A 57671-nucleotide genomic window follows, 5' to 3' on the forward strand; every position below is an offset into this window, starting at 1 on the left:
CGGCCTGGAACAACTGCGCGCCGGTGTAGGACGCCAACGTCGAAATGCCCATCTTGGACATCACTTTGAGCACGCCCTTGCCGGCGGCCTTGACGTAGTTGTTGAGCGCCTTGTTGCGTTCGATTCCGTCGATCACACCCCGGTCCAGCATGTCCTCGATCGACTCGAACACCAGGTAGGGGTTGATGGCGGCGGCGCCGCACCCGATCAGCATCGCCATGTGGTGCACCTCGCGGGCGTCACCGGATTCGACGACGAGTCCGACGTGCGTGCGGGTCCGATCCCGCACCAGGTGGTGGTGCACGCCTGCGACCACGAGCAGCGACGGGATCGGGGCCATCTCCTCGTTCGAGTCGCGGTCGGACAAGATGATGATCCGGGCGCCGTCGGCGATCGCTGCCGATGCCTGGGCGCGCACGTCGTCCAGCGCCGCGGCCAGGCCCGCGCCGCCGTCGGCGACCGGGTACAGACAGCGAATCACCTTGGACCGCATGCCATGTGGCCGTCCGTTGACCTCGTCGTCGGGGTTGAGGTTGATCAACTTCGCCAACTCGTAGTTGCGCAGGATCGGCTGCGGCAGCGAGATCTGGTGACACGAGGTCTCGTCGGGACTGAGCAGGTCGCGCTCCCCGCCGGTGGTGCCCTGCAGGCTGGTGACCACCTCTTCCCGGATGGCGTCCAGCGGCGGGTTGGTCACCTGTGCGAACAGCTGGTGGAAGTAGTCGTAGAGCATCCGGGGCCGCTTCGACAGCACCGCGATCGGGGTGTCGGTGCCCATCGATCCCAACGGCTCGGCGCCGGTGCGCGCCATCGGGGCGACCAGCAGGTTCAGTTCCTCGTAGGTGTAACCGAAAGCCTGCTGCCGCATGACCAGCCGGTGATGCGGCATCCGCACGTACTTGTTGGCGGGCAGCTTCTCGATCGGGACCAGTCCGTCGTCCAGCCACTGCTGGTAGGGGTGCTCGGCGGCCAGCTCCGCCTTGATCTCCTCGTCGGCGACGATGCGGCCCTGCGTGGTGTCCACCAGGAACATCCGGCCCGGCTGCAACCGCATCCGCTTGACGACCTTGGACGGATCCAGGTCCAGCACGCCGGCCTCGGACGCCATGACCACCAGGCCGTCATCGGTGACCCAGATCCGGGACGGGCGCAGGCCGTTGCGGTCCAGCACCGCGCCGACGATCGTGCCGTCGGTGAACGTGATGGACGCCGGTCCGTCCCAGGGTTCCATCAACGCGGCGTGGTACTGGTAGAAGGCCCGCCGGGCTGGGTCCATCGACTCATGGCGTTCCCAGGCTTCGGGGATCATCATCAGCACCGCGTGGGCCAAACTCCGTCCGCCCAGGTGCAGCAGCTCGACCACCTCGTCGAAGCGCGCGGTGTCCGACGCTCCGGGGGTGCAGATCGGGAACAGCTTCTCCACGTCCTCTTCGGATCCGAAGACGTCGGTCTTGATCAGCGCCTCGCGGGCACGCATCCAGTTCTCGTTGCCGGTGACGGTGTTGATCTCACCGTTGTGCGCGACCCGCCGGAACGGGTGCGCCAGCGGCCAGGACGGGAATGTGTTCGTCGAGAACCGGGAGTGCACGATGCCCAACGCGCTGGTGACCCGGTTGTCCTGCAGGTCGAGGTAGAACGCCTTGAGCTGCGGCGTGGTCAACATGCCCTTGTAGACGAACGTCTGGCCGGACAGGCTCGGGAAGTACACGGTCTCGCGCCCGGGGCCGTCCTGGCCGGGGCCTTTGGTGCCGAGTTCGTGCTCGGCCCGCTTACGGACGATGTAGGCGCGACGTTCCAGCGTCATGCCCGAGGCGCCGGCCATGAACACCTGACGGAATGTGGGCATCGCGTCGCGCGACAGGGCGCCCAGCGACGAGTCGTCGGTGGGCACGTTGCGCCAGCCCAGGACCTGCAGGCCCTCGGATTCGGCGATCTTCTCGACCGCCGCGCAGGCGGCCGCGGCGTCCTTAGACGACTGCGGCAGGAACGCGATGCCGGTGGCGTAGCTGCCCGCTTCCGGCAGTTCGAAGTCCACGACTTCGCGCAGGAAGGCATCGGGCACCTGGATCAAGATGCCGGCGCCGTCTCCACTGCGCGGCTCGGCGCCGGCCGCACCACGGTGTTCGAGGTTGAGCAGCGCGGTGATCGCCTTGTCCACGATGTCGCGGCTGCGGCGGCCGTGCATGTCCACGACCATGGCGACCCCGCACGAATCGTGTTCGTATGCGGGGTTGTAAAGCCCGACGCGCCTGGGCGCCATACCCACCTAACCCTTCAGCAGACTTTCTGCACCGCCGCTTTGCGGATCGACTTCTCCGATATTGGGGCCGCACCCGGAGGTTGCGGGCTCGGCCCCGTCGGTCTCATCGATTGGCTGTCCGCCACGCGGAGATAATCCGGTCAGGACTTCGTCCGTGCATCGCTGAACGGTGATCCTGTACCTGGTTTCGACAAGTCTTAAAACGATAGGACAAAAACCGCCTGACATGCCAACTTGCCAATACTAACTTGCCAGCTCGCGGCTCCGTAAATTCGCTGTTACGGCCGCTTGACGGCCTTGCGACACGGGCCTCGGCCGACGGGGCGGCAGCGGGCCCGGAACGCATTCGGCGTCGGTGGGCCGGCAGCGTCAGTTTTTCCGGTCACTTTGCTGACGACGCCGGCGCACCCGGTCGGGAGCTCCGGGCAGGTTCGACGGCAGTCTTCACATCGGCAACATGGCGCGCTATTAGGCGTGGCAGCAATGACGCCGGATCGACGCACGACGCGTCCCGGGCGTCGCGCCACCGCCGCCGCAGCCGCCAGAGTGAGTTTGCGCAGAGTTGACAGGAACCCGAAACCGGTAGGTCGATGCACAGGGACAGGCGCGACCGGGTTCGGACCGGCGGGCGGGTGGCCGATACTGGACTGCAGCGTCCGTAGCGACCGGCAGAGCGTGGGAATCATCACGCTGAACGGTGTCGGCTGCGGACGCGACGGTCCGTCGCCATTGCACCCGAGGAGCCCATGAACGAGCCCCAGGAGTTTCTGCGCAACCGGGTGCGGCCCGATCAGCCGGCTCCCGCGGCCCCGCGGCCGCCGCAACAGCGCCCGGCCCCGCCCTCGGGATTTCGCCCGCCGGCGCCGCGTCCGCCGCTGCCCCAGCGGCCCGCTGCCCGATCGCCAGAGGCCGCGCCACCGGCCACGTTCGCTCCCCCGCCGCCGCGCGCTGTGGCGCCTGCCCGGCCCGCGGCACCCCCGCAGACCGAGGCGCCGCCACCGCCCCCGGCCAGTCCGGTGCCGCCGGCGGCCGAATCCCCGGCACCCACCGACGTACCTCCCGACAGCGATCCCGCGCCGTCAGCACCCGCGGCGCCGGTCCCTCCCATCCGCGCGCAGGCCGAATCCCCGGAACACACCGCGGTATTCGCCAAGACCGATCCCCCGCCGGCGGCGTCGGCCGGGCCCGCCAGTGCTCAGGACGAATCCCCGGCACACACCGCGGTTGTTCCCAGGCCCGCTCCCCCGCCACCACCGCCGCCCCCGCCGCCCCATGCCGGGCCGCCTGCCGGCCCGCCGACCCATGCCGGCCCACCGACCCATGCCGGCCCGCCGACCTATCCGCCCCCGCAATATCGACCGGCTCCGCCGCACCCGCCGTCGGCACCGCCGCACCCGCCGTCGGCTCCGTCACAGCCGTTCCCCGGAGCCGCGCGACCACCGGAGGGGGCACCGCCGCCCCGTTCCTGGGCCGGTGGCCGAGCGGACCCGGCCCGCGCGCGGTCGCGGCCCCCGCAGCGTGGGTGGCGTCGCGTGGTGCGGGCCGCCACCTTCGGGCTCGTCGACCCGGGCCCCTCGGCCGCACAACGCGACGTCGCGCAGTTCGAGGCGACGATACGAACCCCGTTGCACGGCAATCACAAGGTGGGCGTGCTGGGCAAGGGTGGCGTGGGAAAGACTTCGGTGGCCGCCAGCGTGGGCTCGATCCTTGCCGAACTGCGCCAGCAGGACCGTGTCGTCGCCATCGACGCCGACACCGCCTTCGGGCGGTTGAGCAGTCGGATCGACCCGCGCACCACCGGTTCGTTCTGGGAATTGACGGCCGACAAGAACCTGCAGTCGTTCACCGACATGACCGCGCGGGTCGGCCGGAACGCCGCCGGCCTGTACGTGCTGGGTGGTGAGCCGGTGTCGGGCCCGCGCCGGGTGCTCGACCCGGCCGTCTACCGGGAGGCCGCCCTGCGACTGGACCGCCATTTCGCGATTTCGGTGATCGACTGCGGCTCCACGATGGATGCCGCGGTCACCCGGGAAGTCCTGCGCGATCTCGACGCGCTGATCGTGGTGTCCTCGCCGTGGGCCGACGGCGCCGCCGCTGCCGCCAAGACGGTCGAGTGGTTGGCCGACCACGATCTACGGGACCTGCTGCAACGCAGCGTGGTGGTGCTCAACGACTCTGACGGCCACGCCGACAAACGCACCCGGGCGTTGTTGGCCCGCGAGTTCGTCGACCACGGCCAGCCGGTGGTCGAGGTGCCCTTCGATCCCCACCTACGTCCCGGCGGCGTCATCGACGTGACCAACGAGATGGCTCCGGCGACGCGCCTGAAGTTCCTGCAGGTCGCGGCGACCATTACGGGCTACTTCGGATCACGAACCGAACGGACCTGATCGGCGCACCGACGCGGACCGCTCATGCCGACTGGGCGGTCACCCGTTCGCGGACCGGGAAACCGTTGCGCTCGGCCAGCGACCGCAACTGGTTCAGCGCGAAGGCCCGCGCCCGACCCGAGTCCGGGATCACGACGCCGGCCCAAAGGCCCTCGGCTCCAGGGGATTCCACCGCTTCCTTGGCGCACAACCAACGGCGCGGGCAGGCCCGGCACAGCGTCTTGGCCTCTTCGTCGGGAGTCGTCGTCCAACGGTCGGGGTCCTGGGTGCACACACCGAGCTGCGGGACCTCGTACAGAGTCGTTGCGGTCATGTCGTTACGTTCCTCCGTGAAAGCGTTGCAGGTTGTGCCTGCCTGGTTCGGAACCATATAGCACTAACCATTGCGGTGCAACAGTTTGTTTTGGGTGGTGCGCTACAGGTGCTACAGCTTTGTGGCGCGATGGGAACTGTACTCACGAAATGCTGGATTACCAGGCTGTATTAGCTGTCAGTTAGCTGTGAGTCGGCTGCTGAACAGCTAGTCGCCAGGCTGGCGCATGGCGCAAAGTGTCGCTGGATGCGACAGTAGACGGTATGGTTAACCGTAGCGGTAGCCCGGTTTTGATCAGCTGCTCCGCCTTGACGGCCGGCCGCGAAAAGCGTAGCGAAGGTGTAGCGATGGAAGGGTGCAACAGTTACGATGTTGGTCAGCGGAAGCCGCGTACTGCTGCCCGCTGTGGCCACCCCGAGCGAGGAACCAGTGCACATGCTTGACGCTGAATCGACTGTCGGCCCGGCCGCGCTGGCCGCGCTGGCCAGCGTCACGCCGATGGCGCTCGCTTGCGGCTACGGCATCGTCACCGTCGGCACCACGCCGGCACCCGGGGTTCAGCTGCGAGCGGTGTCCGATGGCCGTCGGCGTCGCAACGGTGGCGACCACCCGAACGGTAGGTTCGTCGGCGGACTGAGCGAAAGCTCGCCGACCGTCAACGACAACAGAAACGTCCGGTTCGGCCAACTCACTGGAGGCAAGGCGTTGACGTTCGAAGTCACCAGGCCGTCGAATCCGCCTGAAGCGCCCGCTCGGGACCGTCGGGCCGACCCAGACTCGACGGACCCGTCAGAGCTTGACCCCGGTGTCGTTCGGGCCGGCGCGGCCGCTGCCGCGCGCCGTCGCGAACTCGACATCAGTCAACGCAGCCTCGCGGCTGACGGAATCATCAACGCGGGTGCGCTGATCGCGTTCGAGAAGGGCCGCAGCTGGCCGCGCGAACGAACTCGGGCCAAGCTCGAGGAAGTACTGCAATGGCCGGCCGGGACAATCTCGCGCATCCGCGACGGCGAGACTGTCGCCTCGCCGTCCGCCCCGGCGCCCACCGTCAGCGCCGCACCCGAGACCCCGTCCCCGGACGGCGGGCCCGCGTCGCTGATCGCGCAAGCCGTGGCCGCCGCGGTCGATACCTGCAGTCTGGCCATCGCCGCGCTGCCCTCGCCCCAGGATCCCGAATTCACCGAGCGGGCGGCGCCCATTCTGGCCGATCTGCGTCAACTCGAGGGAATCGCCGTCCAGGCCACCCGGATCAGCCGCATCACCCCCGAACTCATCAAAGCCATGGGAGCGGTGCGCCGATATCACGACGAATTGATGACGCTGGGTGCCACGGCGCCCGGCGCGACCCTGGCGCAGCGTTTATATGCCGCACGCCGGCGAGCGAATCTTTCGACGCTGGAGACGGCGCAGGCCGCCGGAGTTGACGAGGAAATGATCGTTCGCGCCGAGGCGGAGGAACCATTGCCGGCCGAGGTTGCCGACGCGATCGAAACGCTGATCACTCAGATCAATTGAGATGAATGGGATGGTCCGGGGAGCGGTGTCGTCGCCCCGGAATCCTGGTGTGCGCGCAGAATTGTCGTGCCCGCGAAAGCGCCACTCCCACCGGAAAATTCGTGCATCTACCCCTGCCAGAGCGCTGTTAAGCTCATTTCACGGTGCGAAGGTGCATACCGAGATGACCATGCACTCCAAATAGCCAAACGTAAGGAACCACTCCAATGTCGGGTAGCGCAATGTGCAAGACCACCAGCAACTTCATTTACGCGCAGTTGTTTTTGCTGGGTGAAGGCATTCCCGACCCGGGTGACATTTTCAACGCCGGTTCTTCATTGTTCAAAGGTGTGGCCGACAAGATCGGTTTGGCCATCCCGGGCACTAACTGGATCGGTCAGGCCGCCGACGCCTATCTGAACCAGAACACCGCCCAGGAGCTGCGCGCCAAACTGATGGGTGAAATCGACGACCTGACCGGAAATCTCATTTCCAATCAGGCCGAACACGTCTCGGATACGCGTGGTGTCCTGCGGGCGATGAAGAACATGATCGACGGCGTCTACAAGGCCTGCAAATGGCTGGAGGACAACCTGTGGATCGTCGGCGACGCGTTGTCGGTGGCGTTGGCCATCCCGTCGTGCGCGTTCGCGATGGCCGTTGTCGGCGGGGCGCTGCTCTACCTGACGATCATGACGGCGATGAACGCGGCCGCCATGATCGGACTCGGCGGCCGGCTGCTCGACATCCTGACGAACCTGCCCAAGCTGGCCGGGCTGATCCCCGACATCATCGGCGGCATCATCGGCGACCTGTGGCCGCCGAAGCTGCCCGACATTCCGATCCCGGGCCTCCCCAATATTCCGGGCCTGCCCGAATTCACCTGGCCGCCGCAGGTCGGCATCCCGGACTTCAACCTGCCGATCCCGGGTCTGCCCGAGTTCCAGTGGCCGTCGATCCCCGGTCTGCCGGACTTCGGCGGGATCATCCCCGAGCTGGGCGGCCTCATCCCGGGTTTCCCGAGTCTGCCCGGCCTGCCCAGTATCCCCAACCTGTTCCCCGGGCTGCCCGGGCTCGGCGAACTCTTCCCGGGTGTCGGCAACCTCGGCAAGTTGCCGACCTGGACCGAATTGGCCGCGCTGCCGGACTTCCTGGGCGGCTTCGCCGGCCTGCCCGTGCTGAGCTTCGGCAACCTGCTCAGCTTTGCCCAGCTGCCCGGCGTCGGACAGATCACCTCGACGATGGGCCAGTTGCAGCAACTGATGTCGGCCGGCGGCGGCCCGGGCCAACTGGGCAGCATGGCCGGGCAGCAGGCGCAGATGATTTCGTCGCAGGCACAGCAAGCCGGCCAGAACGACGACCAGCGTGACGAAGGCGCCGGAGCGGGCGCCGGATCGACTGGCGGCGAGCGCGCACCGGTCGACGCCGGAGTCGGTGGCCAGCAAGGCCAGCCGGGGACCGTCCTCTAGTACAAACAGTCGGCCTGTAAACGGCCAAACCCATACCAAGCCAAAGCCATAGCGAGTAAAACGTTAACCGTAGAGGAGGGTCTCCCCCATGTCAGTTCTCGAAGTCGTCCCTTCGTTCCTGAAGGTGCTGTCGGGCATGCAGACCGAGATCGCCGGGCAGTTCGGAACCGCGACCAATTCGGTCAACGGGATCAGCGGGCGCGTCTCGCTCACCCACGGTTCGTTCACGTCGAAGTTCAACAACGCGCTGCGGGACGTCGAGACCAACCGCACCAACACCGGCAAAGGCGTGCAGGCGGTCAGTTCCGGGCTCGCCACCAACCTGCTCTCGGCCGCCGCGGCTTACCTCAAGTCCGACGAAGGTCTGGCCGGCATCATCGACAAGATCTTCGGCTGATCATGACCGGTCCGCTCGCATCCGGTCGCGCGGGCCTCGCCGGCCTGATCGACCAAGTGGTTGGCGTATCAGTCACCATCGACGGGATGCTGGTGATCGCCGACAGGCTGCACCTGGTCGATTTCCCGGTCGCACTTGGGATTCGGCCCAACATCCCTCAAGAAGATCTGCGCGACATCGTGTGGGACCAGGTGCAGCGCGACCTCACCGCACAGGGGGTGTTGGACCACAACGGACAACCGCATCCGGCGGTCGCCACGATGGTCGACACGATCAGCAGGGCCGACCGCACGCTGGAGTGCCGCTGGTGGCGGCGCGACCGGGGCGATTCGGCTGGCGGCGTGATGGTGCGATTCGTGGTGTGCCGCAGGGGCGATACCCATGTGGTCGCGGCGCGCGACGACGACATGCTGGTGCTGCAGTTGGTGGCGCCGCAGGTCGGCCTGGCAGGCATGGTGACGACCGTGCTGGGCCCGGCCGATCCCGCCAACGTCGAACCGTTGACGGGTGTGGCGAGCGAACTGGCCGAGTGCACGACGGCGGCTCAGCTGACTCGGCACGGGGTGCCGCCCGCGCAAGCTCGCATCTACAGCGAGATCGTCAGCAACCCGACCAGCTGGGTCGAGATCGTCGCGAGCCAACGCCATCCCGGCGGAACGACGACCCTTACCCCGGCGGCGGCCGGTGTGCTCGACTCCGAGCACGGCCGACTGGTGTCGTTGCCGCGCCGGGTGGGTGGCGAGTTGTACGGGAGTTTTCTCCCCGGCACGCAGCAGAATCTGCAGCGCGCGCTGGACAGCTTGCTGGAGTTGCTGCCCGCCGGTGCCTGGTTAGACCACGCGGAAGCCTCCGCACCAGCCTGATACGAAATCTGAGAAAGGGACGCCACCGTGGACCTGCCCGGGAATGACTACGACAACAACGATCTCGGTGCGCTGGACTTCTCCGGCGGCAGCGCCGTCGAAGAGTCCTCACTCGAGGCGTTCGAAGAGTACGCGCCGCCCTCCGGATCCGGGGACTCCGGAACGGACCTCGACGCGCTCAGCGGGCTCACCGAGCACGAGGACGAGCCGGAGCTGGCGCTGTTCACCGTGACCAACCCGCAGGGGTCGGTGTCGGTGACGGCGTTGATGGACGGCCGCGTCCAGCAGGTCACGGTGACCGACAAGGCATCGAGCATGACCGAATCCGGTTTGGCCGAAGAGATTTTCGTCATCGCCGACCTGGCCCGGCAGAAAGCGCGGGCCGCGCAGCACACCTTCATGGTCGAGAACATGGGTGAGATGACCGGCGACGGTGCGCAACAGAATGCGCTGCTGCACGAGTTCGTCGGCGCCACACTGAATCTGCCGACGCCGGAAGAGGCCGCCGCGTACGAAGAGCAGGTGTTCGCTTCCCGTTACGACGTGGACTACACGGCCCGGTACAACGGTGATCGATGACTGATCGCCTGGCCGGTCTGTTCGACAGTGCCGTCGGCATGCTGCCGTTGTCCGAGGCGCGGTCTCTGGACTTGTTCACCGAGATCACCAATTACGACGAGTCCGCGTGCGATGCCTGGGTGGGTCGGGTCCGGTGTGGTGACACGGATCGGGTGACGCTGTTCCGATCCTGGTATTCGCGGCGTAATTTCGGGCAACTGTCCGGGGCGGCTCAGATTTCGATGAGCGCGCTCAACGCCCGGGTCCCCATCGGCGGGTTGTACGGCGACATCACCTATCCGGTCACCTCGCCCCTCGCGGTCACCATGGGTTTCGCCGCATCCGAAGCGGCGCAAGGCAATTACGCCGATGCGCTGGAAGCGATCGACGCCGGCGCCGTCGCCGGGTCCGAGCATCTGGTGGCCTGGCTCAGAGCGGTGATCTACGGCGCGGCCGAACGATGGACCGACGTGATCGACGAAGTCAAGGGCGCGGGAAAGTGGCCGGACAAGTTTTTGGCCGGGGCCGCCGGTGTGGCACACGGCGTGGCAGCGGCCAATCTCGGTTTGTTCACCGAAGCCGAACGCCGGCTGACCGAAGCCAACGACTCCCCGGCCGGTGAGGCCTGCGCACGCGCCATCGCCTGGTTCCTTGCGATGGCGCGGCGCAGCCAGGGCAACGAGGAAGCCGCGGTGGCGCTGCTGGAATGGCTGCAGACCACCCACCCGGACCCGAAAGTGTCGGCGGCACTGAGAGATCCGACCTACCGGCTGAAGACGACGACGGCCGAGCAGATCGCCTCACGCGCCGACCCGTGGGACGCGGGCAGTGTGGTGACCGACAACTCCGGACGCGAGGCGTTGCTGGCCGACGCGCAGGCCGAACTGGACCGCCAGATCGGGTTGACCCGGGTCAAGATGCAGATCGAGCGCTATCGGGCGGCGACCCTGATGGCGCGGGTGCGCGCCGCCAAGGGCATGAAGGTGGCCCAGCCGAGCAAGCACATGATCTTCACCGGCCCACCCGGCACCGGCAAGACGACCATCGCCCGGGTGGTGGCGAACATGCTGGCCGGACTCGGGGTGATCGGCGAACCCAAGCTCGTCGAGACCTCCCGCAAGGACTTCGTCGCCGAGTACGAGGGCCAGTCGGCGGTCAAGGCCACCAAGACCATCGACCACGCCCTGGGCGGTGTGCTGTTCATCGACGAGGCCTATGCGCTGGTGCAGGAAAGGGACGGCCGCACCGACCCGTTCGGCCAGGAGGCGCTGGACACCCTGCTGGCGCGGATGGAGAACGACCGGGACCGGCTGGTGGTGATCATCGCCGGATACAGCAACGACATCGACCGGCTACTGGAAACCAACGAGGGCCTGCGGTCGCGCTTCGCGACCCGCATCGAGTTCGACACCTACTCACCCGAAGAACTTCTCGAGATCGCGAAAGTCATTGCCGCGGGCAACGACTCGACACTGAGCCCCGAGGCGGCCGATGCGTTCGTGGAGGCGGCCAAGGTGTTGCACGATCGCACGTTGCGCGGCCGCCCGGCCCTCGACATCGCCGGCAACGGCCGCTACGCGCGGCAACTGGTGGAAGCCGCCGAGCAGTGCCGCGACATGCGGCTGGCGCAGGGTCTTGACATCGAGGCCCTGGATGTGGACCGACTACAAGAGATCGACAGCGCGGACATGGCCGAGGCGATCGCCACGGTCCATGCCCACCTCAACATGAGAGAGTGACCCATGGGGCTACGCCTGACCACCAAGGTTCAGGTCAGCGGCTGGCGCTTCCTGCTCCGCCGCGTCGAGCACGCGATCGTGCGGCGAGACACCCGCATGTTCGACGATCCCTTGCAGTTCTACAGCCGGTCGGTCTGGCTCGGTGTCGTCATCGCCGTCGTGGTCCTGGTGGGCGCAGTTCTGCTCGCCTACTTCAAACCCCAGGGGAAGTTAGGCGGCACAACCCTTCTCACCGACCGGGCGACCAACGAGCTGTATGTGATCGTCTCGGGCCAGCTGCACCCGGTCTACAACTTGACTTCGGCGCGGCTCGTGTTGGGCAATCCGTCCAACCCGGCCACCGTCAAGTCCTCCGAACTGACCAGGCTGCCGCTGGGCCAGACCCTCGGAATCCCCGGCGCCCCCTACGCCACGCCGACGTTCGGGGGCAACGACTCGGTCTGGACGTTGTGCGACACCGTATCCCGCGCCGACAGCGCCTCGCCGGTGATACAAACCTCGATCATTGCCATGCCCCTGCAGATCGATCCCACCGTGGACCCGGTGGACGCGAACGAGGCGCTGCTGGCCACATACCAGGGCCAGCAGTGGATTGTCACCGAAAAGGGCAGGCACTCAATCGATCTCAACGACCGTGCGCTCACGTCGTCGATGGGTATCCCGGTCACCGCCAAAGCCATCCCGATCTCCGAGGGCATGTTCAATGCGCTGCCCAGCCAAGGCGCCTGGCAGTTGCCGCCGATACCGGGTGCCGGCACCCCCAACACCCTCGGGCTGCCCGACGAGCTGGTGATCGGTGCGGTGTTCCAGATCCGCGCCGAGAAGGGTCCGCAGTACTACGTGGTGCTGCCCGACGGCATCGCGCGGGTGAACTCCACCACCGCATCCGCGCTACGCGCCAGCCAATCCCACGGACTGGTCGAACCACCGGCCGTGGTCCCCAGCGTCGTGGTCAAGATCCCCGAGCAGGTGTACCCCTCGCCGTTGCCCAACGAACAGCTCAAGATCCTGTCCCGGCCCGACGAGCCCACGCTGTGCTGGACGTGGGAGCGCGCCACCGGTGACCAGGCCCCCAAGCAGGCGGTGCTGTCGGGCCGGCATCTGCCGATAGCACCGAACCTGATGAACACCGGCATCAAGCAGATCCAGGGCACGGCAACCATTTACATCGACGGCGGCAAGTTCGTCCGGCTCCAGTCGCCGGATCCGCGGTACGGCGAATCCATGTATTACATCGACCCCGAAGGGGTGCGGTACGGGGTGCCGAACGCCGACTCGGCCAAGGCGCTGGGCCTCGGTTCGCCGAAAACCGCGCCCTGGGAAGTCATTCGGCTGCTGGTCGACGGTCCGGTGCTGTCCAAGGATGCCGCGATGCTCGAGCACGAGACGCTGCCCGCGGACCCGACACCCCGCAAAGTTCCAGCCGGCACCCCGGGAGCGCCCTCGTGACAGTGGAAGAACGATGACGACGAAAAAGTTCACCCCGACCATCACCCGAGGCCCCCGCCTGACGCCCGGCGAGATCAGCCTGACCCCTCCCGACGACCTCGGCATCGACATCCCGCCATCCGGTGTGCAGAAGGCACTTCCGTATGTGATGGGCGGCTGCATGGTCGGCATGATCGCGATCATGCTGGCCGGCGGCACCAAGCAGTTGTCGCCCTACATGCTGATGATGCCGCTGATGATGATCATGATGATGGTCGGCGGTATGGCCGGCGGCACCGGCGGAGGCGGCAAGAAGGTGCCCGAGATCAACGCCGATCGCAAGGAGTATCTGCGTTATCTGGCCGGGCTGCGCAGCCGGGTCACCGCGTCGGCCAGCTCGCAGGTGGCGTTCTTCTCCTATCACGCACCGCATCCCGAGGATCTGCTCTCGATCGTCGGGACGCAACGACAGTGGTCGCGTCCGGCCAACAGCGACTTCTACGCCGCCACCCGCATCGGGATCGGCGACCAGCCCGCGGTGGACCGCTTGCTGAAGCCGGCCGTCGGCGGCGAATTGGCGGCGGCGACCGCGGCACCCCAGCCGTACCTGGAGCCGGTCAGCCACATGTGGGTGGTGAAGTTCCTGCGCACCCACGGCCTGATCCACGACTGCCCGAAACTGTTGCAGCTGCGCACCTTTCCGACGATCGCACTCGGCGGTCACCGGCCCGGTGCCGATCGGCTGCTGGCCGCGATGATCTGTCATCTGGCGGTGTTCCATCCGCCGGACCTGCTGCAGATCCGGGTCCTCACCGAGGATCCCGACGATCCCGACTGGTCCTGGCTGAAGTGGCTGCCGCACGTTGCGCACCAGACCGAGACCGATGCCGCCGGCCCGGTCCGGATGATCTACACCCGCCCGGACGGTCTGGCCGATCTGGCCGCGCGTGGACCGCATGCGCCGGACGCCCTGCCCACCGGGCCCTACGTCGTCGTCGTCGACCTCACCGGCGGCAAGGCGGGGTTCCCGCCCGACGGTCGGGCCGGGGTCACGGTGATCACGCTGGGCAATCACCGCGGCTCGTCCTACCGGATCCGGGTCGACGAGGACGGCAGGGCCGACGACCGGCTGCCCGGACAGCAGTTCCGACTGGTGGTGTCGGCGGCCGACGGCATGTCGCCCGCCGAGGCCAACCGGGTGGCCCGAAAGCTGGCCGGCTGGTCCATCACCGGGACCATCCTGGACCGGACTCAGCGCGTGCAGAAGAAGGTGGCCAGTGAGTGGCATCAACTGGTGGGCGCCAAGAGCGTCGAGGAGGTGACACCGAGCCGCTGGCGGATGTACACCGACACCGACCGGGACCGGCTCAAGATCCCGTTCGGGCACGAACTCAAGACCGGCAACGTGATGTACCTCGACATCAAGGAGGGCGCGGAGTTCGGCGGCGGGCCGCACGGCATGCTCATCGGCACCACCGGCTCGGGCAAATCGGAGTTCCTGCGCACCCTGATCCTGTCGCTGGTCGCCATGACCCACCCGGACCAGGTGAACCTGCTGCTCACCGACTTCAAGGGCGGTTCGACCTTCCTCGGGATGGAGAAACTGCCGCACACGGCCGCCGTCGTCACCAACATGGCTGAGGAAGCCGAGCTGGTGAGCCGGATGGGCGAGGTGTTGACCGGCGAGCTCGACCGCCGCCAGAACATCCTGCGGCAGGCTGGCATGCAGGTCGGCGCGGCCGGCGCGCTGTCAGGGGTCGCCGAGTACGAGAAGTTCCGTGAGCGCGGTGCCGATCTGGCGCCGCTGCCAACGCTTTTCGTGGTGGTGGACGAGTTCGCCGAGCTGCTGCAGAGTCATCCCGACTTCATCGGCCTGTTCGACCGAATCTGTCGGGTGGGCCGGTCGCTGCGGGTGCATCTGCTGCTGGCCACCCAGTCGCTGCAGACCGGCGGCGTTCGGATCGACAAGCTGGAACCCAACCTCACCTACCGAATCGCGTTGCGCACTACCAGCTCTCACGAGTCCAAAGCGGTCATCGGCACGCCGGAGGCACAGTACATCACCAACAAGGAGAGCGGCGTCGGGTTCCTGCGGGTGGGCATGGAGGATCCGGTGAAGTTCAGCACGTTCTATATCGGCGCCCCCTACATTCCGCCGGCGAGCGCGGACACCAACGGCGAAAGTGGGCGCGACGGAGCGCAAGTCGGCAAGCAGTCGGTGCGGATCCGGCAGTTCACCGCGGCGCCGGTCGTCGATGAGGAGGTGCTGACGTCGTGACCGAAACGGAAGTGCGCGCGCTGCGCGAGGTGGTGCTCGACCAGCTGGGCACCGGCGAATCGCGTGCCTACAAGATGTGGCTGCCGCCGCTGGCCGATCCGACACCGCTGAACGAACTCATCGCCCGGGACCGGCGCCAGTCGTTGCGGTTCGCCCTCGGGATCATGGACGAGCCGCGCCGGCATCTGCAGGAGACGTGGGGCGTCGACGTGTCCGGGGCGGGCGGCAACATCGGCATCGGCGGCGCACCCCAGACCGGAAAGTCAACGCTGCTACAGACTTTGGTGATGTCTGCGGCCGCGACCCACTCACCGCGCAACGTGCAGTTCTACTGCATCGACCTCGGCGGCGGTGGCCTGATCTATCTCGAGAATCTTCCGCACGTCGGCGGCATCGCGAACCGCTCCGAACCCGACAAGGTCTACCGCGTGGTCGCCGAGATGCAGGCGGTGATGCGGCAACGGGAGCAGCTGTTCAAGGAAAACCGGGTCGGCTCGATCGCGATGTACCGCCAACTGCGCGACGACCCGAACCAACCCGTCGCGGCCGACCCCTACGGTGACGTGTTCCTGATCATCGACGGGTGGCCCGGGTTCGTCAGCGAATTCAACGAACTCGAATCCGCGGTACAGGATCTGGCCGCGCAGGGCCTCGCGTTCGGCGTCCACGTCGTCATCTCCACGCCGAGGTGGACGGAACTGAAATCACGCGTCCGTGACTATCTGGGCACCAAGATCGAGTTCCGGCTCGGCGACGTGAACGAAACCCAGATCGACCGGATCACCCGAGAGATCCCGGCCAACCGTCCCGGCCGCGCGGTGTCGATGGAAAAACACCATCTGATGATCGGGGTACCGCGGTTCGACGGTGTGCACAGCACCGACAATCTGGTGGAAGCGATCACCGTCGGGGTCGATCACATCGCGTCCCAGACCACCGAGAAGGCCCCGCCGGTGCGGGTGCTGCCCGAACGGATCCATCTCTACGAACTCGACCCCAACCCGCCCGGGCCCGACGCGGACTACCGCACCCGTTGGGAGATCCCGATCGGGCTGCGCGAGGCGGACCTCACGCCCGCCTACAGCCACCTGCACACCAACCCGCATCTGCTGATCTTCGGTGCGGCCAAGTCGGGCAAGACCACTATCGCGCACGCGATCGCGCGGGCCATCTGTGCCCGCAACAGTCCACAGCAGGTGCGGTTCATGCTGGCCGACTACCGCTCGGGTCTGCTGGACGCCGTCCCGCAGTCGCACCTGCTGCAAGCCGGCGCGATCAACCGCAACAGCGCGAGCCTGGACGAGGCGGTTCAGGCGCTGGCGGTGAACCTCAAGAAGCGGCTGCCGCCGACCGATCTGACCACCGCGCAATTACGTTCCCGATCATGGTGGAGCGGATTCGATGTCGTGTTACTCGTCGACGACTGGCACATGATCGTCGGGGCCGCCAGCGGCATGCCTCCAATGGCGCCGCTGGCGCCGTTATTGCCGGCCGCGGCGGATATCGGGTTGCACATCATTGTCACCTGCCAGATGAGTCAGGCGTACAAGGCCACGATGGACAAGTTCGTCGGCGCCGCGTTCGGGTCGGGTGCACCGACGATGTTCCTCTCCGGGGAGAAGCAGGAGTTCCCATCCAGCGAGTTCAAGGTCAAGCGCCGGCCCCCTGGCCAGGCATTTCTCGTCTCGCCCGACGGGAAGGAGGTGATCCAGGCGCCCTACATCGAGCCCCCGGACGAGGTCGGAGAATAAGTGTTCGGACCACCCCCGAACCCCGGTTAGGATTATTGCAACGCACTTCAAAGGGCTCGGAGAACACCTGATAATCGGGCCCGCGGAATTCCGGCGATAACCGACGAAGTTTGGGCCGGAGCGCCAATAATCGCGACATAATCAATGGCCTTCATATCTCTTTCAATAAGGGATGAAGCGCGACCAGAGGGGAATTGTCCACATGCTATGGCACGCACTGCCACCGGAGCTGAACACCGCACGGCTGATGGCCGGCGCGGGCGCGGCTCCGATGCTGGCGGCAGCCATGGGATGGCAGGCGCTGGCAGCGGCGCTGGACGCTCAGGCGGTCGAATTGACCGCGCGGCTCAACTCTCTCGGCGAGGCCTGGACCGGAGGCAGCAGCGACAAAGCGATCGCGTCGGCGCTGCCGATGGTGACCTGGTTGCAGACCGCCTCGACGCAGGCCAAGACGCGCGGCCTGCAGGCCACCGCCCAGGCCGCCGCTTACGAGCAGGCGATGGCGACCACGCCGTCGTTGCCCGAGATCGCGATGAACCACATCACCACCGCGATCCTGACCGCAACCAACTTCTTCGGCATCAACACCGTGCCGATCGCTTTCAACGAGATCGACTACTTCGTCCGCATGTGGACCCAGGCGGCCGTGGCGATGGACATCTACCAGGCCGAGACGCTGGCCAACACGATGTTCGAGAAGATCGAGCCGATGACGGCCATCCTCGACCCGGGGATGAGCCAGAGCGCGATGGCGTCAAACCCGTTGCTGGGCATGCCAACTCAGCTCGGCAGCGTCACACCGGGTCAGCTGTCCGCGACAGCCGGCCAGGCCGCCGAACTGAGCGGCCCGATGCAGCAGCTCGCTCAACCGGCGCAGCAGATGACCTCGATGTTCAGTCAGATGGGCAGCAGTTCGGGCGGTACCGGGCCCGGGTTGGCTGACGATGAGGCGCAGATGGGCTTGCTCGGTGCCAGCCCTCTGTCGAACCACCCCCTCGCTGGCGGCTCGGGCGCCAGCGTTGGCTCGGGATTGCTACGCGGGGAAGCACTCCCGGGCGCGGGTGGGACATTGACCCGCACCCCGTTGATGACCGGACTGATCGACAAGCCCGTCGGCCCCGCGATGATGCCCGCGGCGGCCGCCGGCGAAGCGGCTACCGGTGGCACGGCGCCCGTGGGTGCCGGTGCGATGGGCCAGGGCGCTGCGGCCGGCGGCGGCACCCGGACCGCTCTGGCGGTCCCGACGGCGGCTGCCGAAGAGTCCGAAGACGCCGAGCCAGACCTGTGGGACGACGAGGACGACTGGTGATTGTCTCGATCGTTCAGGCCCACAACAGACTTCCCGGCCAAACCGGGCCGGAAGACTTGCCAACCACGGCGAGGAATGGAAAGAGAGAAAGTAGTCCAGCATGGCAGAGATGAAGACTGATGCCGCTGCCCTCGCGCAAGAGGCAGGTAACTTCGAGCGAATCTCGGGTGATCTGAAGACCCAGATCAACCAGGTCGAGTCCACCGCAGCGTCATTGCAGGGTCAGTGGCAGGGTGCCGCCGGTCAGGCCGCCCAGGCCGCCGTGGTGCGTTTCCAGGAAGCCGCCAACAAGCAAAAGGCCGAACTCGACGAGATCTCGACGAATATCCGTCAGGCCGGCGTCCAATACCAGCGTGCCGACGAGGAGCAGCAGCAGGCGCTGTCCTCGCAAATGGGCTTCTGATCCAATTCCCCAATACCACCAAGAAACGGAGCAATCGAAATGACGGAACAGCAGTGGAATTTCGCCGGCATCGAGGCCGCGGCCAGCACCATTCAGGGAAACGTGACCACGATCCACTCCCTGCTCGACGAGGGCAAGCAGTCGCTGACCAAGCTTGCGGCGGCGTGGGGCGGCAGCGGTTCGGAGGCCTACCAGGGCGTTCAGCAGAAGTGGGACAGCACCGCACAGGAGCTGAACAACTCGCTGCAGAACCTGGCCCGGACGATCAGCGAGGCCGGGCAGGCCATGCAGTCGACCGAGGGCAGCGTGACGGGAATGTTCGCCTGACAAAGGCTTCTGTACGCGTAGAATCCCGAAGCACGAGATCGGGCGAGTTCAACCCATCCGGGGGATCTCGCCCCTTCTCGTGCTTTGTCCTTTTGACGAACTTCTGAGAGGTTCTGATGCCGGCCGACTACGACAAGCTCTTTCGGCCCGCCCAGGATTCCAATTCGCCCGACGACGACACGGGGCAAACTTTCTTCGATCCCAATGCGGCCTATCCGTCGTCGCCCAAAGCGAATGGCGATGCCGCGCCGGCCATCGACTGGTCCCAGCCGCCTGCTTCGGCCTCCTCACCCGCAGCACCCCCCGGGCCGATCGGCGTGCCCGCACCCCAGCCGCCACCGACACCGCCCGATTTCTCGGCGGAGCTCCCCCAAGCGTCCGCCGCGCCGGCCGCGGGGAGCAGGTCTCCGCTGCCGCCGATGCCGATCGGTGGACCACCACCGCCCCCGCCGCCCGAACTCCCGCAGTACTCGCCCCAGCCGCCGGTCGCCCCGCCGTCTGAGGCGCCGCCGTCTGAGGCGCCGCCGGCAGCCGAACCAGCTGTGTTCGAGTCACCGGCCGAACCCCCGAGGGCGGCGCCCGAGCGCCCAGCACCGACGCGACCACCCATGCCGATCGGCAGGCCGCCGGGACCGCCGCCCGCGGCGCCCGGACCGTCACCGAAACCCCCCGAACCGCAACATGTTTCGGAGGATGCTCCGCCCCCGATGGTGACCGAACCACCACCGCGAGCAACCCGCGGAGCGGACCCCGGTCCGGCGTCGAACGTGGCCCCGGCACCACGCGACCGGCCGCCCGCTGTGGTACCGCAGCCACCGAAGCCTCCGTCGTCGCGGCCTGCGGCGGGGTCGAATCCTCGGGTGCGGCTCGGCGGTAACCAACGCCCGCCGTCACGGCCGACCCAACCACGACCCCAACCCGAGCAGCCGTCGCGGCCGACCGAACCACCACCCCGCGGCGAGCAGCCGTCACCGACCGAACAGCGGCCCGAAGCCGAGGAGCCGTCGCGGCGGGCGCGACGCGGACACCGTTATCTGCCCGACCCCGAATCCGGTGCACCCGATCCCACGGCCGGCCCGTACTTCCGGGTCCCGATGCCCGATGCCCGCCCAGCCGGAGATGCGCCCGCGCCGCCTCCGCCGGGCGACCGTCCTGGCCGGCGTCGGGCCCCGTCGGGACCGATCCCGGTCCCGATGCCGCCGTCGGCGCCGACACCGGTTGCCGCACAACCGCATCCGCCGGCCGCACCGCCATCCGAGGCGACGGCGGGCATTCCGACCGCTCCGCCGCCGGCGCCCGGCAAGCCCGTCAAGCCTGTCAAGCCCGTCAAACCCGTGCCGCAACGAGGTTGGCGCCGCGTCGTCTACAAACTCACGCGGATCAATCTCGGCCTGTCCCGCGACGAGAAACTCCAACACGACCTCCGGGCCAGGGTCGCCCGAAAGCCCCGGGGCTCTTACCAAATCGGCATGCTGGGCCTGAAGGGCGGGGTCGGCAAGACGACCACGACGGTGACGCTGGGCACCATGCTGGCCCAGGTGCGCGGTGATCGGATCCTGGTGCTCGACGCGGATCCCGGTTGCGGGAATCTGGCCGAACGGGCGGGACGCACATCGCCGTCGTCCATCGTGGATCTGTTGGCCGACAGAAATGTGTCGCACTACAACGACGTCCGCGCCCACACCAGCGTGAACGCGGACAACCTAGAGATTCTGCCGACCGCCGAGTACACCACCGCCGCACGCGGACTCAGCGGAGACGACCTGCGCTTCGCCGTCGACACGGTGTCGAAGTTCTATAACCTGGTCCTGGCCGACTGCGGACCCGGCCTATTCGACCCGGTTACCCGCGGTGTGCTGGAGACGGCGTCGGCGATCGTGATCGTCACCAACGTGTCGCTGGACAGCGCCCGACAGGCCGAAAGTGCGCTGGAGTGGTTGCGGCACAACGGCTATCAAGATCTGCTCGATCGCGTCGTGGTGGTGATCAATCACGTCGCGGTCGGCGACACCAACGTGGCGGACAAGCAGTTGGTGCGACAGTTTCAACAATTGGTTCGGCCCGACCGGGTGGTGCTGCTGCCGTGGGACAAGCACATCGCCGCCGGGACCGAGATTCGCCTCGACCAGATCGGCCCGGTATACAAGCGCCGGGTTCTCGAGTTGGCCGCGGCTCTGTCCGACGATTTCGAAAGGGCTGGACGTCGTTGAGCGCACCTGCTGTTGCCACCGGTTCGACCGCCGCGGGGTCTGGTCCCGCGCGACCCGCGACCACGCGAGTCACGGTTCTCACCGGTCGGCGGATGACCGACCTGGTGTTGCCGGCGGCGACACCGATGTCCGCCTACATCGATGAGACCGTCGCGGTGCTGGCCGATCTTTTGGAGGACACCCCGCCCGACATCCTGGCCGGGTTCGACTTCTCTGCGCAGGGCGTGTGGACGTTTGCGAGGCCCGGGTCGCCGCCGCTGAAGCTCGACCAGTCGCTCGACGAGGCCGGCGTGGTGGACGGATCCTTGCTGACCCTGGTCTCCGCCAGCCGGACCGAACGGTACCGCCCGCTCGTCGAGGACGTCATCGACGCGATCGCGGTGCTGGACGAATCGCCGGAGTTCGACCGGACGGCGCTGAATCGGTTTGTCGCGGTGGCGATCCCGCTTCTGGCCGTGCCGATGACCGCGGTCGCGTTACGCGCGTGGTGGCTGACCGGGCGCAGTTGGTACTGGAGCCTGGCGCTGGGCCTGGTGGGCATCGCCGTGCTGGCCGGTTCGTTCGTGGCGAACCGGTTCTACCGCAAGTCCCAGCTTTCCGAATGCCTGTTGATCGCGGCGATACCGGTGATCGCGGCGGCCGCGGCCATCGCCGTCCCGCTGCCCAGAGGGGTGGGTTCGCTCGGCGCCCCGCAACTCGCCGCCGCCGCGGCGGCCGTGTTGGTGCTGACGCTCGTGGCGCGCGGTGGGCCCCGCCGGCGGCATGAGCTGGCGTCGTTCGCCGTCATCACCACGATCGCGGTGATCGGCGCCGCCATCGCCTACGGGTACGGCTATCAGCGCTGGGTGCCGGCCGGTGCGATTGCGTTCGGGCTGTTCGTGGTGACGACGGCGGCCAAACTGACTGTGGCCGTTGCCCGCATCGCGCTGCCGCCGATACCGGTGCCCGGCGAAACCGTCGACAACGAGGAACTGCTCGACCCGGTCGCCGCCGACGAGACGACCAAGGACGAAACACCTACCTGGCAGGCGATCATCGCCTCGGTGCCCGCCTCGGCAGTACGACTGACCGAGCGAAGTCAGCTGGCCAAGCAACTGCTGGTCGGCTTCGTGAAGGCCGGCACGTTGATTCTGGCCGTCGGCGCGATCGCCGTCGTGACGCACGGCCACTTCTTCGTCCACACACTGGTGATCGCGGCATTGTTGACGGTGCTCTGCGGGTTCCGGTCGCGGCTCTACGTGGACCGCTGGTGCGCGTGGGCCTTGCTCGCGGCCTCCGTCGCCATTCCGACCGGGCTGGCCGCGCGGCTCAGCCTGTGGTACCCGCACTGGGCGTGGCTGATCCTGAGCGGGTATCTGGCGCTGGCGGTGGTCGCGCTGGTGATCATCGGTGCGATGGCCCCGGTGCGCCGCATTTCGCCGGTGGCCAAACGGATTTCGGAGCTGGTCGACGGCGCGGTCGTCGCGTCCGTCATTCCGCTGTTGCTGTGGGTCACCGGCGTCTACGACATGGTGCGGAATCTGCGGTTCTGACTTGCAATCTGGGTGACGCCAGGACGCAACTCAGATCGGGGCGGCGACCGATCCCGACGCCGGCGCGCCTCCGGCCGCGCCGGCCACCGGCGCACTGACCAGCGTGATCTGCCCCGCGGCGGCTCCGTCGGGCTGGCCGTCCGCCGCGTCTTGGGATTCGTCGTCCTTCTTGTCCTCGTCGTCGGGCTTGGTGTCACTGGCGAGCTGCGCCGACGACGACCCTTGGGAAGCCTGCGACGCGGCCTGCTGCACGCTCTGCCCGACCTGCTGACCCATCGGTGCCATCTGTTGGGCCAGCGGCGCCAGTTGGATCAGCTGCGGCACGGTCGCCTGCAGTTGCGGGGCCAATGCCGCTGCCTGCGCACCGACCGCCGCACCGAGCTGCTGGCCCACCCCCGCGGCGGCCGCGGTACCCCCGGACGCGCCCAGCAGTTGTTGTGCCGCGCCCGCCGGTCCGCCGAGCATCTGGGCACCGAGCGCGCCCGCCGGCCCGGTCATGGCTGCCGTTGCGGCGTTGGCGCCCAACGACTGACCGTCGCCGACGAACCCGTACTGCGCCATCGCCTGACCCAACGACTGATCGGCTTTGATGTAGATGTCGGCGGCGGCGGTCATGCTGCCGGCGGTCCGCTTCAGCGCGGCGGTGACGCCGGGCAGTCCGTCGGAAACCAGGGACTCGATGCCCGGCATCGTCGCGTTGATCGCCGCTGACACCGCATCGGTACCCGTCGCGGCGATCGGCGCGGGCGGGGCCGGGAAGACGAGCTCGCCGAGTTTGCTCGCCGCGGCGATCAGGCGGGTGGGATCAACGGCCAGCGGTTCAGCCATCGCCGCTTCCCTTCTGTACGTTTCCCACTCGGAAATTTTACCCCGGGTGACACGGCCCCCATTGCGGCAATTTCGTTTGCCGGCGCCCAGTTCAGGGCGTCGCCGACAACGCGCTGTCGAGCAGACCCGCGACCGACCGCCAGTACAGGAACTCCTCGACCGCCGGGCGCTGCGCTTGCGCATCCGCTGCCCCGTAGGCCTGATGCAGGGCCAGCTCCTGGCAGTGGTTGGCGTAAGCGTGGAACGCCCGCAGATGTGCGATCTCGCGACCGGTGGCGGTGCTGGTCATGGGTTTCATCAGCTCGAACCAGAACATGTGCCGCTCGTCGTCGGGTGCGCTCTCAGCGGCCGGCGCCGGCGGCAACAGGCCCACCAGCAGCAGGTCGTCGGTCTCGGCCAGCTGCGCGGCCGCCGACGGGTCGACGACCTCGAGGCGGGGTCGGCCGATCATCTTGCCGCTCTCCGGAATGTCGTCGGCTTCCAGGATGACCTTGGCCACGCCCGGATCGGAGTTGGCCAACTGTTCGGCGGTTCCGATCACCGCCCGCAGCGTGAGATCGTGGAACGCGGCCCAACTCTGCACGGCCAGCACCGGATACGTTGCGGTGCGGGCTTTTTCGTCGGCCGGGACGGCGCGGTCGGCGCTGGCCATGAACACTTTGGCCGGCAACTGGACGCCCTCCGGGATGTAGGCCAGCCCGTAGCTGTTGGCCACCACGATCTCGCCGTCGGTGGTGACGGCGGTGATCCAGAAGAAGCCGTAGTCGTCGTCGCCGCCGCTGTCGTGCGCGTTCAGCGCGGCGGCGACCCGGCGGGCCAGGCGCAGCGGATCCTTCTTGGCCCCGCGGGCGCCGGAGGCTGCGGCCACCGCATCGCGTGCGGCCCGGGCCGCCGAAACGGGCACCGACGGAAACGCCGTCACGTCGTGTGTCGGCTCCTTGTCATCCTTCTGTGCCTCGTCCGTGCGGTCCGGCGGCGCGGGGCGTGCCGGCGCCGACGTGCGCGCCGCAGCCGCACGGGTCGACGCGGCCGGTGCCCTGCCTGCCCCACCCAGCGGCGCCCGCCCACCAGCGGCACGCGACCCGGCGCCCGACGCCGCAGACGCCCCGCTGGTGGGGCTCGCTCCGGCGGAGGCAGCCGCCGAACCCACCCCGGCCGAGGAACCCCGAGCCGGGGCCGCCATACCGGTGGCCGCCGCTGCGGGAGCCATCGCGGGCGATGCGTCGTCCCCGCGGTGCGACGGTCCCGACGGACTCCCGGACTGACCGGGGTGCGTCGGTGCGTCGATGGCGGCGGCCGGCTTGACGTGCGTGGGATCGGTGCTGGGGGCGGCCGGGGTCGACGGGGTGCCGGGATCCGCCGGCATCGACGGCTGGTCCGGCAAGGGGCCGACCGGTGCCGGCGTCGGGGGCGTCGGGTTGATCGGCGCCGGTGACGGACTCGGCGTAGGCGACGGACTCGGCGTCGGTGACGGACTCGGCGCGGGTGACGGGTTGACGGGCCGGAGCGGAGTGACCGGCGTCGCCGGCTTGCCCGGGGTCGGGGAGACCGGGGTGACCGCTTGGCTCGGATTGACCGGGGCCACCGGCGGAACCGGGCTGATGGGGGTGACGGGCGTGCCCGGGTCGGACGGGAAAACCGGGGTCACCGGAACTCCCGGCCCCACCGGGTCGTAGGGGTTGGCCGGCGTCGGCTCGAACGGCGTCGGGGTGATCGGCGTGACCGGGACGCCCGGCGCGACCGGATCGTACGGATTGGCCGGCGTCGGCTCGAAGGGCGTCGGCGCGGGGACGACGGGCGTCGGCGTGCTCGGCGTCGGGACCACCAGCGTCGGAACGTCCGGGGCAGGGGGCGTCACCTGGTGCAGCAGGTCCTGCAGTGCGTTGTGCGGCGGCTTCCAGTCCTTGGATGCCAGCACCTGCTCGGCCGCCTCGCCAACCAGACTGGAGTTGGCCTGCTGCGTCTCCCGCACCAGCGCATTGATGGCCGCCTGGCGCGCTTCTGGCTCCAGCTCCTGATCGTTTTCCAGGATGAGTATTTCCCGCTGAGCGCCGTCGACGTTATTGCCGATCTCGGATTTCGCCGCGACGATCAAGCCGCCGATGTGCTGATGCCAGGTGATGACGGTGGCCAGGTAATCCTGCAGCGTGCTCATCTCGGTCAGATTCGTACCGAGCGCACCGTTGGCGGCGTTGGCGGCACCGCCCGACCAGACGCCGCCGTCGAAGACCTCGACCTGTTGGCGGCGGGCGGCATCCATCACGTCGGTCACCTTGCGCAGCATCCGGTTGTATTCCTGCGCACGGTCGTAGAACGTGTCCTCGTCGGATTCCGGCCAACCACCCGAACTCAGCATCTGACCGGCATACTCGCCGATCGGTCTCGGGATACCCATTGCCGTCTCTTTCAAAGAATCATTGATAAACGCTTGCCGCACACTGCAATTCCGCGGCCGAGTGTGAATCTCGCTGCGCGACACGCCGAGTCACTGTCGCGAGATTCACATTCGGCGCAACAACGTCAGGCGGACCCGGGGTTGGCCGCTTTGCCCATGGCCGCGAGCGCCGCAGTGAGCTGCTCGCCGGCCGCGGCGTTGTACTTGCTCGCCGCCGACTGTGCGTTCTGCAGTGCCTCGTTGACCCGCGCACCCACCGCCTCGGCACCGATCTCCTTGATCAAGCCGTCGTCGATGCGCACGCCGGTGAGCCACTGGTGTCCGTTGATCGTCACCTCGACGCTCCCGGCCTCGTCGGCGCCGCGGAACGCGCCGTTGTTCATCTGGTTGAGCGTGCCTTCGAGGGCCTGCTGGAAACGTGCCGCCAGGGCCAACGCCGCGGCGACGTGGGGTTCCATATCCATGTGGGTCACTTCGGCTCCTTCATGTCTTGCCGGCGGCGTTGACCGATGATCGCTTCGGTCCACTCCCTGTCTTCGGTGTAGAGGGCTTCGTCATCCTGTTGTGCGCCTTTGGATTTGGATCCCCCACCGCCCTGGCCGTGGGCACCCATCGGCATTCCCATGCCGCCGCCGCCCATGCCGCTGCCGCGGCCGGCACCCGCTTGGCCGAGTCCGCCGATGTCACCCGCGCCGGCCGGTCGCATCGATTCACTCGAGATGCCGGTGCCGGCACCGCCCGCTTCGGCCAGCGGCATCGACGGCATTCCGCCGCCACCGCCGCCGCCCAACGACATCGGTTTGACGCCAAGGTCTTTGCCCAGGCTCGCGGCCGCGTCGCGACCCGCCGAACCGATCTCGGCGCCGATGCCCGACGGCATACCGCCGCCGCTACCCGCGCCGGCACCCATCGGCGGCATCATCGGAGTCTGCATCCCCGAGCCCGAACCGCCACCGGCCATCGCCGCCGCCTGCATCACCTGAGTGGGAATCAGACCCGGCGTCTGCGGCGGCGGTGGCGGGTCGATCTTGATGGCAGCCGGCGGCTTCGGCGGGTTCACCGCCTCCAGCTGAGCCTTGCTGTTGTAGTCGCTGAGCACCTGCTCGGACTTGGTCTGGTACTCCGCGTAGAGCTTGATGGCCTGGTCCTTGTAAGCCGGATCCTTCGACAGCTCTTCGAGTTTGGTGATGTCGGCCAACGTCGGGTGTGCGCGGCGTGCCCACACCTGCAGTTGCGCAATGTAAGTCGCCTGTTTGGCCAGCGACGTCGCCAGGTCCGCCATGTGGGTGATCCAGACTCGTTGCTGGTCCAGCGACGCCTCGCACGCGGTGGCCGCGTCGCCGTCCCAGTTCTGGAAGACCCGGAACCGCTTCCTGTCTCCCTGCAATCCGAAGCTGAGCTGGTTCCAGCCGTCGGCGAACGCCGCCAGCGATGCGCCTTGGTCGCCCGACTCGAGTTTGGTTGCCGCGGTTTTGAGGTCGGTGAATCCGTCGCCGCCGGCCGCGGCCACCTGTGGGGTGTCCTGCAGGCCTGCGGAACTGTCGCCGCCGACGCCGCCGGCCGATTCCCCGGCCACTTCGCCGCCGTCACTGTCCAATGCGGCCGCGCCTTCCTCGTCGACGTCGCCGTAGGCCTTGGCGGCGTTGCGCAGGGACGTCGCCAGCCGGGCACGTTCGCGCACCCCGGCGGTCAGAAAGTCCCGCATGTTCTCGGCGGACAGCTTGAGTTGCTCGGCGGCGTTCTTGGCCGCCGTCAGACCGCAGGGGCTCAACGGGACGTCGGTCGGCGGCTGCGCCATCGGCGCCTCGACTTCGTCAGCCCGCGACAAAATCTCCTGCTGATCCACCGTCACTGTCTGCGGCTGAGTCATTTCGGATCGTCCTCCTTGATGCTCTAACCATTATCGTCGCTAAAGCCGAGGCCGCCTGCAGCAATATTCGCCGGATAGAACTACTTCGGTAGCGCCAGTTGGAACCGGCTTTCCTCGGGCGGCGACACCCGCCGGATCGGCAGTTCGCGGTGCCGCGGCGTGCCGACCAGATTGTGACGCAGGATCACCTTGTCGACGCCGGGGTGCGGGCCCAGGTAGGTGGTCGCTTGCGGCCATGCCACCTTGGCCACCGGCCCCACCTGCGCGCCGATCAGCCGGGCGAATTCCTCGAAGTGCGCACCGACCGTCACGGCCGCCCCCGCCGCCGCCGAGCGCACCACGAACTGTGTAAAGGTTTGTGCGTCACCAAGATTGAGGCTGACGTCGACGTCGTCGAAGGGCAGGTACACCGGACACCGGTTGACCGTCTCGCCCACCAGAATGCCCGCCGACCCGATCGGGATCTGACAGTGCCGGTTGGCGACGAGATCCTGGCCGGTCAGCGCCGGACGCTGACCGCCGAACAAGCGCGTGAAGCCGCGCGGGGTTTTCGGTTTGCCGGCGGTGGTGAGCAGGACAGTGGCCTGGGGCGCGAGGCCGGGAGCGATCCTGACGCGGGTGATGGTGTAGTCGGCGCGGGCCGACCACCACAGGTCCGGGCCACCGAGCGCGGTATAGGCCGCGGTGTAGGAGTCGCGACCCTTGATCATCGACCACTTCTCGCGCGCGAAGCCGATGTCGATGGCGTGGTCGTAGTCGTCGAAGCTGCGTCCGCAGACGGCGTCGACGCCGTGGCTGGCCAACGCGTCGGCGACCCGGGTCGCCGAGGCGACCAGATACCGGGCGAGGCCGGCGACACCCTCGTCGCGTCGCTGCGCGGACCGCCGGGTCTGCTCGGGGTCAGCCCGCAGCATGATCCAGGTCCGCCGGTTGGCCGGGGCGGGGTCGGCGCCGATCACCTGCTGGTAGAGGTTCACCACGTCCGGGGCGGCGGTGCGGCCCACCCGGAAGCCCGCCGAGACGATATCGGCCTCCATGTCGGGACAGTGCACCGACAGCAGTTCCTCGAGCAGCCGGGTGTCCAGCACGTCGTCGGTGTGGGCCTGCCCGTCGACGATGACGGTAGGCGTGAACGGCCGCGGGTTGAGTTCGATCACCGCGATCAGGTGGTCTCGGCGCCAGCGCACCGCCACGTGGTCCCCCGGCTTCACCGTGGCGCCGACCTCCGGTTCCGACGGCACGTCCGGCGGTGTGCGGCGGCGCCGCAGCCAGGCGAACACCGTCGCCACCCACCCGGTGATCCGCCGCCCGTAGAACGTGACGAAGGCGACGACGGCACCGACGGCGACCAGCGCGATGCCCGCCCACCAGTAACGCGTCGGCAGGAACAGCAGGACCGCCAGCGGCGCCGACACCGCCCAGATCAACGTGTGACCGGTGCTGAACCGCAACCGGATTGGGCTGCTCATCGGCGCCTCAGCGCCCTCGCCGTCAGCGCGCCGAGGACCAACGCCAGCATCAGACCCCCGACGGCCACCGCCACCATGGTGATCGGCCGACGGTCCGGTCCCGACTCCATCACCGGCGGCGGCATCCGTCGGACGTCATACCGGATCTGCGCCGGCCCGGGCGCGATGTCCCACGTCAATGCCGCGACGGCGTTGACCACGCCGTCCCCGACCAGGTTGTCGGTTCCCCCGCCCGGGTGGCGCGCCGTGGCCTGGATGCGGTTCATCACCTGCGCCGGAGTCAGCTGCGGGAAGCGTTGCCTGATCAGTGCGGCCAAACCGGAGACGTAGGCCGCGGCGAACGACGTGCCCGCGATCGGAACCGGGCCTTCCTTGCCCTGCAACGCGTTCGCCGGCTCGCCCTGGTCGCCGAGCGAGATGATGTTCTCCGCGGGTGCCGCCACGTTCACCCACGGTCCGTGCATGGAAAACGAGCTGGGCACGCCGGTTTGCCCGATTCCGCCCACGGTGATCACCGAATCTCCGTACCAGGCGGGCGTGACGATGGTCTGCACCTTGTTCCAGCCGCGCGGGTCGGCGGGGTTGGCCGCGTCCGGTGGCGGATTCTGCGCGCAGTCGCCGCCGGTGTTGCCGGCCGCGACGACCACCACGACGTTCTTGACGTTGACGGCGTAGTCGATCGCCGCGCCCAGGCTGGCCTCATCGATCGGCTTGGTCACCTTGTAGCAGGCGGCCTCGCTGATGTTGATGACGCCGGCCCCGAGATTGGCGGCGTGCACGACCGCCCGGGCCAGACTGCGGATGGATCCGGCCGCCGGGGTGGAGTTGGGGTCGTTCGGATTGGGTTGGGAGCCGACAGGCTCGAAGGCTTCCGAGGTCTGGCGTAGCGAGAGCAGACGCGCGTCGGGCGCGACACCGACATATCCGTCGGTGGGAGCGGGACGGCCGCCGATGATGGCCGCTGTCAACGTGCCGTGCGCATCGCAGTCGGACAGCCCGTTACCGGCCGCGTCGACGAAATCACCGCCCGGTTCGGCGGGGACCCGCGGCGAGGCGTCGACGCCGGTGTCGATGACGGCGACCGTCACACCGGCTCCGGTGGCGAACTTGTGGGCTTCGCTGACCCCGATGTAGGCGTTGCTCCACGGCGGGTCGTGGAAGGTGGAGTCCGGCAGGACCGTCGGCGCCGAGCACTGGACGCGCTGTTCAGTCGGCTGGTCGGGGCCCGTCACGTCGGGCGGCAGCGCTCCCGGATCGATCGGCGGCGGAGTGATTGCCAATGCGGGCGGCGCGGTCAACGGTGCCGTTATCAAAGCCAGCGCCACCGTCATCAGCAAGATCCGGTGCACCGCCGAATCACTCCGTTCATTGAGTTTGCCGAGTCGATCTGCGAGCAGTTTAGACGTAAGCGGTGCGTAAACGGCGCTATTCGCGTCGGGGTTCGTAGCGGCTGTATCACCGTCACCACCGCGGCGAAGCCTGCAATGACCGACGGGCGCTCAAAGTTCGAACGGCATCGTGCTTCCCGGCTCCCGTGCGGAATCAATTTCACCGGTGACACGGCGGTACCGTTCGAACATGCGGAACCTGGTGCTGGCAGGTCTGTTGGTCGTCGTCGGCCTTTCCATGCTGATCATGGGCGTCACTTCTATCGCCGACGACTCGGTGACGTGCCACGGCAAGGCGATGCGCAACGGTGATACCTGTCGGATAGTCAGTCGCAACGGCAGTATCACCCTGCGTTCGTTTGACGAGCAGCTTGACAACAAACACCAGAAAGCCTGGTTCATGCTCGGTCTCGGTCCCGTCTCGCTGATCGTCGGTTTGGTGTGGATGGTCCGCGCCTACCGTCGTCGTTCGGCAGATCCGCAGAACCATTCCTGGCCAGACGGTCACCACTCCCCGCCTCATCAATAGTGGACGCCGACAACGTCTTTCGTCCCACGACCGAACGTGTGCCGGTCCCGCCCGCTCGGCAGCGGAAGAATCCGGATCAACGAGCGGCAGCCCCACGGCGAGGCCCTCGGTGTTCTGGCGGGCAAAGAACTTCTCGTGGGAGGTGGCGCCCCCGCCGCGCTCGCAGGCGGGGTTGAGGTCCAATGAGGTCGTCGCTTGCCCGCGGACCGCACCCGGACTGCGTTACATAGCTCACCACTATTGTAAATACGGTACTTGCTACGATTGCCCCGACTCCCCACCAGAAAATGCGAGGTTCGAAGATGGGCACACCCGTAATCGTTGGCGCCGTACGGACGGCGATCGGCCGGTCCTTCAAGGGCACGCTCGTCAACACCCCGCCCGAAACGCTGATCACCGCGGTACTGCCCGAAGTGGTCCGCCGCTCCGGCGTCGACCCAGCGCACATCGACGACATCATCTTCGCCGAATCCCATTACGGCGGTGGCGATTTGGCGCGGTACGCGGCGACGGCCACCGGTCTGGAGCACGTGCCCGGCCAATCGGTGAACCGGCACTGCGCCGGCAGCTTGACCGCGATCGGCAACGCGGCCGCGCAGATCGGTTCGGGCATGGAGCGGGTGCTGATCGCCGGCGGTGTGCAGTCACTGTCGATGACGCCGCTGACCAACTGGCGCATCCCGGGCCCGGAGCTGAAGTTCGAGGAGCGGTGGATGCCGCCCACCCACGTCGAAACCCCGGACGCACCGGCCAAGGACATGTCGATCACCGTCGGCTGGAACACCGCGCAGTCGGTCGGTATCACCCGCGAGGAGATGGACGCGTGGGCGGCCCGCTCGCACCAGCGTGCCGTCGCCGCGCAGGACGCCGGCAAGTTCGCCGACGAGATCCTGCCGCTGAAGATCACCGTGCACGACGGGTCCGTGGTCGACTTCTCCGTCGACGAGCACCCGCGCCGCGACACCACCGTGGAGAAGCTGGCCGGGCTCAAGGTGCTGCACCCGGAGATCGAGGGCTTCTCGATCACCGCCGGCAACAGCAGCGGCACCAACGACGCGGCGGCGGCGGTCGCGCTGGTCGACGCCGACTACGCCAGCGCCGAGGGATTGAACGTGATGGGCAAGGTGCGGGCCTGGGCCGCCGCCGGTGTGCCCCCGCGCGACTGTGGGCTGGGCGCGGTCAAGGTGATCGGCAAGGTGCTGCAGCGGGCCGGTCTGTCGGCGCAGGACGTCGCGCTGTGGGAGATCAACGAGGCGTTCGCCTCGGTGCCCATCGCCGCGTGCCGCGAGTACGGCATCGACGAGGAGAAGGTGAACTTCTCCGGCAGCGGCTGCAGCCTGGGCCACCCGATCGCCGCGTCCGGGGCGCGGATGGTCACGACCCTGACCTACGAATTGGCCCGGCGCGGCGGCGGTATCGGCGTTGCCGCGATGTGCGCCGGCGGCGGGCAGGGCGGGGCGGTCGTCGTCGAGGTGTAGCTCGTCTACCCTCCCATGGGTAGCCTTCTACCATGGGCCTGAACATCAAGAGTGAACGCACCGTCGCGCTGGTACGTGAACTCGCGCGGCGCACTGGCACCAACCAGACGGCGGCCATCGAGGATGCGGTCGCACGCCGCCTCGAAGCGCTCGACCACGAGGACCAGGCGCGTGCTACCGCTCGTCAGTCCGCCGCTGACGAGGTACTCCGCGAGTTCGCCAGGCTGCTGAGCAAGAAGGACAAGCGCGCGATCGGTAAACGCGAGACTGAGATGTACGACGAGGCCGGTCTGCCGCGGTGATTGTCGATACGTCGGCGATCGTCGCCATCGCGCTTGGCGAACCCGACACCGACGCGCTCAAGGCGGCGCTCGTGCGCTCGACCGATTCCCGGATGTCCGCACCCAGTTACGTGGAGCTGTGCGCCGTCATGCAGCGCCGGGACCGGCCCGAGATCGGCCGGTTGGTCGACAGGTTGCTGGACGCCTATGGAATCCGGGTCGAGGCCTTCGATCGGGAACAGGCCCGCGTCGCCGCGCAGGCCTACCGCGACTACGGCCGCGGCAGCGGGCATCCCGCTCGGCTCAACCTCGGAGACACCTACAGCTACGCATTGGCTCATGTGACCGGCGAACCGCTGCTGTTTCGCGGCGACGATTTCACCCACACCGACATTCGTTCTGCCTGCTGATCTGCCCGCCCTCAAAGTTCCAGCGGCACATGCTTTTCCGCGCACGCGTCACGCACCGCCGTGATCACGTCCTGGGACCGCAGCACCTGCAGATCCTCGACCGTCACCGAACCCTTGGCGCTGCGGTGCTGTGCGGCCACCCGCGAATCCCGCAGCCGCTCGGCGCGCTCGACGACGTTGCGCGCGAAGCGCCCGTTGTGCATCACGTCGATGCCGTGCGTGCCGTCGGCGGCGCGATAAGCGCGCAGCGTCGCGCACGCGGCGTTCAGCGCGTCGGCGGCATCCGCCTCGATGATGGTGGCGCGCGGACCGCCGTAGCGCACCGCGATCTCAACCAGCTCGTCAGGAGAGTACGACTCGAAGCGCAGCTTGCGATTGAATCGGCCGGCCAAACCCGGGTTCACCGTGAGGAACTCATCGACCTCTTTCTCATATCCCGCGCCGACGAAGCAGAAGTCGAACCGGTGGACTTCCAGCGCGACCAGCAACTGGTTGACGGCTTCCATGCCGATCATGTCCGGGCGGCCGTCCTGATGACGCTCCACCAACGAGTAGAACTCGTCCATGAACAGAATGCGGCCCAGCGACCGGTTGATCAGCTCGTTGGTTTTGGGTCCGGACGCCCCGATGTGCTCGCCGCAGAAGTCCGCCCGCTTGACTTCGATGATCTCGGGGTGGCGCACGATGCCGAGACCGGCGTAGATCTTGCCCAAAGCTGCAGCGGTAGTGGTCTTTCCGGTACCGGGAGGTCCGACCAGCAGCATGTGATTGGTTTGGTTGGCCACCGGCAGCCCGGCCGCCAGCCGCAGCGCGCGCACCTCGATCTGGTCCTCCAGCTCGGCCACCGCGCGCTTGACTTCGGCCAACCCCACCTGGTTGTCCAGCAGCGCCCGACCCTGCACCAGCAGCTCGTTACGCCGCTCGGCGTGTTCGGCTTCGGTGCGCTGCTGGACCGATCGCTGGGTCTTGACGTCCCATTTATCCGTCCGGGTCCCGATCGCTTCCTCGTCGGTGACAACCAGTTGCAGACCGGTGTCGGCCAGTGCGCGCTTGGCCGACTCCATCAGCGCGCCGTTGATCGCCGCCTTGGACAGCCACACCTGCGCCTCATGCTCGTCGCCGAGCTGACGGTGCGCCATCCCCCGGATATAGGCCAAATCCGCTGCTATCAACGGGAACTCGGCGGAGTCTATCGCGGCTGCGGTGAGGCGGCGTCGCGTCTGCGACGGGCTCGCCTGGCCGCCGCTGCCGTGCACCTCGACCCGGTCGGCCCAATCCAGCGCGACCCGCGCCTGGCCCAGGTGTGCCGCGGCGTGCGCGGCCAGGGCGCAGGTCGCTGCCGTCACGGCCGACATGATGATGGCCTGCGGCGGCAGGATGGCCGCCGCGACGGAGATCACGTCCGGCCAGCGTTGCGTGGCGAACATCAGATAGGCCTCGATGTGCTGCTGCCATTGATGGTTTTCCCAGGTATCGAGCAACGACGAATCCGCCAGCAGCGCCTCGGCTTTGCCGTACTGCCGGTCGTCGACGAGCGCGCTCGCCAATGCCAAACCGGCATGCGATGCCTCGGTCACCGAGATCGACAGATACGGACCTGCTTTGATCGGCGCGGAAAGCCTCACACCGAGCCGGTTCGTCTCCCGGTGCAGTCGCGAACCGAACGTGTACAGCTGCTCTACGGTCGACAACGCTTCGTCACCGGCGGCGATCCGGCCGAGCCACGCGTCGGCCATCGACGGATCGATGTCGGTGGCTTCCAAAAACCGGGTTCTCGCGGCGGCAACGTCGTTGTCCAGCAACGTCATCGCCTGATCGAACCGTTTGCGTGCGGCGGCTGTGCTGGTGGCGCTGGTCATGGCGATTCCGCCAGCTCGAGTTCGCCACTTCGCAGGCTGGTCGGTTCGGTCGACACGTAGCGGTTCTCGGCGCGGAACAGTTCGATCTCGACGGTGTGCGTTCGACTACCGGTCACCACCTCAACCGTCGCCTGACCTTTCTGGGTGATCAGTACGTCGGCGGTCCCGCGGTGCGGCGCGTCCGGTTCGCCCACGGAGACAACGGTATTGGGGCGGGGCGCGGGCGTGACGGTGCCGTCCACGACACTGACGGTGGTGCCGGCTATCGGTTTGACCGAATCGGTGACTGCGACATCGGGCATTCGAACGCTGGCCCACCGTTCGACGTCGCGAGTGTGTACCGTGACCCGTTCACCGGCCCCGGCCAGCCGCACCACGATCCGCTTGGCCAGCACATCGTCGGCCGCGATGTGCACCCGGCTGAACTCACCGGGATCGCTCAGCGGGAACGCCATCCGGTTTCCGGCGCCGGCCTTGCCCAGCAGCACTCCCGATGGACCTATCGGGACGACGAGCGGATGCGTCAAGCGGCCGCGGCGGATCCCACCCAACACCGGCAGCGGGCCACATAGGTTGGCTGCGACGGCGTCGGCCTGCTCGCCCGGCAGTGTCTGCAGCATGGTGCTCGGTGGAGCGGTCGGGGGTTGGGCGCTGCATACCGTCAGGGTGGCCGCGGCGCTGCCGTCCCCGAAAAGGGTGATGTTCTGGGTGATTTGGTCGGCGCGCAGTGACCATGCCTGCGACAGCGCCGCCGCGGTGATCTCGGCGGGGCGATACCAGTAGGTGGTCAGCCACCCGCCGTCGCCGCGCACCGAATGCCAGCGGCGATTCGGCACTTCCAGGCCCGACCGGCCCAGTCTGCGTTCCAACTCGGCGATGTCGGTGGCGGTGGCCACCCTCGCCCGTATCCCCTGTTGACGCATCGCCGCGCTGATCCGCTGCGCGGCGGCCAGTGTCGCGGTTCCGATCGAGCAACGGTGCTGCAGCGCTTCCACATTGGCAAGCGCGGCGATCCGCACGATCACCCACGTTTCGCGCTGCCCGGCGTATGGCGGCGTGCCGATCAGCGTGTCGTAGACCCTGGGATAGTCTCCGGTGCTGCGCCGCCGGGCACCCGTGCTGACTATGCTCAGCGAATCAACCGACAGCCCAAGGCTTTGCCGCAACAGCGGTTGCAATGAGGCGATGTCGAGCGCGTTCTCGGTGTGAGTCGAAGTCGAACCGGTGAACAGCGTCGGGACGTGCGCCTTGCCCAGGAGTTGGATCGCTGCGACCGCCACGCCGTCCTGAAATCGGACCCCGCCGCCGGCGCGGTCATTGGCCACCGTGCGCGGCGGGGTCCAACGAATCGGCCGGTTTCGCCGCCACCACAGCAGGAGCCACGAGCAGGCGGTCCGACCCCGCCACCGAACGACGCTGACCGCGACCCCGATCAGCAAACCGGCTGCGGCGCCGCGATATCCGTCGACGGCGAGTCCGGCGACAGCGGCGGCGAAGACGCCGACGACGATGCTCAGTTTGGTCGTCGCGGTCATCGCTCGCGCCGTACCCGCGCGATCAGTGCCACCGCCGCGACCCCGACGATCACCGCGGCGGCGAAGATCAGCGCGACATCGCGAGCGCCGTGGTCGGGCGGCGGTGCAGGTGCCGCGGGGGTGACGATCCGGCTGTGCGCCGGGGACGGAAGCCTGTCTCCGGCAGGCACATCGAACGTCAGTGCGGCCACTGGGTCCACGACGCCGTATCCGACTTGATTGTCGACCCCCCGCGGCGGGTGATGTGCCGTCTGGATGATGCGGTTGACGATCTGGTGCGCGGACAAGGCGGGGTATTTCGCCCGCACCAACGCCGCGACGCCGCTGACATATGCCGCCGAGAAGCTGGTGCCCCAGATGGGCATGTTCTTCTCCCCCGCACGGATCGGCGGGTAGGCGTTGACCGGACCCCCGGTCTGCGGGGACAACCCCATGATGCCGACGCCGGGGGCCGCGGCCGCGACCCACGGACCGGCCAGGCTCTTGCTGATCGGTGCGCCCGTATTGTCCACGGCCCCAACCGATAACACGTAGTCGGAAAACCACGACGGTGAGGAGACGGTCTTGACCTGATGCCAGTCCCGCGGGTCTGACACGCTCAACGGATCGAACGACGGGTTCTGTGCACAACCGTCCTCGCTGTCGTTGCCCGCCGCGGCGACGATCAGCGCGTCCTTGACGGTGGCTGCGTACCAGACGGCGGCGCCGAGAGCGGCCTGGTCCATCGGATCGGCCGCCGAAACGCACGACGTCACACTGATATTGACGACCTTGGCGCCCATGTTGGCGGCGTGCACGATGGCCCGAGCCAACGTCGCGATCGAACCCGCCTTCTTGCGCACCTCCGAGTCCCCGGGTCCGGGGTTCACCGGTTCGTAGGCGCGCGACGACTGCCGGATGGAGATGACCACCGCGTGCGGTGCGACGCCCACGACCCCGTCCGGGGCGCCAGGCGCTGGACCGGGAACCTCCGGGACGTCGGTGTTCCCGGTGCCCGGATCTCCTGGCCCGTTGGCAGGTTCGTCGGGCGGGGGTGGCGGCGGAGGCACCGGTTTGGTCTCGGTGACCGTGACGGGAGTGGGCGGCGGCGGTGCAGCCGGTGGCGGTGGCGGCCCCCCGGGCGGGGCCGGCGCGGAGTCGACTGCCGGCGGCCCGGCCGGAGCTGCAAACGCTGGGGCGCTCGGCATCGGCGCCGGCATCGGACTGCCTTGCGGCGCAGCGCCGATGACCGAAGCGACGACGGTCCCGTGCGCATCGCAGTCCATCAGCCCGTCACCGCTCATGATGTAGTCGCCGCCGGCGACGACCCGAAGCCGCGGACTGGGATTGATGCCGGTGTCGATGATCGCCACCGGAACCCCGTTGCCGGTCGAGTACTGCCAGGCTTTGCTGACATTGAGCATCGTGAAGCCCGGGGCGGTGACCGAGACGTTCGGGTCGGCCACCGTGATGGTCCGAGCACACATGTTGCTCTGCCGCATCGGTTGGTCCGGCCCCGGCCTGCCGTCTGCCGGCACCCGTCCGGGATCGATCACGGGAGGTGGAACCGCCTGTGCGGCAAGAGGGTTGATGAATACGGTCAACACGAACAAAGTCAGGGTCAACGCGCCGAGTCGGCGGACGGCGCTAGCTCGCTGACTCATCGCATGCGCACCCAGGTGAACAGGCCACCGATCCAGGCAGCCAGCGGGAAGGCGGCGATGATCGCGACGATCTCCAGCCATTCGGCGGCCATCCGCACCAGGGGCGTGAACTTGGTGATCGGCACCAGCAGCGCCGCCAACAGCCCGGCGCCGGCGAAGGCCGCCAGCAGCACCGCCGCCGAGGCCAATGCTTCTCCGGACGACACCGGTTCGTGCACCACGTATTTGACGACCCCGACGCAGGTGGCGACCGCGGCACCGACCACCAGGGCGACCGCCTGCCGTTTGTCGGCGAAGGCCCGGCCCCGGCTGACGAAGATCGTCACGAACAATCCGGCGAGCACCGCGGCCGCCGTGCCCCGGTCGCGGCCGGGCATCAGGGTCGCCCACACCGCGAACGGCAGCGTCGAGCCCGCCCCCACACAGATCCCGGTGAGCACATCGTTGGCTCGTATCGCCGCCGTCGCGATCTGCGCACCGCGCGGGGTGGGGTCGGGATCGACGTCCTCTTCGGCACTTTCGCTTACCGGGGTGACCGCGTCGACCGGCATCCCGTCTCTGCGCCGAAACAGGTCTCGCCCGGTGATCGAGCCGAAATGCGGTGGCCGGATCCGGGCGACCCACAGCGCGATCGTCGGCGCCAGGGTCAGCAGCAGCAGCAAAGCCACCAGGGTGCACATCCCCAGCCACTGAGGCGGGACCGGCCACCACATCCGGACCGCCGACACCGTGGCGCCGACCGCGCTCAGGGTCACCACGGCCGCTGCGGCGTCGACATGGCGTTGGGTCGCCGCGGCGACTCCGCACGTCAACACCGCAGTCGCCAACGCGGTGATGAAAAGATGCGGCGCAGCGAGCTTGCCCGGTGCACTGCTACCCAGCGCCACCGCGAGCAGCGGCACCGCCAGCCAGCCCAACCCGTCGAGCATGTCGCTGCGGTGCGGCCACCAACGCCACACCGCCGCGGCGCCGCCTGCGACCACCACTGCCGTCCCGGCGGTGACGACAGCGGGCAGTAGCGAGTCCTGCGAGAGGCGTTGCCGCACAGCCAATCCCAGTACCGTGAGCGCGACCATCGCCACGATCGCCAGCGCGGTGTGCGCGGCGGTCTGTGCGGTGACCGGCTCGAAGAGTCTCTTGCCGACCCGCGCGAGGCCGGTGGACAGCGACTCGTACTGCGGCTCGAACGACTCGCCCTCGACGGCGGGCACCAACGTCAGGGTCGCGCCGTCCTCCACACCGAGTTCGTCGAGGGTCTTGGTGACGTCGAGGCGCACCCCGTTGGCCTTGTGCAGTTCGTATCCGACGCCCGCTGCCAGTCCGGGCACACCCCGGCGCTTGAGTTCGTCGTTGAGCAGTTCGACGATGTTGTCGATGAAGACCTCGATGGGAACCGAGGCCGGGTACACCTGTGAGAGCAGGTGCTCACCGCAGACGACGGCGACCGCACAGCGGGCAGGAAACGAAACCTTTGCCATTAACGCGGCCTGTCGGCGTCCGGAATGTACTTGTCGGCCAGTGCCGCGGCGATCTCGAACAGGCGCAGTCGCGTCTTCTTCTTCAGTTCGTGCCGGGTGTCGATGATGCCGCCCTTGGCCAGATAGGGGTCATAGGGCATGAATTCGACCGTCGCCCCGGATTGTTTGAACCGTTCGGTGAGGTATGCGCGGGCGTCCGGGTCGTACTTGTTGCGACTGTCGTTGAGGACGACGGTGCTTCGGGACACCAATTCGTGGTAACCCATCGACCGCAGCAGGTCGATCGCGCGCGTCACCGGCAGCGAGGTGTCCGCGGTCAGGCCCGAGACGAACACCAACGCGTCGCAGGCGTCCAGAACCGCCTTCATCACCGGGTGTTCGAGGTCGTCGGAGGTGTCCACCACGATCACGGTGTGGGTACGGCGCAGCCGCGACAGCACGCCGGTGAACATCGAGGGAACCAGCGGCCGCGGTTGATCCGAGGCTCGGTTGCCGGCCAACACGTCGAGCCCGATGCTGTTCTGTCCCAAGTGCTCTCGGATGTCGGCGTAGCCCTGGACGTCGGTGTCGTTCAGCACCGCCGAGTAGTCACCGGGTGGGGATTCGTCGATCCGGCCGGCCAGCGTCCCGAATCCGGGTGCGGCGTCGATGGCGACGACGTTGTCGGGCCGGCACTCCCGGAAGACACCGCCGATGCACGCGGTCATAGTGGTTTTGCCGACGCCGCCCTTGCCCGAGACGACCCCGATCACGTACTGCTTGCGGATGTGCCGGCGGATCCGGTCCTGCAGTTCCCGGTAGTGCCGTTCGGCCGGGGACTCGCCGAGGTTGATCGTGCGAAAGGAGATGTTGTGCAAGAACTTTCGCCAGCCCGATCCGGGTGGGATTCGGCGCGGGGCCACCATGTCGGAGATTCGCAGAGTGCCCGAGACGGACTCCTGATGCTGATAGCGCACCGGGGGTGCCCCGACCTGTTCCGCCGAATTCGACGTTGCGTTCCACGAATTCGTCACGACGCCACCACTAACACTTGAGTAATACCTCTCGATCACACGACTTTTCGGTACGAAAACCATTCCTGCTCGGCCGGCAGCCGCCGCACCATCTGGCTGACCGCCGCGGCGATGTTGCTCGTCGTCCCGGGCGCGATGATCATCCACTTCCGTCCGCCGGATTCGACCTCTTCGGCGAGCAATCGCCCGTCGGGGGTATCGATGATCGTCACCGCGCTTGCCTCGATGTGCGTTCTCAGGGATCGGCCGCCGGCCACCCCGGACTGGATCGCCACAACCGAGGCCCGGGCGGACTGGTCCGGATCCGCGGCGAGTGTCAGGCCTTTCAGCTGATCTGCTTCGAGCTTCTGTTCGGTCAGGAAACGGTTCAGGGCAGCGCTGTCGGTGGACGCCGCGCGCAAGGCGTCCGCGTCGAGGGTGACCGGCCGCAACGCCGCCGGGGCGTTCTGACCGCACAACCGCTCGATCTGTGCCTCGAGCACCGCGCTCGCCGAACCTTCCGCGCTGGCGGTGCCGGCGCCGCTGATGCGGATCAGGTCCGCGGAGCGTTCGATGACGACCCACCACTGGGCGAACCGGGCCAGTAGCGCGGTTGCGGGTTCGTCCTGATCGGGCGTGCGAATCTGGATGAACAACGCGATGTCGCGCCGGGACAACACGGTCAGCCATTCGACGACGGCGCTGTCCACCGCGCCCGTCTGGTCGATCACCCCGACGTCGCGCAACTCGGCCGTGACGGGGTGTTGCAGTGCCAGCAGCCGGGATTCCACGCTGGGCAGGTGGGGTCGCAGCCCCAGCTCGGGGGCGATGGTCTCGATGCCGGTGAGCACCTGCAGGGCCCAGAGACCGTCGAGGGTGGTGGTTAACACGGTGTTCCTTGATATAGGCCCGGGGCGCACGCATCGCATGCGCCCCGGGCCGATCAATGTGGCTAGGTGAACAAATTGCCCATCTGGGCGTCGGTTGCCTGGGCCATCTCGTCGACGCTGTGGACGGTGTGGGCGTGGCGGCTGACGGTCTGGATCATGTCCTCCAGCCCGTGCAGCATTTGCTGCTGGGCATCGAAGAAGGCGGTGGCGCCGTGCCCTTGGAAGAAGTCGCCCAGCGCCTGGGTGAGGTTCAGGACGTCGCTGTGGATTTCCATCAGTTGGGCGGCCTGCGACCCGACTTCACCGGCGAAGCCGATGACGGCGCCGTGGTTGTAGACAATGTGATCTGCCATGACGGTTGGTTCCTTACTCGAGAATGGTCAGCGGATTGGACTCGTCGGACGAAATGCCTAGACCGCTTGGGTCCCTCCGCCGAACACGCCGTTGAGGTTGTGCGCCGCGTCGGCTTCGTGGTTTTCCATCAGAACTGCCGCTTGGCCCAGGCCGTGCGCCAACCGCTGACCGCCCGTCATGATCTGTTGCAGGTCGTGGTGGATCTGACCCGCGGTGTTCAACGAGGTGTTGCCGGCGTCGCCGGCCCAACCCGTGCCGCTGATGATGTTCTCGTGCCCGCTCAGGTACTGGTTGGCGATCGCGGCCGCCTCCTGCAATCGCGCTTCGATACGCTGCTGCGTGCTGCGCAGTAACTCCGGAGTGACAACGGTTGCGTTTGCCATATTTACGTCTCCCTCAATTATTTGGACTCGCCGAGCCAGGGTCTGCGTAAAACTAGACCAGCTGCCCCCGGCTGTCACTTCACCCGTTGCCAGGCATTATGCGGGCGGAACAGGCTGTTTAGTGCACACCAGAATGGACCTTGTGTCAAACGGCGGACATATGCCGAGAATAGTTAGCTGTGCTCACAGGCATTGAAATTAAAGGGTGCCCGCGCCGTCGGCGGTGCCGTCGCCGTCGGTGTCGGTGAGCCGGACATTCCAGCGGCCGTCGCCGTCGGTGTCGACGTATCCGGTGACGCCGGTCGGGCCGGTGCACAGCACCTGGTCGGCCAGCCCGTCGCCGTCGGAATCGAAGAGTCGGTCATCGGGCTGGCCCTGCCCGTCGAAGTCGACCAGCGGACCGCCGGTGTGTTCGACGCCGTCGAGTCCGAACCATCGCAGCTGGCCGCCGCGGTCGACGGCGACCGCCCAGGTGCCGGTTCCGTCGTCGACGAAATAGCTTTCCGGCGTGCCGTCGTTGTCGACGTCCAGTACGGCGTGGTCGGCGATACCGTCACCGTCGAGATCCACCAGCGCGTCGTCGCGCATTCCGTCGCCGTCCAGATCCAGTCCGAGTGCGTCGAACAGGCCGTCACCGTCGAGGTCGAGATCCGGTGGGCGATTCCAGATCGCGGCGGCGCCGTCGTCACCGCTCAGGCAGTACTCCACGATGGTTTCGACGCAAGGTCGGCGCGGGCGGTTCCCTCGATTTGGTCAGGCTTCGATCGTGGGGGCGAGTGCTGAGCGCACAATTTGGCGGTCGACAGTCACGATGGCCAGATTCCGCCGGATGGCTTGGGAAACGAGCACTCGATCAAACGGATCTTGGTGATCCCAGGACAACCCCCCGGCCAAGATTGCGTCATCGGCCCCGATGGCCAGCTCGGTGGCTCGCAGATCCGCGACGACGTCGTTCCAAGCTGACAGCAGCACTTGGCCGGCCAGACGGCCCGCCCGCGTCTTGATCGCAATCTCCCATGCCGACGCGGCGGAGATCAGTACCTCTGTTTGGGGATCGCGCAGGAGCTCTCGGGTCGAACTCTTGACCCTCTGGGGCGCGCTGAGTAGCCGCAGCAGCACGTGAGTGTCCAGCAGAACACGCACCGCAGCGATCACAAGCTTCCTTCCCACCGGGCGATCTCGGACTCTGGCAACGGATCATCGAAGTTGTCCGGCACCTCGAGCATGGGCAGTTGACCGAACTTCCGCGGCACCGGATTCACCGGGGACAAGACAGCGACCGGTTGGCCATGGCTGGTGATCGTGACAGACACGCCCGTGCGCTGCACTTCACTCAAAAGCGCGTTGAGGCGCGCTTTGGCCTCCGTGCTGGAGACGGTCTTCATACGGGCCACGATATCGAGATCGGACTAGTACGACTAGTCCGATTAGTGCTGGCGCGCCTTCCACCAGGACAGCAGTTCCTCGGTCGCCTCGTCGTTGGACAGCGGCCCGCGGTCCAGCCGCAGCTCCTTGAGGAACCGCCACGCCTCCCCCACCTGCGGGCCGGCCGGGATGTCGAGCAGCCGCATGATCTCGTTGCCGTCCAGGTCCGGGCGCACCCGGTCCAGGTCCTCCTGGGCGGCCAGCTCGGCGATGCGCTCCTCGAGCCGGTCGTACGACGCGCGCAGCCGGGCGGCGCGGCGCTTGTTGCGGGTGGTGCAGTCCGCCCGCACCAGCTTGTGCAGCCGCGGCAGCAGCGGACCGGCGTCGGTGACGTAACGACGCACCGCCGAATCGGTCCACTTTCCCTCGCCGTAGCCGTGGAACCGCAGGTGCAGGAACACCAGCTGCGACACGTCCTCGACCATCTGCTTGGAATACTTCAGCGCCCGCATCCGCTTGCGGACCATCTTGGCGCCGACCACCTCGTGGTGGTGGAAGCTCACGCCGCCGTTGGCCTCATGGCGGCGGGTGGCCGGCTTGCCGATGTCGTGCAGCAGCGCGGCCCAGCGCAGCACCAGGTCGGGGCCGTCGACTTCGAGTTCGATGGCCTGGCGCAGCACGGTCAGCGAATGCTGGTAGACGTCCTTGTGCTGGTGATGCTCGTCGATGGCCATCTGCATGCCGCCGATCTCGGGCAGTACCACCGCACCCATCCCGGACTGCACCAGCAGCTCGATCCCGGCGACCGGATGCGCGCCGAGCAGCATTTTGTCCAGTTCGGCGGCCACCCGCTCGGCGCTGATCCGCGCCAGCTGCGGCGCCATCTCCTCGATGGCCGCCAGCACCCGCGGCGCGACGGTGAACCCGAGCTGGGAGACGAACCGGGCGGCGCGCAGCATCCGCAGCGGGTCGTCGCCGAAGGACACCTCCGGGGACGACGGGGTGTCCAGCACTCGGGCGCGCAGCGCTGCCAGTCCGTTGAGCGGATCGAGGAACTCTCCCGCACCCGTCGGCGTGACACGAACTGCCATGGCGTTGACGGTGAAGTCGCGCCGGACCAGGTCGTCTTCCAGGCGATCGCCGAATTGCACCTCCGGATTGCGCGACACCTGGTCGTAGGTGTCGGCGCGGAAGGTGGTGATCTCGAGTCGGTGCTCGCCTTTGCCCACCCCGACAGTGCCGAACTCGATGCCGGTGTCCCACAGCGCATCGGCCAGCGGCCGCACGATCTTCTGGATCTGTTCGGGGCGGGCGTCGGTGGTGAAGTCCAGATCCGGGCTCAACCGCCCCAGCAGCGCGTCGCGCACCGAACCGCCGACCAGGTACAGCTGGTGACCGGCGCTGCCGAACGCGGAGCCCAGTTCGCCGAGCACCGCGGCGTGCTGGTGCAGCGCGACCGCGGCGGCGGTCAGCAGTTCGGCATCCTGGGCGGGTTCGGCCACGTTCGGTCAGCCTAGTCGGACGACGATGCGGGCCGTCGTGCAGCGTGGAGTGTGCAGTGACGGCTTTGCGGGTGTAACCAGGGCGGAAAAGTCGCCGAATCTTCGCCCTGGACTCACCCGCAAAACCGTGGGTTCACACTCTTTGCCGGGCCGGCCGCACCTGATGCGAGTGGCCCACGTCACGAAGAGGGCCGTCCCCGACCGGCAACGACCCGGCCCCCCGGACGGCGAGTGAGTCCAGAACACCCACGTCGGCCAGCTAATATCGCTTGAATGTCGGAGGGCGAACAGGCCAGACCGCGCAGGCGCCGGGGCCGGCGTCGCGGTCGTGGCGGCGCGCGTCCGGCCGAGAACACCGCGGACACTCCAGCGCCCGACGCTGCGCCCAGCCCGGCGACCGCGGCAAAGCGCCGCGTCCGGCGCGGCCCCGACCGGATGCGTACCGTGCACGAGACGTCGGCCGGAGGCCTGGTCATCGACGGAATCGACGGCCCGCGTGACGAGCAGGTTGCCGCACTGATCGGTCGGGTCGATCGTCGCGGCCGGATGTTGTGGTCGCTGCCCAAGGGGCACATCGAGCTCGGCGAAACCGCCGAGCAGACCGCGATCCGTGAAGTTGCCGAGGAGACGGGTATCCGGGGCAGCGTGTTGGCCGCCCTGGGGCGCATCGACTACTGGTTCGTCACCGACGGCCGCCGGGTGCACAAGACCGTGCACCACTATCTGATGCGGTTCCTGGGCGGAGAGCTCTCCGACGAAGACCTGGAGGTCGCCGAGGTGGCGTGGGTGCCCATTCACGAGCTGCCGTCCCGGCTCGCCTACGCCGACGAACGCAAACTGGCCGAGGTCGCCGACGAACTGATCGGCAAGCTGCAGAGCGACGGCGAGGAGGCGCTGCCGCCGCTGCCGCCGAGCTCGCCGCGCAGACGCCCGCAGACACACTCGCGCACCCGTCACGCCAACGACTCCGCTCCGGGCCGGAAGAACGGTCACGGGCAGGGGCCGTGATCGCGCCACGACTTCGGTGGGCCAAGTTGGTGCGTCTCGCCGCGGTGACGGGCATCGTGGCCGGATTCGGCATGGCGCTCACCGCTCCCCCGCCCGCCAATGCCGGTGAACCCGCCCCGACCCCGTTCGTGCAGGTACGCATCGACCAGGTGACCCCGGACATCGTGACCACCTCCAGCGATCCCGTCGTCACCGTCAGCGGCATGGTGACCAACATCGGTGACCGGCCGGTGCACGACGTGATGGTCCGGCTCGAGCACGCCGGCGCCGTCACCTCCTCGTCCGCGCTGCGCACCTCCCTGGACGGCAACACCGACCAGTACGAGCCGGCCGCCGACTTCCTCACGGTCTCCCCCGAACTGCAGCGCGGGCAGCAGGCCGGATTCAGCCTGTCCGCCCCGCTGCGGTCGCTGACCGGTCCGTCGCTGGAAATCGACAAGCCCGGCATCTTCCCCGTGCTGGTCAACGTCAACGGGACACCCGACTACGGCGCGCCGGCGCGCCTGGACAATGCCCGGTTCCTGTTGCCAGTGGTGGGTGTTCCGCCCGACAAGGCCGGTGACATCGCCGCGGCCGTGGCACCCGAAACCGGCAAGCCGGTGTGGATGACCATGCTGTGGCCGTTGGCCGACCGCCCCCGGCTGGCTCCCGGCGTGCCCGGCGGCACCATCCCGGTACGCCTGGTCGACGACGAGCTGGCCGGGTCGCTGGCCCCCGGGGGACGGCTGGACACCCTGCTGTCCGCGGCCGAGCTGGCGACCAGCCGCGACATCGATCCCGACGGCGCGGTGGGGCGCGCGTTGTGCTTGGCCGTCGATCCCGACCTGCTCGTCACCGTCAACGCGATGACCGCGGGCTACGTGGTGTCCAATTCACCCGACGGCCCGGCCCAACAGCCGGGCAAACCGACGCATCCGGGCACCGGCCAGACCCCGGCGAACCTGTGGCTGAACCGGTTGCGCGCGTTGGCGCACCGCACCTGTGTGGTGCCGTTGCCCTACGCCCAGGCCGACCTGGACGCCCTGGCGCGGGTCAACAATCCCAGCCTCAACACCACCGCCACAGTCAGCACCGGCGACATCGTCGACCGCATCCTGGACGTCGCTTCGGTCCGGGGCGCCACCGTGCTGCCCGACGGCCCACTCACCAGCCGCGCGGTCAGCCTGCTCGACGCCAACGACAGCACCGTCGCGGTAGCGGCCGCGGACTTCCCGCCGCAGGACGCCGCCACCGCGACCGGCAGCGCCGAGATCACACCGCGGCGGCTGTCCACCCGGGTGGTGACGGCACCGTTCGACCCGGCCATCGGCGCCGCGCTGGCCGCGGCCGGCACCAACCCGGTGATGCCCACCTACCTGGACCCGTCGCTGGCGGTGCGCATCAACCACGACTCGGTCACCGCACGCCGCCAGGACGCGCTGGGCGCGATGCTGTGGCGCGGCTTGTCCCCCGACGCCGCGCCGCGCACCCAGATCCTGGTGCCACCGGCGTCGTGGACGCTGCAAGGCGACGACGCGCAGCTGATCCTGACCGCGCTGGCCACCGCCGTCCATTCCGGGCTGGCCGTGCCGCGCCCGCTGCCGGCGCTGGTCGCCGAGGCCGCGGCGCACACCGAGCCACCGCAGCTACCCGGTGCCTACAACTCGGCGCGGGGCCGCTTCAGCGACGAGGTCACCGCGCAGATCGCCGGACAGGTCGGCCGGCTGTCCAAACTGACCTCGGCGATGATGACCGACGACCGCACCGGACTCACCGGGGAGCAGTACACCGCGCCGCTGCGCGAGGACATGCTGCGCTCGTTGAGCCAGTCGATGCCGCCCGACACCCGCAACGGCTTGGCCCAACAGCGGTTGGCGGTGGTGGGCACCACGATCAACGACTTCTTCGGCGCGGTGACGATCGTCAACCCCAGCGGCTCCTACACGCTGGCCACCGAGCACAGTCCGCTGCCGTTGGCGCTGCACAACGGACTCGCGGTGCCGGTCCGGGTGCGATTGCAGGTCGACGCCCCGCCCGGCATGACGGTCACCGACGTGGGGCAAATCGAACTGCCGCCCGGATATCTGCCGCTGCGCGTGCCGGTCGAAGTCAACTTCACCCAGCGGGTGGCCGTCGACGTCGGACTGCGCACCCCGGACGGAGCGGCGCTCGGCGAGCCGGTGCGGTTGTCGGTGCACTCCAACGCCTACGGCAAGGTGCTGTTCGCGATCACCCTCACCGCGGCGGCGGTGCTGGTGGCGTTGGCCGGACGGCGGTTGTGGCACCGCTTCCGCGGCCAGCCCGACCGCGCCGACCTGGATCGGCCCGATCCGCCCGCCCACGGCCGGTCCGTCGAGCAGCACCGGGCAACCGAACGTCGGGCTCACGAAGAGCATCGCGTATGAACCCCGCACCCCGGCGGGTGCAACCACGGCCGCACCGGCCGTCGCAGCGTCCGCCGCTCTCCCAGCCCCGGTCTCCCGTGCCGCCGCCCGGCCTGCCGCCCCGCCCCGGCTGGACCCCGCAGCAACCACCCGCCGGACAGCCGCGCCGTCGACCCGAACTTTCCGACGCCGCGCTGGTGAAGCGGTCCTGGGGGATGGCGTTCGCGACGCTGATCAGCCGTCTTACCGGTTTCGCCCGGATCGTGCTGTTGGCCGCGATCCTGGGTGCGGCCCTGTCCAGTTCCTTCTCGGTCGCCAATCAGCTGCCCAACCTGGTCGCCGCGCTCGTCTTGGAGGCGACGTTCACCGCGATCTTCGTGCCGGTGCTGGCCCGCGCCGAGCAGGACGACCCCGACGGCGGCGCGGCCTTCATGCGGCGGCTGGTCACCCTGGCCACCACCTTGCTGCTGTTGGCCACCGCGCTGTCGGTACTGGCCGCGCCGCTCCTGGTCCGACTGATGCTGGGCCGCAATCCCGAGGTCAACGAATCCCTCACCACCGCGTTCGCCTACCTGCTGCTGCCTCAGGTGCTGGTCTACGGCCTGTCGTCGGTGTTCATGGCGATCCTGAACACCCGCAACATCTTCGGGCCACCGGCCTGGGCGCCCGTCGTCAACAATGTCGTCGCGATCGCCACCTTGGGTGTCTACCTGCTGGTCCCCGGTGAGCTGTCCGTCGACCCCGTCGAGATGGGCAACGCCAAGCTGTTGGTCCTGGGCGTCGGCACCAGCCTGGGGGTGTTCGCGCAGACCGCGGTGTTGCTGGTGGCGATCCGGCGCCAGCGCATCAGCCTGCGCCCGCTGTGGGGAATCGACGAGCGGCTCAAACGCTTCGGCACCATGGCCGCCGCGATGGTGCTCTACGTGCTGATCAGCCAGCTCGGGCTGGTCGTCGGCAACCAGATCGCCAGCACCTCGGCCGCCTCCGGTCCGGCGATCTACAACTACACCTGGCTGGTGCTGATGCTGCCGTTCGGCATGATCGGCGTGACGGTGCTGACGGTGGTGATGCCGCGGCTGAGCCGCAACGCCGCCGCCGACGACATCCCGGCGGTGCTGGCCGACCTGTCGTTGGCGACCCGGCTGACCATGATCACCCTCATTCCCGCGGTCGCGTTCATGACCGTCGGCGGCTCGGCGATGGGCAGCGCACTGTTCGCCTATGGGCATTTCGGTCAGGTCGACGCCGGTTACCTGGGCGCCGCGATCGCGCTGTCGGCGTTCACGCTGATCCCCTACGCGTTGGTGCTGCTGCAGCTGCGGGTGTTCTACGCCCGCGAGCAACCGTGGACGCCGATCGTCATCATTGTCGTCATCACCGCGGTCAAGATCGCGGGCTCGCTCTCCGTACCGCATCTGACCAGCAACCCGCAACTGGTCGCCGGGTATCTCGGAACCGCCAACGGCCTCGGCTTCCTCGCCGGGGCGCTGGTCGGTCACCTGTTGCTGCGCCGCAGCCTGCGGCCGAAGGGCGGCCGGCTGATCGGCCTGGCCGAAGTGCGGACCATCCTGGTGACGATTTCGGCATCGCTGCTGGCCGGGCTGATCGCCCACGTCGCCGACCGGCTGCTGGGACTGGACCGGCTGACCGCGCACGGCGGCATGGCGTCGCTGCTGCGCCTGTTCGCCCTGGCGGCCATCATGGTGCCGATCCTGGCCGCGGTGATGCTCGGCGCCCGGATCCCGGAGGCCCGCGCCGCCCTCGATCTGATTCGGCGCCGGCTGGGACGTCCCGGGCCTCAGCCGCCGCCGGCCAAGGCGACGGTGTCGTCCGAGCGCCCGCCGGTCACGTACCCTGAGCAAAGAAATCCGTCCCTGCCGAGGGGAAATGCGGTCCCGGAACCCATCCGGCGCAGACCTGGCGGGGCCGGCCTGGCGAAAGGACTGGGGGTGACCGACCGCACTTCGGACAGCGCCTCGGCCGGTGCCTCGCCCACCTCGAAGGCCGGTCAAGAACAGCCGCCGCGAGCCGACGACTTCCAGCCCGACATTCCGCCGGGTCACGACCGCAGTGCACCGCGCGACCAGGTCAACGGTGGCCCGCCTGCCGAGACGCGGGGGCCGATCCCGTTCGACGCGCCCCGAGAGCGCGGACCCGAACCGGCGGCGCCGCAGGACGACTCCCACCTGGTGCCCGGGGGGCGGATCGCCAACGGCCGCTACCGCCTGCTGATCTCGCACGGCGGCATACCGCCGCTGCATTTCTGGCAGGCGCTGGACACCGCCCTGGACCGCCAGGTCGCGCTCACGTTCGTCGATCCCGAGGGTGCGCTGCCCGACGAGGTGCTGCAGGAAATCCTGTCGCGCACGCTGCGGCTGAGCCGGATCGACAAGCCGGGCATCGCCCGCGTCCTGGACGTCGTCCACACCAAAACCGGCGGCCTGGTGGTCGCCGAGTGGATCCGCGGGGGCTCCCTACAGGAAGTCGCGGACACCTCGCCGTCGCCGGTCGGCGCGATCCGGGCGATGCAGTCGCTGGCGGCCGCCGCCGACGCCGCGCACCGCGCCGGTGTCGCGCTGTCCTTGGACCACCCGAGCCGGGTGCGGGTCAGCATCGACGGCGACGTGGTGCTGGCCTACCCGGCCACCATGCCCGACGCCAACCCGCAGGACGATATCCGCGGGATAGGCGCCGCCCTGTATGCCCTGCTGGTCAACCGGTGGCCGCTGCCGGAGACCGGGGTGCGCAGCGGGTTGGCCCCAGCCGAACGCGACGCCGGCGGCCAGCCCGTCGAACCGACCGTCGTCGACCGTGACATCCCGTTCCAGATTTCCGCCGTCGCCGTGCGCTCGGTCCAGGAGGACGGCGGAATACGAAGCGCCTCAACGCTTTTGAACCTACTTCAACAGGCCACCGCGGTCGCCGACCGCACCGAGGTGATCAGTCCGATCGACGATGTGCCCGCGCCCACCTCCCCGCGCCGCGCCGCAGCCGAGCGCGGCGGCGAAGTCTACTCCCGCCGCCGCCGCAACCTGCTGATCGGGCTGGGCGCCGGTGCGGCGGTGCTGCTGGTCGCGCTGCTGGTGCTGGCGTCGGTGGTGAGCAAGATCTTCGGCGACGTCGGCAGCGGGCTCAAGGGCGATCAGCTCGGGCTGAACAACCCGTCGTCCTCGTCGGCTTCGGAATCCCCCGGCCCTGCCGCACCGTCGGGCAGCACCGTCAAACCCACCAAGGCGACCGTTTTCTCCCCCGAAGGTGACGCCGACGCCGCCGCCGACGCCGGGAACGCGATCGACGGCAATCCGGCCACCTCGTGGCAGACCGACCCGTACACCGACTCGGTGCCGTTCCCCAACTTCAAGAACGGGGTCGGATTGCTGCTGCAGCTACCCAAACCCACCGTCGTCGGCACCGTGACGATCGACATCTCCAGCACCGGGACGAAGGTCGAGATCCGCTCCTCGGCCTCGCCGAACCCGTCGAAGCTCAGCGACACCACCGTGTTGACGCCGGCCACCGCACTCAAGCCCGGCCACAACACCATTCAGGTCAAGGCGTCCGCCCCGACCTCGAACCTGCTGGTGTGGATCTCCACGCTGGGCACCACCGACGGCAAGAACCAGGCCGCGATCTCCGAAATCACCATCCAAGCCGCTTCCTGAAGTGCCCGGCCGCCGCCGTTCGGCTACGTTCCGGCGGGTGGGTTTCCGGGGTAGATGGGACGCGAGACGACAGCCCGACAGCGACGCTGAACTGCTGGCCGCGCACGTCGCCGGGGACCGTCACGCCTTCGCCGAACTCTTCGCACGGCACCACCGACGGCTCTACCGGCTGGCCCGGCTGACCAGCGTGAGCCCCGAGGACGCCGACGACGCGCTGCAGGACGCGATGCTGTCGGCACACCGCAGCGCCGGCGCGTTCCGCTATGACGCCGAGGTCGGCTCGTGGTTGCACCGCATCGTGCTCAACGCGTGCCTGGATCGGCTGCGCCGGGCCAAGTCCCGGCCGGCGGTGCCGTTGGACGACGACTATCCGGTCGCCGACCGCACCGCGCAGGTCGAGACCGCGATCGTCGTGCAGCGGGCGCTGATGCGGCTGTCCGTCGAGCACCGGGCGGCCGTCGTCGCCGTCGACATGTTGGGGTGTTCGATCGCCGAGACCGCCGCGTTGCTGGGTGTGGCCGAGGGCACCGTCAAGAGCCGATGCGCCCGCGCGCGTGCCCGGCTCGCCTACTTGCTCGGGTACCTCGATACCTGCGAATTAGGTTGCTAGAGTGCGGCATTCGCCTGTCCCGCAACCGCATTCCCGGCCCGGACGCGCCCCGTGGGTACGGGCGGGCGCCAACGGCGACGTGCCCATGACGGACACTGGGTCCGATGACTGGTGCCCAGAACGATCCGGATCCGCGGCTGAGTGTCGAACTGCTCGCCGACTTGCAGGCCGGGCTGCTCGACGACGACACCGCCGCCGCAGTTCGCAGCCGGATCCGCACCGACCCGCAGGCCGCCGAGGCCTTAGTGGCCCTCAACCAGGTGCGCCGCGACCTGGCGGACTTCGGTGCCGAGTCCGCGGACGGGACTCGCGGAGCCGAGAGCTCCCGCGGCGCCGCCCACGCGGCACGTCCACCCGTGCGTCCCGGGCGGCTGTTGGCCGGCATCGCCGGGGTGTGCGCGGTCGTCGCCGCCGTCGCCATCGGAACCTTCGCGCTGCTGAACGAGCCTGCGCCGCAACCGGATCTGGGGCCGACCGCCGGGCACATCACCGTCTCCACACCCGTCCCGGTGATACCGCTGTCGGATCCCGACATCCTGGAACTGCTGCGCCGCCCGCCCGACTTCGGCACCCTCGCCAACCCCGCCCAACGCGCCTCGTGCCTCAGCGGACTCGGCTATCCGGCGTCCGTGCAGGTGTTGGGCGCTCAACCGGTGGAGGTCAACGCGCGCCCCGGTGTGCTGCTGGTCATGCCCGGCGACACCCCCGACACCGTGACGGCCTACGCGGTGGCGCAGAACTGCAGCGCCGCCGACACCGGGCTGCTGGCCACCACCACGGTTCCCCGCGGCTAAGTGCCGCGCGCCTAGTGTCGTGCGCCACCACCGGGAACAGCACTGCCTAGTCTGGCGTTCGTAGACTTTGCAGAGCTATGTCCCCATGTGACCGGTTCCCGCCCGAAAGGCACGCATGACCGCTTCCGCTTCCCCAGACACCATTCACGACGTCATCGTCATCGGCTCCGGTCCGGCCGGCTACACCGCGGCGCTCTACACCGCCCGGGCGCAACTGAAGCCGCTGGTCTTCGAAGGCACCTCGTTCGGCGGGGCGCTGATGACCACGACCGAGGTGGAGAACTACCCCGGCTTCCGCGACGGCATCACCGGCCCGGAACTGATGGACCAGATGCGCGAGCAGGCGCTGCGCTTCGGCGCCGACCTGCGCATGGAAGACGTCGAATCGGTGTCGCTGGACGGCCCGGTCAAGACCGTGGTGACCGCCGAAGGCGAGACGTTTCGCGCCCGCGCCGTCATCCTGGCGATGGGTGCGGCCGCACGCTACCTGCACGTCCCCGGCGAACAGGAACTGCTGGGCCGCGGAGTGAGTTCGTGCGCCACCTGCGACGGGTTCTTCTTCCGCGACCAGGACATCGCCGTGATCGGGGGCGGCGACTCGGCCATGGAGGAAGCCACCTTCCTGACCCGGTTCGCCCGCAGCGTCACCCTGATTCACCGGCGCGAAGAGTTCCGCGCGTCCAAGATCATGCTCAACCGGGCCGTGGAAAACGAGAAGATCACCATCCTCACCAACAAGGCTGTGCTCGGAGTCGACGGCGACAACACGGTGACCGGCCTGCGGTTGCGCGACACCCGCACCGGCGAGGAGACCACCTTGCCGGTGACCGGGGTGTTCGTCGCGATCGGCCACGAGCCGCGCTCGGCGCTGGTGCGCGACGCCGTCGACCTCGACCCGGACGGCTACGTCCTGGTTCAGGGACGCACCACCAGCACCTCCCTGGACGGCGTCTTCGCCGCCGGAGACCTGGTGGACCGCACCTACCGGCAGGCCATCACCGCGGCGGGCAGCGGCTGCGCGGCTGCTATCGACGCCGAACGGTGGCTCGCGGGACACCAATCGGTTGGACCGGCCGACAGCACCGAATTGATTGGAGCAAAGCGATGAGCGACCTCGAGAAGAAATCCGGCACGATCGAGGTCTCCGACGCCTCCTTCCCCACCGACGTGCTGTCCAGCAACAAGCCTGTGCTGGTTGACTTTTGGGCGACCTGGTGCGGTCCGTGCAAGATGGTGGCGCCGGTGCTTGAAGAGATCGCCGCCGAGCGCTCGGCCGACCTGACCGTGGCCAAACTGGACGTGGACGCCAACCCCCAGACCGCGGTCGAGTTCGACGTCGTCTCGATCCCCACCCTGATCCTGTTCAAGGACGGTCAGCCGGTGAAGCGCATCGTCGGCGCCAAGGGCAAAGCGGCGTTGCTGCGCGAACTCTCCGACGCGGTTCCCGAGCTGGCCTGACCGGCCGCATATCGTTCCGTCCGGCGTCCGGGTGGCGCCGCTATTGTTGCCGAAACGAGTCCCCGACTGGCCTGGGGTTTTCCTGATCTGGGCGAGGATCTGCGACAATACGGGTTAACTGCGCTGCATTTGGCGGCGATGTCAATTAGTCCCGGAGGGCCCTTGGTATGCCGGATCCGCGCCGTGAAGACGGCGACGCGCTGCGCTGTGGCGACCGCGGCGCCGCGGTCACCGAAATCCGGGCGGCGCTGGCCGCGCTGGGAATGCTGGACAACCCCGACGAAGACCTGGACACCGGCCGCCATGTCGCGGCCGACGTTTTCGACGGCGAACTCGACCACGCCGTCCGCGCCTTCCAGCAGCACCGCGGTCTGTTGGTGGACGGCGTCGTCGGGGAGGCGACCTACCGCGCGCTGAAGGAAGCCTCCTACCGCCTCGGTGCCCGCACCCTGTATCACCAGTTCGGTGCGCCTCTCTACGGTGACGACGTCGCCACACTGCAGGCCCGGCTGCAGGATCTCGGTTTCTACACCGGTCTGGTGGACGGGCATTTCGGCCTGCAGACCCACAACGCACTGATGTCCTATCAGCGTGAGTACGGACTGTCGGCCGACGGCATCTGCGGCCCGGAAACGTTGCGCTCTTTGTACTTTCTCAGTTCCCGGGTCTCTGGTGGCTCACCGCACGCGATCCGTGAAGAGGAGCTGGTCCGCCGGTCCGGGCCCAAGCTGTCGGGCAAGCGCATCATCATCGATCCGGGTCGCGGCGGCAACGACCACGGCCTGATCACCAACGGGCCGGGCGGTCCGATCAGCGAAGCAGACGTGCTGTGGGACTTGGCAAGTCGGCTCGAAGGTCGCATGACGGCCATCGGCATGGAGACGTTCCTGTCCCGGCCGACCAACGGAAGTCCGTCGGACGCCGAACGTGCGGCGATCGCCAATTCCGTTGGCGCGGACCTGATGATCAGCCTGCGCTGCGAAACCCAAAGCAGCCCTTCGGCAAACGGCGTAGCGTCGTTCCACTTCGGCAACTCACACGGTTCGGTGTCCACCATCGGCCGCAACTTGGCCGACTTCATCCAACGAGAAGTGGTGGCCCGCACGGGGTTACGTGACTGCCGGGTGCACGGCCGCACCTGGGATCTGTTGCGGCTGACCAGGATGCCGACCGTCCAGGTCGATGTCGGTTACATCACCAATCCCGGCGATCGCGACATGCTGATCGCGACCCGCACTCGCGACGCGATCGCCGAAGGCATTCTCGCCGCGGTGAAGCGGCTCTACCTGTTGGGTAAGAACGACCGGCCCACCGGCACTTTCACTTTCGCCGAACTGCTCGCCCACGAGTTGAGTGTCGAGCGGGAACGGGCCAGCCGGATCACCGGTTCCTAACCGGACCGGCGCCGAGCTTCGAGGGTATTGCCCGCCGTCCCCGCCCCGACCGGCTGTTCCAGTTGCGCATTCTCCAGCAGGCGCTCCAACGCGGCTTCGACTTCGGCTTTCCAGCCCAGCCCCTTGTCCAGTTCGAGGCGCAGCCGCGGAAAGTACGGATGCGGCGCGACCACCACAAACCCGACGTCCAGCAAGAAGTCCGCGTCGATAATGCAGTGCTCGACGGAGCAGTCGCCGAGCGATTCCACCACCGGCTGGATATCGGGGTCGATCGGCGGCTGCAACTCGGTGGCCGCCTCGGTGCGGCCGAATGCCTCCAGTGCCCGCACGCCGCGGCGCACCAACTCGTCGATGACCCGGGCGATCAGACTGGCCGGCAGGTCGTCGAGAATCTCGGAGGGGGTGTGCCCGCGCTCGATTCCCATCGAGGTCAGCAACACCGCGTCCGCCGACACCGGCGCGGTCGGAAAGCGATGTGCCCGCGGCACCGCCCGCGGTGGCGCGTAGAGGACGTACCCCACGCACGGCGGTTCGGCCTGACTGCGCTCGTCGGGGACCGCGGTGGCAACCTGCCCGCACGAGCCCCATTCCAGCATGACCATCGACAGCCATGCTTCCTTTTCGAATTCAGGATCGGCCAGGTGCTCGTCCTTGCCGAGCGTCGCCGGGTCGACCTCCCAGAACACGCACCGCCGCGCGTGCTTGGGGAGCTGCTCGAAGGCTTCGAGCCGCAGCGCTGTAATCCGAGCTGACACTAGACTCCTAGTCTCCGTGCGGTGCTCACGCCCGACGACCTTGCGCATGCCACCCGGCGTTCTCGCGACGTAGCACGGCCGATGTGGCTCGTCCCCGCTCTCCCCGGCCTGACGTACTCCGGCAACCCCTCCAGAATAGGAGAGTCGGCCGGTATCGGGCCAGTGTCGCCGTCGGTCGGCTCGTCGATTACCGAAAAAACTTGACGCACAACGGATCTCCGTTATCGACGACGGCTCGAGTCGACCGGGACGGGTCC

48 protein-coding genes (1 of these 48 cut by a window edge) are annotated in these 57671 nt (G+C 68.2%); 27 read left to right on the forward strand and 21 right to left on the reverse strand.

Features of this window, described 5'->3' with window-relative positions:
- On the reverse strand, positions 1–2260 hold the beginning of the coding sequence (gltB, locus tag AC5Y4D_RS01125; RefSeq protein WP_499943059.1) for a glutamate synthase large subunit. It extends 2324 nt beyond the left edge of the window; only the first 2260 of its 4584 coding nucleotides appear in the window; its start codon is at positions 2258–2260; its stop codon lies off the left edge, out of view.
- Between the two features lie 1016 nt (positions 2261–3276).
- On the opposite strand from gltB, the gene AC5Y4D_RS01130 reads away from it, so the two are divergent.
- Positions 3277–4650: a MinD/ParA family ATP-binding protein gene (locus AC5Y4D_RS01130; protein ID WP_500036169.1), complete on the forward strand. Its 1374-nt coding sequence runs from the start codon at positions 3277–3279 to the stop codon at positions 4648–4650.
- A gap of 22 nt (positions 4651–4672) precedes the next feature.
- Here AC5Y4D_RS01130 and AC5Y4D_RS01135 read toward each other — a convergent pair whose 3' ends face one another.
- The gene (locus tag AC5Y4D_RS01135; RefSeq protein ID WP_499943058.1) at positions 4673–4963 is read right to left on the reverse strand and encodes a WhiB family transcriptional regulator; all 291 of its coding nucleotides are present in this window, start codon (positions 4961–4963) and stop codon (positions 4673–4675) included.
- A 435-nt stretch (positions 4964–5398) separates the two neighbouring features.
- Here AC5Y4D_RS01135 and AC5Y4D_RS01140 point away from each other — a divergent pair, with 435 nt between their 5' ends.
- The 14 genes from AC5Y4D_RS01140 (at position 5399) to eccD (AC5Y4D_RS01205) (ending at position 22721) form a co-directional block, all read left to right on the forward strand.
- On the forward strand, positions 5399–6478 hold the full coding sequence (locus AC5Y4D_RS01140) for a helix-turn-helix domain-containing protein (protein WP_500036137.1): 1080 nt from the start codon (positions 5399–5401) through the stop codon (positions 6476–6478).
- A 206-nt stretch (positions 6479–6684) separates the two neighbouring features.
- Positions 6685–7926 carry an EspA/EspE family type VII secretion system effector gene (locus tag AC5Y4D_RS01145; RefSeq protein WP_500036138.1) on the forward strand — a complete coding sequence of 414 codons (1242 nt, stop codon included), beginning with the start codon at positions 6685–6687 and terminating at the stop codon, positions 7924–7926.
- An 88-nt stretch (positions 7927–8014) separates the two neighbouring features.
- Positions 8015–8323 carry an ESX-1 secretion-associated protein gene (locus tag AC5Y4D_RS01150; RefSeq protein WP_499943056.1) on the forward strand — a complete coding sequence of 103 codons (309 nt, stop codon included), beginning with the start codon at positions 8015–8017 and terminating at the stop codon, positions 8321–8323.
- 2 nt (positions 8324–8325) lie between these two features.
- Positions 8326–9186: an ESX secretion-associated protein EspG gene (locus AC5Y4D_RS01155; RefSeq protein ID WP_500036139.1), complete on the forward strand. Its 861-nt coding sequence runs from the start codon at positions 8326–8328 to the stop codon at positions 9184–9186.
- A gap of 27 nt (positions 9187–9213) precedes the next feature.
- Positions 9214–9765 (forward strand): DUF2694 domain-containing protein, encoded by a 552-nt coding sequence (locus AC5Y4D_RS01160; RefSeq protein WP_499943054.1) that lies wholly within the window; start codon positions 9214–9216, stop codon positions 9763–9765.
- On the forward strand, positions 9762–11483 hold the full coding sequence (gene eccA / locus AC5Y4D_RS01165) for a type VII secretion AAA-ATPase EccA (protein WP_500036140.1): 1722 nt from the start codon (positions 9762–9764) through the stop codon (positions 11481–11483). Before AC5Y4D_RS01160 ends, eccA (AC5Y4D_RS01165) begins: the two co-directional genes overlap by 4 nt.
- 3 nt (positions 11484–11486) lie before the next feature.
- Positions 11487–12932: a type VII secretion protein EccB gene (eccB, locus tag AC5Y4D_RS01170; RefSeq protein WP_500036141.1), complete on the forward strand. Its 1446-nt coding sequence runs from the start codon at positions 11487–11489 to the stop codon at positions 12930–12932.
- A 13-nt stretch (positions 12933–12945) separates the two neighbouring features.
- Positions 12946–15189: a type VII secretion protein EccCa gene (eccCa, locus tag AC5Y4D_RS01175; RefSeq protein WP_500036142.1), complete on the forward strand. Its 2244-nt coding sequence runs from the start codon at positions 12946–12948 to the stop codon at positions 15187–15189.
- Positions 15186–16940, forward strand: coding sequence for a type VII secretion protein EccCb (eccCb, locus tag AC5Y4D_RS01180; protein WP_500036143.1), 1755 nt, complete (start codon positions 15186–15188; stop codon positions 16938–16940). Before eccCa ends, eccCb begins: the two co-directional genes overlap by 4 nt.
- Positions 16941–17142: 202 nt before the next feature.
- A complete protein-coding gene (locus AC5Y4D_RS01185; protein WP_499943049.1) occupies positions 17143–18249 on the forward strand; it encodes a PPE family protein in 1107 nt (368 codons plus the stop codon).
- Between the two features lie 100 nt (positions 18250–18349).
- On the forward strand, positions 18350–18652 hold the full coding sequence (locus AC5Y4D_RS01190; RefSeq protein ID WP_500036144.1) for a WXG100 family type VII secretion target: 303 nt from the start codon (positions 18350–18352) through the stop codon (positions 18650–18652).
- 39 nt (positions 18653–18691) lie between these two features.
- Positions 18692–18979: a WXG100 family type VII secretion target gene (locus tag AC5Y4D_RS01195; protein WP_499943048.1), complete on the forward strand. Its 288-nt coding sequence runs from the start codon at positions 18692–18694 to the stop codon at positions 18977–18979.
- 116 nt (positions 18980–19095) lie between these two features.
- The gene (locus AC5Y4D_RS01200) at positions 19096–21189 is read left to right on the forward strand and encodes a MinD/ParA family ATP-binding protein (RefSeq protein WP_500036145.1); all 2094 of its coding nucleotides are present in this window, start codon (positions 19096–19098) and stop codon (positions 21187–21189) included.
- Entirely contained in the window at positions 21186–22721 is a 1536-nt protein-coding gene (gene eccD, locus AC5Y4D_RS01205) for a type VII secretion integral membrane protein EccD (protein WP_500036146.1), read from the forward strand. The genes AC5Y4D_RS01200 and eccD (AC5Y4D_RS01205) overlap by 4 nt, the downstream gene beginning before the upstream one ends.
- 30 nt (positions 22722–22751) lie before the next feature.
- Here eccD (AC5Y4D_RS01205) and AC5Y4D_RS01210 read toward each other — a convergent pair whose 3' ends face one another.
- The 6 genes from AC5Y4D_RS01210 to mycP (AC5Y4D_RS01235) form a co-directional block, all read right to left on the reverse strand.
- Positions 22752–23549 carry a hypothetical protein gene (locus AC5Y4D_RS01210; RefSeq protein WP_500036147.1) on the reverse strand — a complete coding sequence of 266 codons (798 nt, stop codon included), beginning with the start codon at positions 23547–23549 and terminating at the stop codon, positions 22752–22754.
- 91 nt (positions 23550–23640) lie between these two features.
- A complete protein-coding gene (locus AC5Y4D_RS01215; RefSeq protein WP_500036148.1) occupies positions 23641–25944 on the reverse strand; it encodes an EspK C-terminal domain-containing protein in 2304 nt (767 codons plus the stop codon).
- A gap of 125 nt (positions 25945–26069) precedes the next feature.
- Positions 26070–26408 (reverse strand): YbaB/EbfC family nucleoid-associated protein, encoded by a 339-nt coding sequence (locus AC5Y4D_RS01220; protein ID WP_500036170.1) that lies wholly within the window; start codon positions 26406–26408, stop codon positions 26070–26072.
- A gap of 5 nt (positions 26409–26413) precedes the next feature.
- Positions 26414–27814 (reverse strand): EspB family ESX-1 secretion system-associated protein, encoded by a 1401-nt coding sequence (espB, locus tag AC5Y4D_RS01225; RefSeq protein ID WP_500036149.1) that lies wholly within the window; start codon positions 27812–27814, stop codon positions 26414–26416.
- Positions 27815–27894: 80 nt separating this feature from the next.
- A complete protein-coding gene (gene eccE, locus AC5Y4D_RS01230) occupies positions 27895–29283 on the reverse strand; it encodes a type VII secretion protein EccE (RefSeq protein ID WP_499943042.1) in 1389 nt (462 codons plus the stop codon).
- Positions 29280–30632: a type VII secretion-associated serine protease mycosin gene (mycP, locus tag AC5Y4D_RS01235; RefSeq protein WP_499990863.1), complete on the reverse strand. Its 1353-nt coding sequence runs from the start codon at positions 30630–30632 to the stop codon at positions 29280–29282. Before mycP (AC5Y4D_RS01235) ends, eccE (AC5Y4D_RS01230) begins: the two co-directional genes overlap by 4 nt.
- A gap of 229 nt (positions 30633–30861) precedes the next feature.
- Between mycP (AC5Y4D_RS01235) and AC5Y4D_RS01240 the strand changes: the two genes are divergently transcribed.
- The 4 genes from AC5Y4D_RS01240 (at position 30862) to AC5Y4D_RS01255 (ending at position 33369) form a co-directional block, all read left to right on the forward strand.
- Entirely contained in the window at positions 30862–31200 is a 339-nt protein-coding gene (locus AC5Y4D_RS01240) for a hypothetical protein (protein WP_499990861.1), read from the forward strand.
- 302 nt (positions 31201–31502) lie between these two features.
- Complete coding sequence (locus tag AC5Y4D_RS01245; protein WP_499990859.1) at positions 31503–32678, forward strand: thiolase family protein; 1176 nt, start codon at positions 31503–31505, stop codon at positions 32676–32678.
- A gap of 32 nt (positions 32679–32710) precedes the next feature.
- Positions 32711–32980, forward strand: a complete 270-nt coding sequence (locus AC5Y4D_RS01250; RefSeq protein WP_499943038.1) for a type II toxin-antitoxin system VapB family antitoxin — start codon at positions 32711–32713, stop codon at positions 32978–32980.
- Positions 32977–33369 (forward strand): type II toxin-antitoxin system VapC family toxin, encoded by a 393-nt coding sequence (locus tag AC5Y4D_RS01255; RefSeq protein WP_499943037.1) that lies wholly within the window; start codon positions 32977–32979, stop codon positions 33367–33369. Before AC5Y4D_RS01250 ends, AC5Y4D_RS01255 begins: the two co-directional genes overlap by 4 nt.
- An 11-nt stretch (positions 33370–33380) precedes the next feature.
- Here AC5Y4D_RS01255 and eccA (AC5Y4D_RS01260) read toward each other — a convergent pair whose 3' ends face one another.
- The 12 genes from eccA (AC5Y4D_RS01260) to AC5Y4D_RS01315 form a co-directional block, all read right to left on the reverse strand.
- A complete protein-coding gene (eccA, locus tag AC5Y4D_RS01260; protein ID WP_499943036.1) occupies positions 33381–35228 on the reverse strand; it encodes a type VII secretion AAA-ATPase EccA in 1848 nt (615 codons plus the stop codon).
- The gene (gene eccE / locus AC5Y4D_RS01265; protein ID WP_499943035.1) at positions 35225–36763 is read right to left on the reverse strand and encodes a type VII secretion protein EccE; all 1539 of its coding nucleotides are present in this window, start codon (positions 36761–36763) and stop codon (positions 35225–35227) included. Before eccE (AC5Y4D_RS01265) ends, eccA (AC5Y4D_RS01260) begins: the two co-directional genes overlap by 4 nt.
- A complete protein-coding gene (mycP, locus tag AC5Y4D_RS01270) occupies positions 36760–38406 on the reverse strand; it encodes a type VII secretion-associated serine protease mycosin (protein WP_499943034.1) in 1647 nt (548 codons plus the stop codon). Before mycP (AC5Y4D_RS01270) ends, eccE (AC5Y4D_RS01265) begins: the two co-directional genes overlap by 4 nt.
- Positions 38403–39884: a type VII secretion integral membrane protein EccD gene (eccD, locus tag AC5Y4D_RS01275; RefSeq protein WP_499943033.1), complete on the reverse strand. Its 1482-nt coding sequence runs from the start codon at positions 39882–39884 to the stop codon at positions 38403–38405. Before eccD (AC5Y4D_RS01275) ends, mycP (AC5Y4D_RS01270) begins: the two co-directional genes overlap by 4 nt.
- A complete protein-coding gene (locus AC5Y4D_RS01280; protein ID WP_499943032.1) occupies positions 39884–40897 on the reverse strand; it encodes a MinD/ParA family ATP-binding protein in 1014 nt (337 codons plus the stop codon). The genes eccD (AC5Y4D_RS01275) and AC5Y4D_RS01280 overlap by 1 nt, the downstream gene beginning before the upstream one ends.
- A 35-nt stretch (positions 40898–40932) precedes the next feature.
- Positions 40933–41766: an ESX secretion-associated protein EspG gene (locus tag AC5Y4D_RS01285; RefSeq protein ID WP_499943031.1), complete on the reverse strand. Its 834-nt coding sequence runs from the start codon at positions 41764–41766 to the stop codon at positions 40933–40935.
- A gap of 62 nt (positions 41767–41828) precedes the next feature.
- On the reverse strand, positions 41829–42119 hold the full coding sequence (locus AC5Y4D_RS01290) for a WXG100 family type VII secretion target (RefSeq protein WP_499943030.1): 291 nt from the start codon (positions 42117–42119) through the stop codon (positions 41829–41831).
- A 57-nt stretch (positions 42120–42176) separates the two neighbouring features.
- A complete protein-coding gene (locus AC5Y4D_RS01295; RefSeq protein ID WP_499943029.1) occupies positions 42177–42503 on the reverse strand; it encodes a WXG100 family type VII secretion target in 327 nt (108 codons plus the stop codon).
- A gap of 198 nt (positions 42504–42701) precedes the next feature.
- Positions 42702–43211, reverse strand: a complete 510-nt coding sequence (locus AC5Y4D_RS01300; protein ID WP_499943028.1) for a pullulanase — start codon at positions 43209–43211, stop codon at positions 42702–42704.
- Positions 43212–43256: 45 nt separating this feature from the next.
- A complete protein-coding gene (locus tag AC5Y4D_RS01305) occupies positions 43257–43673 on the reverse strand; it encodes a type II toxin-antitoxin system VapC family toxin (RefSeq protein WP_500036150.1) in 417 nt (138 codons plus the stop codon).
- Positions 43655–43888: a type II toxin-antitoxin system Phd/YefM family antitoxin gene (locus tag AC5Y4D_RS01310; RefSeq protein ID WP_499943026.1), complete on the reverse strand. Its 234-nt coding sequence runs from the start codon at positions 43886–43888 to the stop codon at positions 43655–43657. The genes AC5Y4D_RS01305 and AC5Y4D_RS01310 overlap by 19 nt, the downstream gene beginning before the upstream one ends.
- A gap of 42 nt (positions 43889–43930) precedes the next feature.
- On the reverse strand, positions 43931–45370 hold the full coding sequence (locus tag AC5Y4D_RS01315; protein WP_499943025.1) for a CCA tRNA nucleotidyltransferase: 1440 nt from the start codon (positions 45368–45370) through the stop codon (positions 43931–43933).
- A gap of 273 nt (positions 45371–45643) precedes the next feature.
- Between AC5Y4D_RS01315 and AC5Y4D_RS01320 the strand changes: the two genes are divergently transcribed.
- The 8 genes from AC5Y4D_RS01320 (at position 45644) to AC5Y4D_RS01355 (ending at position 56659) form a co-directional block, all read left to right on the forward strand.
- Positions 45644–46378: an NUDIX hydrolase gene (locus tag AC5Y4D_RS01320; RefSeq protein WP_499943024.1), complete on the forward strand. Its 735-nt coding sequence runs from the start codon at positions 45644–45646 to the stop codon at positions 46376–46378.
- Entirely contained in the window at positions 46375–48762 is a 2388-nt protein-coding gene (locus AC5Y4D_RS01325; protein WP_499943023.1) for a DUF6049 family protein, read from the forward strand. The genes AC5Y4D_RS01320 and AC5Y4D_RS01325 overlap by 4 nt, the downstream gene beginning before the upstream one ends.
- Positions 48759–52403: a murein biosynthesis integral membrane protein MurJ gene (gene murJ, locus AC5Y4D_RS01330; protein WP_499943022.1), complete on the forward strand. Its 3645-nt coding sequence runs from the start codon at positions 48759–48761 to the stop codon at positions 52401–52403. The genes AC5Y4D_RS01325 and murJ overlap by 4 nt, the downstream gene beginning before the upstream one ends.
- A gap of 37 nt (positions 52404–52440) precedes the next feature.
- Positions 52441–53013 (forward strand): RNA polymerase sigma factor SigM, encoded by a 573-nt coding sequence (gene sigM / locus AC5Y4D_RS01335; protein ID WP_499943021.1) that lies wholly within the window; start codon positions 52441–52443, stop codon positions 53011–53013.
- A 104-nt stretch (positions 53014–53117) separates the two neighbouring features.
- Positions 53118–53807, forward strand: a complete 690-nt coding sequence (locus tag AC5Y4D_RS01340) for an RsmA family anti-sigma factor (protein ID WP_499943020.1) — start codon at positions 53118–53120, stop codon at positions 53805–53807.
- 115 nt (positions 53808–53922) lie between these two features.
- Positions 53923–54915, forward strand: coding sequence for a thioredoxin-disulfide reductase (gene trxB / locus AC5Y4D_RS01345; RefSeq protein WP_499943019.1), 993 nt, complete (start codon positions 53923–53925; stop codon positions 54913–54915).
- Positions 54912–55265, forward strand: coding sequence for a thioredoxin (gene trxA / locus AC5Y4D_RS01350; protein WP_499943018.1), 354 nt, complete (start codon positions 54912–54914; stop codon positions 55263–55265). The genes trxB and trxA overlap by 4 nt, the downstream gene beginning before the upstream one ends.
- 167 nt (positions 55266–55432) lie before the next feature.
- The gene (locus tag AC5Y4D_RS01355; protein ID WP_499943017.1) at positions 55433–56659 is read left to right on the forward strand and encodes an N-acetylmuramoyl-L-alanine amidase; all 1227 of its coding nucleotides are present in this window, start codon (positions 55433–55435) and stop codon (positions 56657–56659) included.
- On the opposite strand, the gene AC5Y4D_RS01360 is transcribed toward AC5Y4D_RS01355, so the two are convergent.
- Positions 56656–57414 carry an acetyltransferase gene (locus AC5Y4D_RS01360; protein WP_499943016.1) on the reverse strand — a complete coding sequence of 253 codons (759 nt, stop codon included), beginning with the start codon at positions 57412–57414 and terminating at the stop codon, positions 56656–56658. The two genes, AC5Y4D_RS01355 and AC5Y4D_RS01360, sit on opposite strands and share 4 nt — an antisense overlap.
- Positions 57415–57671: the final 257 nt, after the last annotated feature.

This window comes from Mycobacterium sp. NGS67 (assembly GCF_059812185.1).

What these genes read in the sequence shown, in the direction of transcription:
- AC5Y4D_RS01135 (WP_499943058.1), bottom strand. Translation starts at nt 4,963, where the DNA reads ATGACCGCAACGACTCTGTACGAGGTCCCGCAGCTCGGTGTGTGCACC.
- AC5Y4D_RS01140 (WP_500036137.1), top strand. Translation starts at nt 5,399, where the DNA reads ATGCTTGACGCTGAATCGACTGTCGGCCCGGCCGCGCTGGCCGCGCTG.
- AC5Y4D_RS01145 (WP_500036138.1), top strand. Translation starts at nt 6,685, where the DNA reads ATGTCGGGTAGCGCAATGTGCAAGACCACCAGCAACTTCATTTACGCG.
- AC5Y4D_RS01150 (WP_499943056.1), top strand. Translation starts at nt 8,015, where the DNA reads ATGTCAGTTCTCGAAGTCGTCCCTTCGTTCCTGAAGGTGCTGTCGGGC.
- AC5Y4D_RS01155 (WP_500036139.1), top strand. Translation starts at nt 8,326, where the DNA reads ATGACCGGTCCGCTCGCATCCGGTCGCGCGGGCCTCGCCGGCCTGATC.
- eccA (WP_500036140.1), top strand. Translation starts at nt 9,762, where the DNA reads ATGACTGATCGCCTGGCCGGTCTGTTCGACAGTGCCGTCGGCATGCTG.
- eccB (WP_500036141.1), top strand. Translation starts at nt 11,487, where the DNA reads ATGGGGCTACGCCTGACCACCAAGGTTCAGGTCAGCGGCTGGCGCTTC.
- eccCa (WP_500036142.1), top strand. Translation starts at nt 12,946, where the DNA reads ATGACGACGAAAAAGTTCACCCCGACCATCACCCGAGGCCCCCGCCTG.
- AC5Y4D_RS01185 (WP_499943049.1), top strand. Translation starts at nt 17,143, where the DNA reads ATGCTATGGCACGCACTGCCACCGGAGCTGAACACCGCACGGCTGATG.
- AC5Y4D_RS01190 (WP_500036144.1), top strand. Translation starts at nt 18,350, where the DNA reads ATGGCAGAGATGAAGACTGATGCCGCTGCCCTCGCGCAAGAGGCAGGT.
- AC5Y4D_RS01195 (WP_499943048.1), top strand. Translation starts at nt 18,692, where the DNA reads ATGACGGAACAGCAGTGGAATTTCGCCGGCATCGAGGCCGCGGCCAGC.
- AC5Y4D_RS01200 (WP_500036145.1), top strand. Translation starts at nt 19,096, where the DNA reads ATGCCGGCCGACTACGACAAGCTCTTTCGGCCCGCCCAGGATTCCAAT.
- AC5Y4D_RS01210 (WP_500036147.1), bottom strand. Translation starts at nt 23,549, where the DNA reads ATGGCTGAACCGCTGGCCGTTGATCCCACCCGCCTGATCGCCGCGGCG.
- AC5Y4D_RS01215 (WP_500036148.1), bottom strand. Translation starts at nt 25,944, where the DNA reads ATGGGTATCCCGAGACCGATCGGCGAGTATGCCGGTCAGATGCTGAGT.
- AC5Y4D_RS01220 (WP_500036170.1), bottom strand. Translation starts at nt 26,408, where the DNA reads ATGGATATGGAACCCCACGTCGCCGCGGCGTTGGCCCTGGCGGCACGT.
- espB (WP_500036149.1), bottom strand. Translation starts at nt 27,814, where the DNA reads ATGACTCAGCCGCAGACAGTGACGGTGGATCAGCAGGAGATTTTGTCG.
- eccE (WP_499943042.1), bottom strand. Translation starts at nt 29,283, where the DNA reads ATGAGCAGCCCAATCCGGTTGCGGTTCAGCACCGGTCACACGTTGATC.
- AC5Y4D_RS01240 (WP_499990861.1), top strand. Translation starts at nt 30,862, where the DNA reads ATGCGGAACCTGGTGCTGGCAGGTCTGTTGGTCGTCGTCGGCCTTTCC.
- AC5Y4D_RS01245 (WP_499990859.1), top strand. Translation starts at nt 31,503, where the DNA reads ATGGGCACACCCGTAATCGTTGGCGCCGTACGGACGGCGATCGGCCGG.
- AC5Y4D_RS01250 (WP_499943038.1), top strand. Translation starts at nt 32,711, where the DNA reads ATGGGCCTGAACATCAAGAGTGAACGCACCGTCGCGCTGGTACGTGAA.
- eccA (WP_499943036.1), bottom strand. Translation starts at nt 35,228, where the DNA reads ATGACCAGCGCCACCAGCACAGCCGCCGCACGCAAACGGTTCGATCAG.
- eccE (WP_499943035.1), bottom strand. Translation starts at nt 36,763, where the DNA reads ATGACCGCGACGACCAAACTGAGCATCGTCGTCGGCGTCTTCGCCGCC.
- mycP (WP_499943034.1), bottom strand. Translation starts at nt 38,406, where the DNA reads ATGAGTCAGCGAGCTAGCGCCGTCCGCCGACTCGGCGCGTTGACCCTG.
- eccD (WP_499943033.1), bottom strand. Translation starts at nt 39,884, where the DNA reads ATGGCAAAGGTTTCGTTTCCTGCCCGCTGTGCGGTCGCCGTCGTCTGC.
- AC5Y4D_RS01290 (WP_499943030.1), bottom strand. Translation starts at nt 42,119, where the DNA reads ATGGCAGATCACATTGTCTACAACCACGGCGCCGTCATCGGCTTCGCC.
- AC5Y4D_RS01295 (WP_499943029.1), bottom strand. Translation starts at nt 42,503, where the DNA reads ATGGCAAACGCAACCGTTGTCACTCCGGAGTTACTGCGCAGCACGCAG.
- AC5Y4D_RS01310 (WP_499943026.1), bottom strand. Translation starts at nt 43,888, where the DNA reads ATGAAGACCGTCTCCAGCACGGAGGCCAAAGCGCGCCTCAACGCGCTT.
- AC5Y4D_RS01320 (WP_499943024.1), top strand. Translation starts at nt 45,644, where the DNA reads ATGTCGGAGGGCGAACAGGCCAGACCGCGCAGGCGCCGGGGCCGGCGT.
- murJ (WP_499943022.1), top strand. Translation starts at nt 48,759, where the DNA reads ATGAACCCCGCACCCCGGCGGGTGCAACCACGGCCGCACCGGCCGTCG.
- AC5Y4D_RS01340 (WP_499943020.1), top strand. Translation starts at nt 53,118, where the DNA reads ATGACTGGTGCCCAGAACGATCCGGATCCGCGGCTGAGTGTCGAACTG.
- trxB (WP_499943019.1), top strand. Translation starts at nt 53,923, where the DNA reads ATGACCGCTTCCGCTTCCCCAGACACCATTCACGACGTCATCGTCATC.
- trxA (WP_499943018.1), top strand. Translation starts at nt 54,912, where the DNA reads ATGAGCGACCTCGAGAAGAAATCCGGCACGATCGAGGTCTCCGACGCC.
- AC5Y4D_RS01355 (WP_499943017.1), top strand. Translation starts at nt 55,433, where the DNA reads ATGCCGGATCCGCGCCGTGAAGACGGCGACGCGCTGCGCTGTGGCGAC.